The organism is Rhodopirellula sp. J20-39 (assembly GCF_057365095.1).
Genome location: NZ_CP195123.1, coordinates 5,582,645 through 5,640,315, shown reverse-complemented (window position 1 = coordinate 5,640,315; position 57,671 = coordinate 5,582,645). Strand labels below are relative to the sequence as shown.

Sequence of the window (57,671 nt, the reverse complement as noted above, 5' to 3'; positions counted from 1 at the left end):
AGACCGTTTGGAGATCGCTCCCGGAGAGACCATCTGGCTATCACCACATTGTTCCATTCCCACAACAACCGATGTCAAGGCATATAACCGGTGGAGTCTCAATAGCCGAGAGAGGTGGCTTTCAGGTGCTTCGGTGCCGACGACCGGGGAGGTGCTCCGAATGGTGGCGGAGCAGATCGACCGTTATATCGTTCTGCCACCAAGTAGTGCGGACGGTCATGGGCTAACATTGGCCGCTTGGGTCATGATGACCTACTTATATCCAGCACTTCCTGCGGTACCGTACATCAACTTGGTGGGGCCAGCAAACTCCGGCAAAACTCGGACGATGGACGTGCTGCACAGGTTGGCCTTTCGACCAACGATGACGGGCAATGCCTCAGCGGCGACAATATTCCGCATTCGTCATGCGTTCGGTGGCGTAATGATGTTGGACGAAGTCGAGCGAATGGGGGATCCAAGAGCTCAGGATGTCCAGCAGGTGCTATCCATTCTGTTGTCGGGCTATCGCCGTGGCGGCACAGCGGTGCGGATGGAGCCTCATGGAGATACTTTTCGTTCGGTAACGTTCGATTGCTATGGCCCCGTCGTCCTGGGAGCTATTCGCGGGTTACCGCCGGCCTTAGCGAGTCGGTGCATTGCAGTTCGCTTGCAACGAGCGTCAAAAAGCGATCCGCAAGCACGTCGCTCGCTCGACAATTCACCCGAGTCGTTCAATGAGGTGCTCGATGCACTGCATTGCTGGGCACTTGAGTATGGTTACGCTGCGATCGCAACACCGCCGCCAGCGAACGCGCTTGCCAACCGCGATACGGAACTTTGGGGGCCATTGCTGAGCATTGTTGAGCATGCAGACGATCCAGCCATACTCCAGTTACTCATCGATCATGCAGAGAAGCAAAGTGCGATTGCTGCCGATGATGCGGTGCCGCAGGCGGATGGCGTGTTTTTAATGGCGTTGCGAAGTTTGCTGGTTCAAGGATTCCGCCCGACGGCGGGAGAAGTCCTAAAGGCATCACGATTGATTGATGAAGACGTAGTGGATAGCGTTTGGTCGGCCAAAGGAGTAGCGTCAGTGTTGAAACGCTATGACCTGCGGACGAGCAAAACAAACGGCAAGCGGCTTTTCAAGGTCCATCCAGATGTTGTGACCGCGATCGCAGAGCGTTACGCCTTCGACCTTGGAAACGAGGAGCATTTATGATCCGCACTAACACATGCCTGGATTCGTGCCCTACGTCCCCTTCGTACCCTGCCCCGAATGCCTTTACTACTAATATTTACACAAGGGAGGGCACATTGGGGCACATAGGGCACGTTGTACCCTCTCCGGTGCATCGTGGACTACTTGACGGCTTGTTCGGAAACGCAGTGCCGTCGCCGAGCGTAGAGGCTTCGGCGGTACGTGATTCGGTACTCGAACTGTCATCGGGCAATGATTGCCGCCACTGCAAATCTGCGATGCTTATCGAGACGGATTCCAGTGTCATCTGTGGAGAATGCGAGGCCGTGCAATGGGTGCTCACAGATGATTCGATCGTTCATCCCGATGTCGTTCTCGTCGCTTACGACGAACTATCGCCTGACGAGATCGATCAGTGCAGTGGGTGTCAGAGGTTTTGCGACACCCAGTCCTTGACCGGTTCTTGGCGATGTTCGCAATGTGATCCGGACGCAGCTAGTCGCTGGATCAAAACCAAAGAGCTATTGGCTTGCGTGGAGAGAATCAACCGCGAGCAACGATTTAAAAGTAAAAAGAAGACCATATCCAAAGATTCCCAAGCAGGTATTTCTACCAATGAGTAACGAACGATCTGATTTCCCGGCTGTTCACCGACCGCTGACAAAAAAAGAGACTGCTGCGTATTTCTCGGTGACTGAGCGAACCATCGACCGTTGGTTGCTAGATGGCACTTTGCCTGACAGTGTGAAGTTCGTCATAGGCGGCTCAGTGCGTTTTCGATTTGATGTGCTAGAGGAGTGTACGGCGAGTCCTACAGGTAAGAAGGGAACTCCGACTTAGGGTTTGCGTCTGCCCCGGCGCAGCGAACTAATTTGCTGGGGCGAACGCATCTAAGTTGCGATCGTCCCAGCCAACTGGTCGGAAAGATTGGTACACGATCACTGTTGTCAGCTAAACAACTTCCGACCGAGCGACACAGTTTGGCAACTTACTCGTGTTACCGAACCCAATGAGGGTGGATTGCAAGTGCGACGGCTAGGGAAGTTTCCGAAGGACGGGGATCATCACCGGCCCGCCGTCGCACTTTACTTTATCCTGGTGACTCTTTTGTAGAGATGAACACGATGGCAACGATTATCCAAAAGAAGAACAAGACAATCGAGATCCGGTTTAAAGATGCCAATGGCAAACCGCAAAGCATCTATCCCGGCAAGATTTCTAAGCGTGCTGCCGAATCTATTGGTAGCAAGATTGAACATATTGTCGGCCGGCAAATTGTCGGAGCCGATCCTGAATACGAAACGGCCCAATGGCTCGCCAAGTTGGCCGAAACATCCGGCAAGCTGTACGCCAAGCTGGTCAAAAAAGGACTCGCGCCGCCGTTGCAAGTCGCGGAGCCGGAACCGGAACCCGAGCAAGCCCCGACGATACGTAAGTGGTGCGATGACTACATCGACGACCACCCCGGTTCACCGCGAACGATCGAATTGTTGACGGTGACGGCGCGGAGCCTTTGCCATAAGTTTGGCGATGACAAGCGGATCGACACGTTCAACGCGGGGGACGCGGAAACCTACCGTAAGTGGCTGCAAACCAACGGCAACGAACGAAAGAAGTACGCCACTGGGCTGGCGCAGAACACGGTGCGACGAACGATCGGACGGTGCAAGCAGTTTTTCGGATCGGCCGTCAAACATGAATTGATTTCTCGCAATCCATTTGAAGGCGAAGCATCGGCCGTCACGGGCAACGATGATCGTCTTTTCATGGTGCCGGGGGACTGGATCGAAGCGTGCATCTGCAAAGCCCACTGCGAAGATTGGCGGATCATGTTGGCGTTTGCTCGCTACGGTGGGATGCGTTCACACGAAACGCGAATCCAACGATGGGCGGACATCGACCTGCCCAACAACACGATGATCGTGCGAAGCAATAAGACGCCACCGATTCGCCGCTGTCCGATCTTTCCCGAGTTGCGGCCCCATTTGCTGCGAGCGAAGGAGTTTGCCCCCGACGGTGCCGAGTTGGTGGTCACACGATACGACGCGGACGCCAACGTCCTAACGACGATGGAAAAGATCGTCACCCGAGCCGGATTGGTCCCGTGGCCGAAGTTGATGCAGAACCTACGGGCAACCCGCGAAACGGAATTGCTCGCCCACTATCCCGCCAAGGACGTGACAAGCTGGCTAGGCAATTCGCCAGAAGTCGCCAACAAGCACTATGCGATGACGATGCAATCGAGTTTCGACCGCGCGGTCATCGAGGGTGCCAAGATTGCGGGCGTGACAACAACGCCACCGGAAGCATCGAAGGACGTATCCGACGACGTGGGAGGGGTGCCCGGAAAAGCACCACGAAATCCACCACAGACTGTGCAGGCTAAGGGGGGACATCCCGAGACACAAAAAAAGCCGATGGAAGAAAACCCCGTAAATAACTGGGTTTGTCTCGCATCGGCTTGTAGTGACTTAGCCACTAAGCTCCCCCGGCAGGACTCGAACCTGCGACAAGGCGGTTAACAGCCGCCTGCTCTACCAACTGAGCTACAGGGGATTGAAGCTCTTCTTGAGGACCCGACGAATCGTTCCCGCAAGATGCAGAGAATTTATCGAGGATCATTCTCGGTAGCAAGACGGGGTGGGCCTCCGAATCGAGACATTTTTTCGATCTCGGATTCCTCCCCATTTCACTCCAAGGTTCCGTTTTCGGCTCGCAGCGGGAAGCTTGTTGAGCCTATTCTCAAACCTTTTGTGTTCTTTTCTTCTCGGCAGTGACCAAACGTGTCACACCCCGGACTGATACTACTTGTGTCAGACGAGGAGTTACTTCTTGTGTCTCACGTTGAGACGCTGTCTCGTTTTGACAAGATTTCTCAGGACAAATGACTCATCTGTTCCATAAACGGTCACTTTGATCAAAAACACGCCGTTTGTGAAAACTTGAGTAAAACACGAGGATTTTGTATGTAAATCCGCCGTTTTGCTCTAATGGTGTCGATTTTCCGATTATTCGGACGTTTGGCCTGCGGAATGCTGTACAGGAACTCGGCAATTCGCCGTCTTCCTCCTTACCACTTCCAAATTCAACTCGAAGGGATTCAGTATGTTAGTTTTAAGTCGCAAAGAAGGGGAAAAGTTGGTCATCGGTGACAACATCGTATTGACCGTCAATCGTATTGCCGGCAACCGAGTTGCCATTGGCATCGAGGCTCCTCGCGAGGTGTCGATCGTACGTGGCGAATTGAAGCCCGAGATCAAAGCTGCACCCAAGTCCTCGACATCGGCCGCCGGATCAATGTTGGAAACTGAGATCGCGGTTGCCAGCCAACTCGATCGCTAAGCTCCTGGGTCTCGATTCCGTTGAATGACGTGTCGATGTGTGATTGGTTGGTTCGGTCGCGTGCTTGCTGCCCTGGAGCACGATGTTGAAGGCTTGATCGCATGTTGTTTGCCGGTTGTCGGCAAGATGGCGGTATCCGTGGTCGGAACCTTTGGAAGGCAGTGCCTTGCTATGGTCGCACTTGATATCGTTCAGGCTCGTCGGACAGATTCGCTGACCGAAAACTAGTTCTCCCGGTCCGTTAGGGAGACAGATGTTGTTCATCGAGGCTTGATCGGTCTGCGTATGCACGCGTCCATGTGATTGTCTCAGGCTACAAACTGACCTGACGCGCAGGTTAGAAAACCCGTAGCTCGCTGATTGTGATGTTGCCTGAAAAACACAGGTGCACGTCGCTGCCCGGCTTCCTTTCTCGTCCATGAAAGTCGCTCGCGAGGCGAACCGGAGTCCGTTGTAACTGGACTTTTTCCGCATTGTTGATTGCTAGCTGGAGTTCTCCCCGTCTTCGCAACGGAAGTGGGTCGACGAAGCAGTCGTGTATCGGCGGGGTTTTGTTGGGCTCTGGGGTGACCGCAGGAAGATTTACGTTCCACAATAGGCCTGGATCACCGTTCACTTCTCGGGGTGTCTGTGCAGGATTTACCGGGCTTTGTAAGAATCGGTCGAATACGCTGATCAGCCAATGGGGTGTGTGGTCCCAAGTTTTGGGAACATCCGGATGGCGATAGTGAGAAATGGCGATCGCCGACTTGCCGTGGATGGCCGCTTCTCGGGCCGCGGCTACTGTTCCACTCATTAGAATGTCGACGCCTACGTTAGCGCCCGCGTTAATCCCTGAAACCACGAAGTCGACATCGGGGCAAAAACAGTTCAGTGCGACTCGGACGCAGTCGACGGGGGTACCGGAGACCGCGTACCAGTTTGGACTCACTTCGCTGACATGCAGTTCGCCTGACCGAATGACACTGTGCCCGCACTCGCTGCGCCCTTCGTCGGGTGCAACTACGGTCAGCCGGACGGGCTCGTGTTTCCTTTGTTTCGCCCAGAATAGAATTGATTCGGAGAGCGCCTGTAGTCCTGGGGCGTCAATGCCGTCATCGTTCGTCAGTAGGACATGCATGAGAGTTTCGCGACGTCGGCTTCAGTGCAAGTAACTTGACGGATGAAATGGGAACGCGTCGATCATTGGCTACCGTGGTAGCGATGCAAACCGAATGTCTGAAGTAGAAGCGATCGGTGATTTCACGCCTTTAAAAGATCGCTTGCTTCTTGATTGCCGGTGATGCGGGGCTGGCTGTTCGATGCTCGGTTTTAAATGTCTGAGCGTCGCATGTGCTTGCAGCTTTATCGAGGTTTGCTTTGAATCAGCTTACGTGTTTGTGACATCAAGTTATCGAATCCGCCAGCGGGGACTGTGGGTGCCGCTTCGACAAAGTAATCGTTGGTGATGCCTAATTGCTGTTTCGCTTGCCGTCCAGCGAGAGGGCTGGCATCCAGGAATTGTTCGGCTAGTTCGAAGTCTCGGTCGAAGAGAAGTGGATCGCTGAGTTCTTCGATCATTGCATCCCAACGAACGAAACTGATCTCGTCGAGGTCTTCAGGTTCAGAGGATTGATCGTTTGATGAGTGGCGCACAACGGAAGAGTCTTCCGGCGAGTCTGCTTCACGATCACACCATGCATCGTAAACTAATCGTCGCCATCGAGTTGCCGGGGCATGTTTCAACTCAGAAACAAGGTCAGTCTTGCTGTCCTGCATGTCGCCGAAAATTTCGTCTTCGACGTTGTGTTTTAGGCAGGCGAACAGGGCAGCGATCGTCGCGTCGTGGATCGCCGCTACCGGTTGGCTGAGGCGATACGGTGTTAACAAGCATCGAGCGATCAAATGGATGCAGGCCAATTGTTCTTCAGGATCGAGAACATCGAACAGTTCAATCCCGGTCTCGAAGCAGAATGTGTTTGCGTCGTTTAGTGCGTCTTCGGGCGTCAACGATCGATGGGACGTCGAGGCGGGCGTTGTTTTCTGCTGAAACGTGGTTTGCGTGGAACGAAGGTGGACCATGTCGATGCAGCTTTCGATTGCCGCTTGCAGGAGAGCGGCTTGATGCCTCTCTAAGATCCGTTCGCCGTCGACGGTGTGCCACATGATCGCATTCCAAACTGGGTGAAAACTCACGTCACAGTCAGGATAACCGATCGAATCGGCATTCGGATACCGGCTTGTTTGGTGGGAAGGTCCAATGAGTTGCCCAGCGAATTTCCAACGCTTTCGCAATTTCCCATGCCAGCGAGGAAGGGCAGTCTCGGGGCCGCTTATTCCGTTCGCGGCCGCAAAACTTTTTCGATGGCCGCCTAATCCGGGCGGCCACCGAACACTAATGTCCTCAGTAGAGGGGCCTATGGACTCGGCGTAGTCTTACTGAGGTTGCCAAGATCGGTTGACTAGCCAGCCATTCGTTCTGATGCTCGACGCGATGGGCGGACTTTAGGTGTTCCACCCAGGGCGGCAGCGCCTTCTTCGTTTTTGACGTGCACGTCCATTTGTGGGAACGGGATTCCGATTTCGGCTGCATCGAGTTGCGTTTTGACTTCGGCTATCAGTCGTTCGTTAGCAGGCCAATAGTTCGATGCGGCAACCCACATGCGAACTTTCCAATCAACCGAACTGGCACCCAGTCCCGCTAGCACAACCGCACTGCCGCGGCCTTCGCCGGGGATCATTACGTCGCTGAGGTTGTCGATCGCTTGTTGTAGTGAGTCGCGAGTCGTTTGCAGGTCGGCGGTGTAGTCCACGCCCACGCATACTTCGACACGGCGGTGTGCGTGATGAGTGATGTTTTCAATCGTGCCGCCAGCGATCGCGCTGTTGGGAACGATGATGCGGCGGTTGTCTGGGGTGTCGAGTGTGGTCGTGAACAGATCAATTTCGTTGACCTTGCCGGTTACCGAAGCGGCGGTGACGACGTCACCCACTTTGAACGGACGGAAGACCAGCATCAACACGCCCGAAGCGAAGTTGCTGAGTGTGCCCTGGAAGGCGAGGCCAATTGCAAAACCAGCAGCAGCAAGCATGGCGGCGAGTCCGCCGAGCGGTGCGCCGAGCTTGCTAAGAACGGCACCCACGACACCGAACATAATCAGGTAGAAAACCATTTTGCCGACGAACTTGCCAAGCGTTTCGTCGACGCGGCGGCAAACCGGTTGGCTGATGATTCGCATCAGGTACTTGGCGACCAAGTAGCCAAGGAAAATGACGAACAACCCAATGCCTGCGGATAGCATGGCGGGGGCTAGGTGAGTGGTTGCGTAAGTGGCGACGCCGCTGAAATCGCCTTCGGTCATGTTGCCGATTAAGTTGGACGTCGCGTCAGCGATGCCCTGCATGGGAGCGTTGTTCTCAGCAGCAATCGTGCCGTCGAGGGTCGAGGGAGCGGCGGTACCGGTTTCGCCTGCGAATGAAGCTGGAGAGTTCATGCTTGGTCAATCTATCGAGTGGGCAATTGAGCGGGGATAAAGTCCGTTCGCAAACCGCCAGAGCGATTGCGGAATTGATTTCCAAGAAGGACTGCGCGGAAGTGAAGGCGGAGTTTCTTCCTGGGATTCTTGCTGTAGCAATTCCGCGGGATTGAAATCAAGGGGGAAGTTGGGGGGAGTTTAGGGCCACAGGACCACAGGACCACAGGACCACAGGAACACAGGAACACAGGAACACAGGTTGCAGGTTGCAGGTTGCAGGTTGCAGGTTGCAGGTTGCAGGTTGGGGCTGCGGTGGGATTAGAGAGGTGCGGGGAGGTCGCGGCGGTCGAAACGGACGATGGCGATTCCGTACGCCAATAGGCCCAATGCCAGCAACAATACCGGGTAGTACATCGGTGGAAACGCGTCTGGGGCGATCGGTGTGGACCAATCCCAGGGAGACCACAGATTGCCATCTCGGACCAGGGAGGTCATCTGTTGCGGTTTGTAGCAATTGAAGAACGAATAGCTTTGCAGCCATGACAACGATTCGGCTGCTTTACCGAGGCCGTACATCACGAGCTGGAGTACGTAGATCGTCATCACGGCTCCAATCGTTCGCCAGCGGTAGCGATCGATTGAGCTGAAGCAACTGCTAAGTCCGAGTAAAAAGAACCCGAAACAGAACAACTGGAAAACAGAAGCCGAGTAGGTCCTCGGATCGACCCGTTCGCTCATCGGGAAATCTCGTTGAACTGGTTCGCTGTTGTCCAGTGGCACGCGGATCGATGTGAACGGGATGTTAATCGACGGTGGCTGAATCGTTTCGGTCAGCGTTGTCGTCTGGATGCCAATCGTGATGCCAGCCCACAAGATGCTGCACAATAGGGCCAGGCCTGCGATGCTGACGACCGCATGCGAGAGCAAGTATCGGGTACGGCTAATCGGTTGACTGAGCAACATTTCGAGTGTGCCGCGTCCCAGTTCGCCACTGACGACATCGCTGCCTCGGGAGATACACCAGATCACCGTGCATAGGATCACGATGGGTTCATCAAACGTCATGCCGACACGGCCGGAGTACGAAAGTAAGGCTTCGAACTCCACCGGCGCGAATCGTTCGTACTCGCGGAATTGTTCCAAAATGGCCTGGAACTTTTCCATGTCCAAAAGCTTGACGACCCACACTCGGACCCAACCAAACGCGAACAACGCAATCGCCAGAAAAATGAATAGCAACGATGATTGTCCAGTGAACTTGCGGATCATCATGCGATCGACGCCGACATCTCGAAGCGAAATCATGGTCGGCCTCCATCGTTGTTGGTCGCGGCAATTTTGTCACCGGTTGTCGAGGTCTTCTTAGGTACCATTTCGTCAGGCGGGAATTGATTGCTGGCCGGAGCGAGTGACCGCGGGCTCAGGTGAACGGACTGGTATACCGCGTGCAGCCCTAGTGGCTCGATTCGAACTTGATGCAACGGAAGGGATGCCAGCCATGATAAGGCTGGCCCTAAGTCGCCAGCGGTGTCGATTCGCACGTGCTTTCCCTCGACTTGAACGCCCTCGATAGATTCCGCTAACGCATCGGGAACGGCCCCCAATACCGTCTCGGCTGTTCTGGTCTGTCCGTTCGCTGTTAAGGCACTGTCTGCTGAGATACCGGCTGATGGTGATTCGTTGAGGATAGCGGTCAATCGGTGACGTTGAAAAAGTTCTTGCATGGTCAGGCGTTTGACCAGTTCACCTTTTCGCAGGAAAGCGACTCGATCGCATGTCTGTTCAATTTCGCTAAGGACGTGCGACGAGAACATGACCGTGCGTCCTTCGCCTCGCTGGGATAGGACTAATTCGAGAACCTCATTGCGAACGGTGGGGTCCAGATTAGCGGTCGGTTCGTCCAGGATGAGCAAGGGCGTTCGCGGGCCGAAGACAACCGCCAAAGCTAGTTTTTGTCGCATGCCGGTCGACATGAACGCGACCCGTCGCGACAGATCCAGTTCCAGTCGTTCGGCGACATCGAGGGAACGGGCGAGGTCGCCGAGCGGATGCATTTGGGAAAAGAATTTTAGGACGCCATCGCCCCGCATGTGACGTGGCAATCGGGCATCACCGGGCAGGTAGGCGACGTTTCGCCGCACGGCTACGGAATCGACGACCGGATCAAAACTGGCGACTTGGCATGAACCTGACGTGACGCGTAGGTATCCCAGTAGGAGCCGTATTAGTGTCGACTTGCCGGCGCCGTTGGGGCCAAGTAGCCCGAAGATCTCGTTTCGGCGAACATCAAGATTGCAGCGAGTTAACGCTTCAAACGTTCCATATCGCTTGGTCAGGTTATTCGTTTGTACAATGAGATCATCGCTCGACTGCCCGGCAGCCCGATCATCCATCGATGGACGATTTGCATCCAAGAATCGAGAATTGGTCAAAGCATTTTCCATGGATTGTCGGACGAAGAGACTCGGCTTCCGCGAAGATAACAACATCGGTAGCTTGTCGCACACCACGGCGCATTCTTCACACGTGTCAAATCACTCCGAAAAACATCCATTCCTATGAAGCCAACGCCTCCCGTCTCCGAAGTGAGCCAGTCCACCAACGAAATTCTTCTTCCAGCGGGCTTTCGCTTCGCCGGTGCCACCGGCGGTATCAAAGCCAGTGGCAAGCCAGACGTTTCGCTGATTGTCGCCGACCAGCCTTGTGTCGCCGCCGCCGTGACAACCACCAATCAAGTTTTTGCCGCACCGGTAACGCTGTGCCGAGAACGCTCGCCGACGGCGACTTGCCGAGCGGTGATTACCAACAGCGGCAATGCGAATGCTTGCACGGGGCGACAAGGCGATCTCGATGCGATTCAAATGGGAAGTGTCGTTGCCGATCGGCTGGAGTGTGAGCCCGAAGATGTGTTCGTGATGAGTACTGGCGTGATTGGTCAGCCGCTGCCGATGGCGAAGGTACTGGTCGGTATCGAGAACGCGTTTGGAAACCTGGGCGATACGGCCGATCATTTCATCGCGGCAAATGATGCGATTTGCACAACGGACGCCTATCGCAAGAACGTGTCAATTGCCTTCGAGGCCGGCGGCAAAACTTACCGCTTGGCCGCGATGTGCAAAGGGGCCGGAATGATTGCTCCTAACATGGCGACCATGTTGGGTGTCGTGGTGACCGACTTCCCGATGTCCGTCGAACAGGCTCCGCAAGCCCTGCGGCAACTCACGGAGCGATCGTTTAACCGGGTCAGTGTGGACGGTCACATGAGTACCAACGACACGGTTGTGTTGATGACCGGCGGGAACGAGCAGTCATCCGCGACGGACGAAGCACTCGGCGAGTTTGTGGCTGCGGCTTCGGATGCTTGTTTGGAGTTGGCGAAAATGTTGGTCGCTGATGGTGAGGGGGCTGTTCGCTTTTTCGAAGTGAATGTGGAAGGCGCCTTGTCGGATGCGGATGCTCTGACGATCGCTCGTTCGGTTGCAGCGAGTCCGTTGGTGAAGACGGCCATCACGGGAGGCGATCCGAATTGGGGCCGGATTGTTTCGGCCGCTGGGTATGCAGGCCCGAAAATGGATGTGGCAAACACCAGTCTGACCATCGAGGGGGTGAAGGTGTTTGAAAATGGGCAACCGGTTTCTATCGACGCCGCCAAACTGAGTGAAATGATGAAGGCGGCTGTAGAGGTTAAGTTGCGATTGGTTGTAGGCACGGACTCCGGAGCGGCCCAGTATTGGACAAGCGATTTGACGGTGGACTACGTGCGGTTTAACTCGCTGTACACGACCTAATGGTCCGAACAGCTTGGGTGCTTAGGGCGTGGCCGGATGGCATGCGACATTCCGCTATGGTTGTGTTAACGATGTTTCGCTCTCTGGTTCGTCGCCCTATGGATAGCTGGTCCTTTTGTTAGCTGACACTTTTGTTAGCTGACACTTTTGTTAGCTGACACTTTTGTTAGCTGACACTGGGCGGGACGTGGTTTTGGTAAAACAAGGATGTGGTTCGGGATCGATCTAATCCCAGTTCGACCGAGCTGAGGTGGTGAACCAAACCAATGACTGCATTCTTTCTTTGACGTTAAGGAACTCAACATGCCGATCGAAGTTCAATGCTCGTGTGGTCGGAACCTCCGCGTACCCGATACGGCGGCGGGGAAGCGAGTGAAGTGTCCGGCTTGTTCGCAAATCATCGGTGTGCCCGCTCCAGACCCGTTTGCTGGCCAGACCGTCGAGGTTGCTCAGGAAGTGTTCGACGACGATCCGTTTGCATCGTTGCCATCGGCGGTGGTTCCGGCCACCCCGGTCAATCCACCGACGCCTAGCATGGGGCAACCATCAGTGATGGGCGGCGCGGCAGCCCAGGGAGCCGCTGCGATGGGAGTAGGTGGCTCGGCTGGGCATCCGCCAACGAAGCGATATCGGTTCGCACCGAACCCCAATCGTCGTTGCCATGAGGTGGACTTTGAAATTATCGGTGACGATCTTCAGATGGTCGTGATCGAGCTTGATCCAGGCGAAACCGTCATCGCGGAAGCTGGTGCGATGCTATACATGGAAGAAGGCATCCAGTTTGAAGCCAAAATGGGTGACGGATCTCAGCCAGACACAGGCATGTTCGGCAAAATGCTTTCCATGGGTAAGCGAGCGATCAGCGGTGAATCACTATTCATGACTCACTTCACACACACTGGGCGTGGGAAGAGTCATGTTGCGTTCGCCGCACCCTATCCGGGGAAGATCGTGCCGATTGATCTGGCGACGATTCCGGGTAATGACTTGTTGTGCCAAAAGGATGCATTCTTATGTGCCGCGATGGGCACTCAGGTATCGATCGCGTTTCAAAAGAAGTTGGGAACGGGATTGTTCGGCGGCGAAGGGTTCATCCTGCAAAAGTTGGTGGGCGACGGACTGGCGTGCATTCACGCTGGTGGGACGGTAGTGGAACGCCGGCTTAATGGGGAAACGTTGCGTGTCGACACCGGATGTTTGGTCGCCTTTGAACCCCACATCGAATACAACATCGAGCGAGCCGGGAATTTGAAGAGCATGTTCCTGGGCGGTGAAGGTTTGTTTTTAGCAACACTTCGTGGCACGGGCCGAGTGTGGTTGCAGAGCCTTCCAATGCGGCGTCTTGCCGAGCGGATTGTCGGGACTGCTGGCGGATCAGGCGGCAGCGGTGGTGAGGGATCTATCTTGGGATCGCTCGGCAATTTGCTGGATGGCGATTGAGAGAGCTGCTTGCAATAGCCAAGCAGGTTTTCGAGTTTGGCGTTTTGACGGCTTGCCAAATTGCTGCGTGGTTAACCAAACGACTGCGCTGTTAGGTTAGCAAGCGGTCCTTGGGCCGAAGAGCAGTATCGTTCAGAAAGCCAAGTTCGCACGCACGCCCAGTACCCAGGCATCGTCGACGGATTCACGGGCTTGTGAGATCCACTGAGCGTCTGGGGTAATTGCCAAGTTTGGTGTCGCCTGAATGCTGTAATACGCCTCGACGCCCTGGCTGTCACCGACGCCTCCGATGGCTCCTGCGATTGCGGGTGCCAATTCATCGCTGGTGCCGGAGAAGTAATAGCCCAGTCCAAACGTATCGGCGTCCCGGCCACGCAGACGGCTGTTTCCGCCAATTCCTGCACTCAGGAAATAGCTAATCGGATTGGCGCTATCGTCGGCGATACCTGCTCGAGCGAAATAGCCCCAGCCATGTGTCGGATCATTTCGGTCGGTATAGAGGTATTGGTCCGTGTTCCAGTAGAGCGACCAGGAATCCGATGTGCGTGCGATCGGGACTTGAGGTAGTACGATTCGCGGGTCTTGGTCCAGGCTGACGTAATCACGAGTGCTGTAAGTACCAGCAAAGAGTTGGTGCCCAGGCAGACCACCGAAGTTGGTGGGCGCGCGTGCTTCGACTGACATCGCAACGCCGTCGGAAAAAAGTTCGTCAAACCCGGCGGACGTTGATGTATCGGTAGGGTTCATGACTAGGAACGAAAGCACGGGTTCGCCTTCCATCAACCACGCGAAACCGGCACCGAGACTTGCGTAGGGGATTGTTCTTAGAGCGATCGGGTTGGCAATAAAACTGACGTTCGAAAATTGAGTGATGCCGCGACCGTGCGCGAACGCATTCATGTCACCGTCGAGCGTGTCAATCTTGCCGCCGTAAATGATGAAGTTTTCGCTAAGTGCTTGTGTGATTACGAAGTTGGTTAGATGAAGATCTCGGTCTTCTGTGGTTGGTAATTCAGTCGCCAGTGTGGCTGGTAGGAAAGCACCGCTTGGCTCGACAATGCTTTGACCGAATCGGTGTTCGGCGCGAAGTTTGATGTACAGTCCTTCGTGTAGTCCGAGCTTGCCCATATCAAAGTTGGCGACATAGTCACCGTGCCCGCCGTAGCGGTCGGTTTGTTCAAGTCCGCCTGATACCGTTCCAAAATAAAACTGCGTAATGTTGCTTTGGAACGAAATGCCGTTGTCCGTGAGTTGACGCCGCAGTTGGCACAGTTCGGTCATACAATCTGACGTGAAGCAACCGCAGGATGTTTCCGAGCGGGAAACGCACTGTGCATCGCAGCCACAATGTTGGACTTCGTCCCATTCGCACGCATCGCAGCCAGCATGAATATCGCATGCATTGCAACCAAAATGGTCGTTTTCGGCCTGCGTAACGGCCATCAGCGATCCGCTCAAGACTGCTAGAGTTGCAGCTAAGAGTTTGAAAGCGGGGGCGATAGAATAGCTGAACCGCATCATGGTTTTGTGTGGCGGTAAGAGAGATGAAACGCAAGGGAAGATTGACGTGCGTTGGGGGGTTGAGTTCGCCTAAATGCAGATCGGAAATGGTTCCGATTCACAAAATTTGACGTTTGGCTGGAGATCGGACCCAGCCAATTTTCCGCCTTTGCACTAGATGCTCAATCGGTTTCGCGAGGAATCCGGAACATACAAAAAGCAGCGTCTTTGCGCTTCGCTAATTTCCCCGGCGAGCAAATTCAGGGTCAGGCAAGTTTTGAGGCCTTCGAGGTCCAAATCCCACGGTCAATGTCGTGTGCGGCGGTCGTGATGGTGTCCGCTTCCCTGTCGTGGTCTGAATTGCCTTAAGCTAGGTGGATGCCCTCATTCCGGCATGTCTTTTTAGGTCTTTGGTTTGCCGTGGCCTGCGCCGAGACTTGCCATGAGGTATGGTTCGCTTATGATGCAGTTCGCACATGGACGTCGGCTCAATCTTGTCTCCAATCCGACTTGTTCGAAAGGTCGAAATGAATCGCTTTATAGCGTCATGCCTTCTGCTTGTGCTGATGCACTTGCCCGCGTTTGCCGACGAAACCGCGATTCGCGCGTTTGTTTCACAATACGTCGCGAACTTCAATGCCAAGAACGCCAGTCAGCTAACCCAGCACTGGGTGGCGGACGGCCAATATCGTGATCTTTCGTCTGGGCTTGTTTGGTCTGGGCGGGATGAAATCGCTAAGCAGTTAGATGTTGTGCTTTCCGGCTCGGCAGCACCGCGATTGCAAGTGACGATCGATAGTGTTCGGATGGTCGGAGAGTCGGCCGCACGGATAGAGGGAACGAACACCATTGAAGTGCCCACCATCGAATTGTCCAGCAAAGATACGACAGCGGGTGTGATGGAGCAGTTCGAGTTTGTTGCTTTGATGGTTTTGGAAGACGGAGACTGGAAGTTCAACAACATCGATGAGCGTGCCGTCGGTGATCAACCCGAGGCTGAGGTGGGCGGTGTAGTAAGCAGTATCGACCAGTTGTCCTGGTTACAGGGAGATTGGCAGGATGATATTGAGGGTGCGAACGTAACCACCAGTGTGCGTCCTTTACCTGGGGGGCATTTTCTGCTGCGAGTTTTTAGTCGTGAAACGGAAGGTTCTGAATCCCAGGTTGGTTTTCAAGTCATTGGACAGGATCCCAATGCTGATCAAATTCGATCTTGGTCGTTCTTCGGCGATGGCAGCTTTGGTGAGGGTGATTGGCAAATCAGCGACCAAGAGAAAACCGCGACGGTGCAGTCGCGTGTAACGAGTCCAGATGGGGTTCGGAGTGCCGGGACTTACTTGATCCGCCAAGTCGATGATAACACTTTGAACGTCAAGCTTTTCGGAAGAAGTGTCGCTGGCGAACCGCTGCCTAACGGGGTGCCCGTTACGGTGGTCCGAGTCGACTCGCCAGCGGATGATGCGGATGGAACATCGGTCGAAACACAGCCAGCCGGTTCGGGAGAATAAGCATGCTTGATAATCAAAGTACGGTTTCGATTGGCCAAGACAATCCGCTCGTTTGTTGTCCTGCGTCAGCGATCGCTGCTCCATCTCGGCGAGGTCGCCTAGGCTTTCTTTCCAGTTTGGTAATCGGGTTCGCTGTGATTTCGGCCCCGGCAGTATGGGCTGGTGGATTCGGTGGGCGAGGCGGTGGTGGTGCTCGAGGTGGTGCGATGCGAGGCGGGGGCGGTGGTGCCATGCGTGGCGGCGCGAGTTTCGGCGGAGGAGCAAACTTCGGCGGTGGTTCGAATTTTGGCGGCGGTGCGCGTCCGATGTCTCGTCCCAGCACAAGCATGCCCAACCTTGGCGGATCGGGCTCCAACTTTTCTCGGCCAAGCTCGCCCGGGTTTTCAGGGTCCAACTTTTCTCGACCTGCGACATCGCGGCCAGCGAGCTCTTTCCCGAGCTCACAACGTCCTAGTTTGCCTAACTCAAGCCTTAATCGCCCGGGGAACTCTTTGCCGGGCGTGAACAATCCATCGGGAGGTTTCGGTAGCAAACCTAGCGGAGTCACACGACCAGGCGGAACGAACCGGCCATCCACTTTGCCGGGGCGTGTGCCGGGATCCGACGACCTTCGGCCTGGCTCGAAACCCAATCTGCCCAATCGTCCTGGCAGTAGCAATCGCCCCGGTGGCAGCGACCGTCCGGGTTTAGGAGGACGGCCGGGTGCGGGTGATCGCCCATCGCTTGGCGATCGACCAAGTGCCGGTGACCGACTTGGATTAGGAGACCGCCCCAATGCCGGTGGCCGGCCAGGGATTGGCGACCGTCCCAGTGCTGGTGATCGTCCCAGTGCAGGCGAGTTGGGTGACTTCCTTGGGCTCGATAAGCCTATCCGACCTGGCAACAATGATCGGCCAAACAAATTGCCGGGTAACGCAGCGGATCGACCCGGTGCTGGACGCCCCGGCTTAGATCGTCCCGGTAGCGATCGTCCTGGTGGCGATCGGCCCGGATCAAATCGACCGGGTGTCGATCGGCCAGACGCAGGGCGACCCGGTATTGCCAACCGACCTGATCGCGGTGACCGCCCCAACCTTGGTAACGGAAACGGCATCGGCAATCGCGGGCCCGTTAGCGTCGGCGATATCAATATTGGCAACAACACCGTGATCAACAATCGTCCCAGTTGGGCCAACATTGACCACGCGAATATCAATCAGATTAACAATCGATGGCAGGGGCAGATCGGTTCGCTAAACCGGTGGCCGGCTCGCAACCCCGCCGTGATCGCACATCATCGGCACTGGGGTGGGAACGTCCGCGATCATTGGAGGTATCACCACGGTTACTTTGGAAATAACTGGTGGGGGCATCATCCCTTTCGCTTCTGCGGATGGCATTATTTTTACCGCTATCGATCGTACCCTTGGACCTATTGGTGGACGACACCTAGCTATGCGAACGTGACGAATTGGTTTGCCTGGGAAGCGCCAGCAACGGTTTGGCAAGAACCGGTTTATTACGACTATGGCGACGGCGGCAACGTGACCTACCAGGACAACCGGGTTTACATCGGGGGCGAGGAAGTGGCTTCGGCCGACGAGTTTGCCGAAAGTGCAGCGGCGTTGGCGACCGTACCCGCCCCAGAGACTGACGAAGAGGCGCAGCAAGCGGAGTGGTTGCCTTTGGGGACGTTCGCTTTGACGACAGATCCCGACGATGTGGACCCCAATCGGTTGGTGCAGCTTGCAGTGGATAAAACGGGGGTAATCTCCGGAACGCTGTACAACAAGCAAACTGACAAAACAGATGCGATCCAAGGCCGCGTCGACAAGGAGACTCAGCGAGTGGCCATGCGAGTCGGCGAAAGTGAAGAGGTGGTCGCCGAGACGGGCATCTACAACCTCACGCAAGATGAAGCACCGCTGTTGGTCCACTTTGGTAAAGAAACCCAGGACAACTATTTGTTGGTGCGTTTGCCAGAACCGGAAGACGATGCGGATGATTCCGATGTGGAGTCAGACGACACGGATGGCTCCAGTTCCGATGAAGCTTCCTCGGCTGATAAGCCCAAGGCGACTGACGCTGACCAAGAAGCCAGTACAGCTAAGTGAAACTGGTTTCGTCTTTACCAGTTTGAGCTTCCGCGTGTCGAAAGTCCGGGCTGTTTTTTCCCGTTCTGTCATCGTTCCATTAACCCGTCACTATCCCTTTAACAGTGCCTAGATCTGCAATGAACCTTGCAGGCATCACTGGTCGTTACGCTCCACATCGTTCAATCTCACGATGAAAATATGCCAGCGGCCTTTCCTTCTCCGTTTACCCTTTTCTGTTTCGACTTCAACAACGTGAGTTTGCTATGAGAATTGTCTCCGTCCTTCGCTCCCTGTATGCACTGGCGCTGCCGGTGGCATTGTTGGGTACATCAGCGGCAACGGCCGCTGATGAATCTAAATCCGAAAGACCTAATATCGTCATCATCTGGGGCGACGACATTGGTCGATCAAACATCAGTGCTTACACGCACGGCCTGATGGGTTACCAGACTCCAAACATCGATCGCGTTGCTCGCGAAGGCATGATGTTCACGGACTATTACGCCGAGCAAAGTTGCACTGCTGGACGTGCCAGCTTCATCATGGGGCAACACGGCATGCGAACCGGATTGACCAAAGTCGGGTTGCCCGGTGCCGATCTGGGCATGCAAGTGGAAGACCCCACAATTGCTGGTCTTCTTAAAAACCATGGTTACGCGACGGGCCAGTTCGGTAAGAACCACCTCGGTGACCGTGATGAAATGTTGCCCACCAACCACGGTTTCGATGAGTTCTACGGCAACCTATATCACCTCAATGCCGAAGAAGAGCCTGAGCACCGTGACTATCCCAAGGATCCTGAATTCCGCAAGAAATACGGTCCTCGCGGAGTTTTGCACAGTTTCGCGGACGGCAAGATTGAAGACACCGGGCCGTTGACCCGAAAGCGAATGGAAACGATCGACGACGACGTCGCCGACCGCGCTGCTGATTTTATCGAACGTCAAGCGAAAGCTGAAAAGCCGTTTTTCGTGTGGGTGAACTTCACGCACATGCACTTCCGAACGCACGTCAAGCCTGAAAGCGTGGGCCAGTCCGGACGTTGGATGTCCGAATATGCCGACGCAATGATTGATCACGACAAGAACGTCGGCACAGTCTTGGATAAGCTCGATGAACTCGGACTGAACGACAACACGTTTGTCATGTACAGCACCGACAACGGTCCGCACATGAACAGTTGGCCCGACGCGGCGATGACTCCATTCCGCAATGAAAAGAACAGTAACTGGGAAGGCGCCTACCGAGTTCCTGCCATGGTTCGTTATCCAGGCAAGATCAAGCCAGGCACCATTTCTAACGAAATCGTTTCTCACCTGGATTGGTTGCCAACCTTCCTCGCAATGGCTGGCGAACCTGACGTCAAAGAAAAATTGCTCAAGGGACATAAGGCGATCGGGCGTGACTACAAGGTCCACTTAGATGGTTTCAACTTGTTGCCATACCTGACTGGCGAAGAAGAAAAGGGACCTCGTGAGTCGTTCTACTATGCGAACGATGATCAGCAATTGACGGCTTTGCGTTACGACAATTGGAAGCTCGTCTTCCTAGAGCAGCGTGCACAAGGGACGTTGCGAATTTGGGCGGAACCCTTCGTTAGCTTGCGATTGCCAAAGATTTTCAACTTGCGTGGCGATCCCTACGAACGAGCTGACATCACGTCAAACACCTATTATGACTGGTTGCTCGAACGGGCTTTCCTGTTGGTTCCGGCCCAGGATTACGTTGGAAAGTTCTTGATGACGTTTAAGGAGTTCCCGGCTCGTCAAAAAGCAGCCAGTTTCAATCTGGACGAAGTTATGGCAAAGCTGCAGGAAGGCGCTGCTGGCAAGTAGCTTCCAAGTTACCTTCGCATCTCACGCATGGTTTGGTGGCTATTTGTGCCGCCAGACCATGCGTTTTCTACATTCAAACTGTCTTTCCTTGATCGCCTGGAATCTTGTTATGAATCGCTTGCTGTTGTTTTTGACGTTGACCACTTCGCTGGTTTTGTCCCCTGCCGTGATGGCGCGGACATGGACCAGTTCAACAGGTGGCTACTCGTTAGAAGCCGATGCCGTCGCGTTCAATGATCACAGCGTGATTCTAAAACGAGCGTCCGGCAAGCTAGTATCGGTTCAGTTGGACGAGCTTTCCGAGCAGGATCGCAACTTTGTCAGGTCGAAAGAATTGGGCCAGCAATTGAGCTCGGATATCGAGCGAATGCAGACTTGGACATCCAAAGACGGGATCAGTATTCGCGGACGTGTGTTGGCGTATGGGAAGAAGGATTTGACAATTGTTCGACAACGCGGCAAAGAAGTCATCAACGGCAAGCCTTTTGATCAATACAGTCCGCTGCATCAACGATTGATCTTGAAGATTGTGTCGGAATTGGAAAACCAGGAAATGACCAACGCACATGAGCTGAATAAGTGGGCCAAGACGCTCGATGGGCAAACCAAGGTCTATCCACTTGAAGGTGTGTTGATGAAGTTGGAATCGGGGGACGAGATTGCAGTTCCGTTTTTTCTATTCGGCGAGAAGGAGTTGGAGGTTCTAAAGCCGGGTTGGGACGCGTGGTCGGTAGCCCACGCCGATGAAGTCGCCAAGCAAAATGAAAGCTTGATGATGCAGACGGAGGCTATGCAATATCAACAACAGCAAGCACAGCAGCAACAACAAAGTGCGCAGCGTCATCAAATCGAAATTTTGAAACTGAACATGTTAGCAGCCAACACGGGGCTGACCTCGTTTTGGGAAGTCGGGTTGGAGCCAGGACCAGGCGTTTACGGGCGACGAACGAGCGTGATGGTTACCGCACAAAACAGTGACATCGCTTCGCAGATGGTGCTATCGCGATATCCCGGCTATCGCGTTATTGGTGTTCGCCGCGCCAATCGATAGACCGCTACCCTGATCCTACTTGTTACCACCACGACGTCATGAACTCACGCGAATCGATCCTTGAACTCAGTCGGCGAATGTCCGCCTCCATCATCGGTCAAGAAGAGGTGGTCGAGCGGCTATTGCTCACCTTGCTTTGCAACGGGAACGCATTGCTAGAAGGTCTGCCTGGTTTGGCAAAAACCAGGGCGATCAAAACACTGTCGGAAAACCTGCAGTCGGAATTCAGCCGGATTCAGTTCACACCGGACCTGCTTCCCGCGGATATCACCGGTTCGGAAATGTACTTGGGCGAAAACGCGGCTGAGCGTTTTGAGTTTCAACCAGGTCCAATCTTTGCCAACTTGGTATTGGCGGACGAGATCAACCGGTCGCCGGCCAAGGTGCAAGCGGCGTTGTTGGAAGCGATGGAAGAGCGGCAAGTCACCGTGGCGGGCAAGACCCACCCCATGCCGGCTCTGTTCATGGTGCTCGCCACGCAGAACCCGATTGAACAAGAGGGGACGTATCCGTTGCCGGAGGCACAAATGGATCGATTCCTGATGCACATCACGATGACGTACCCAGATGATGCATCGGAAAAAGCGATCGTTCGTTTGGTTCGTCAGGAAACGAGCGCCGCAGCAGATCAATCGGCGTCCGAAATCATTGCTCAAGAAGCAATCTTCCAAGCCCGGGCCGAGATTGATGCGGTGGCGATCTCGGACGCCATGGAAGATTACTTGGTAGCGCTGATCGCGGCCACTCGCCGGCCTGCTGAGATTGATGCGGATCTTGCTCGTTGGATCCAGGTAGGCGCCAGCCCGCGAGGTTCGCTCGCGTTGGACAAGGCATCGCGAGCGTATGCGTGGTTGCAAGGCGAAAATCACGTGACCCCGGATCACTTGCGAGCTATCGCACATGATTGTCTTCGCCACCGGTTGGGGCTGACCTATGAAGCGAACGCGGACGGTATCACTGCGGATGAGATTATCACGCGGATCATCAAGGGAGTTCCGGTTGCGTGAGTGATGCAAAGGCAGATGATCGCGTTTACGTGAACCTGCGTGGGCTGTCGCTCTTGGAACACCTTACTAACGGACTTTCCTTTTTGCCGCGTCATCCGATTCAAAGTTTGTTGTCGGGTCGCCATGCTTCGCGAATCCGAGGTCGTGGCCTGAACTTTGAAGAGATCCGCAATTATCAGCCTAGCGATGACGTCCGAACCATCGACTGGAAGGTTACCGCTCGAACTCGTACGCCGCACACGCGAGTCTTCACCGAAGAACGCGATCGTCCTGTTTTGTTGTTGGTGGATCAACGCATCGGGATGTTCTTTGGGACGCAGTTGTACATGAAGTCGGTTGTCGCGGCTCAAATTGCGGCACTCTCGGCATGGCGAGTGCTTGACCAAGGGGACCGTGTGGGGGCGATTGTTTTTAACGATGATAAAGCTGACTTCATCCAGCCGCGTCGCAGTCGTGATTGTGTTACGCGGGTGCTGAAAACGGTCGTTGATTTCAATGCAGGCTTGTCAGTGTCATCGAGCTTAAAGTCCAAGCCGGGAATGCTCGGTGAAGTGCTCGAACGGGCAGCTCGCCTTGCGACTCATGACTATCTGGTAATCGCAATAAGCGATTTTCACGGGCTCGATGAAAAGGCAACGCGATCGCTTCAGCGTATCTCTCAGCACAACGATCTCGTTTGCGCTCTTGTGCACGATCCGAGTGCGTCGGAATTGCCCAACAGTGAACGCTTTGTGCTCAGTGATGGCGAATTGCAAATCGAGCTGTCGGGTTCGAAGGCGACCAAGCGGATTGAAACGGTCACGTCCGGGCGAATCGCTGATGTGCTCTCTTTGCAGAAAAAACTTCAATCGCCAGTGTTGCCGATCAGCACCGGCGAAGAGGTGCTCCCGCAATTGCACCGGTTGTTGGGAGTGCGTCGATCATGAAGCCCGATCCATTCAGTCTGGACCGTTTGCAAGACATCGTCGAACCACCGCCGGTGCCATGGTGGCCGCCTGCGGTGGGCTGGTACTTTATCATCGCGATCGTGTTGCTATGGGCGGTTTGGTTTGCGGTCAAAGGATGGATGCGTTGGCAGCGAAATGCCTACCGCCGGCAAGGTCTTCAGGAGCTAGGTGGCATCACGAAAGGCGATTTTGCCGGGCTTTCGACGCTGCTCAAACGCGTTGCCTTGGTAGCTTTTCCGCGTGAACAAGTGGCTGGTTTGATCGGAAACGACTGGACCCATTTTCTTGCCACGACGAGCCGCAACGAGGACTTTGAATCGGCTCCGGCCTGCCGAATCGGCACGGCGTCGTACGAGCCATCAACCGATCCGTGTAGTGATCAAGAGTGGAATCGTGTGACCGAGATGGCGGCAGCCTGGATCCGACATCATGATGCGGAGGCTCAGGAATGATCCTCGCGTATCCGTGGTTGCTCGTGTTGCTTCCGCTTCCGTTGCTCGTTAGGTACCTACCGCCCGCGTATCAGGCACAGCGAGCATCCATTCGTGTGCCGATGTTCGACGTTTTGGTTGACGCGTCCGGCCAGACACCCGGCCGTGGTGCAGTGATCCGGCGTCGCAGTTGGATTCAAGCAATCGTATACGTTTTCGTTTGGACGTTGTTGGTGATTGCGGTGGCGCGGCCGCAGTTCTTGGAACCACCGATTACGAAGCAGGTGCCGACCCGAGATCTGATGTTGGCAATTGATCTGTCGGGGTCAATGGAAACCAAAGATTTTAAGAATGCAGCGGGTAAGACGGTAAACCGCCTGGATGCAGTGAAGGAAGTTCTAGGTGACTTCCTGACCCGTCGTGATGGCGATCGCGTTGGCATGATCGTCTTTGGAACAGGAGCGTTTGTGCAAATCCCATTCACTCAAGACTTGGACGTTTGTCGGCAACTGTTAGACGAAACTCGCGTGCGGATGGCAGGTCCGCAGACTTCGTTTGGCGATGCGATCGGACTGGCGATCACCGTGTTTCAACGCAGTGACCTGGAAGACAAAGTGCTGATTGCGTTAACCGACGGAAACGATACCGGCAGTCGCGTCCCACCCAGCGAAGCAGCTAAGATCGCCAAAGATCAAGGAATCGTGATTCATACCATCGGAGTAGGCGATCCCAAGGCGGCGGGTGAGGAATTGCTAGACGAGCAAGCTTTGAAGGATGTCGCAAAACAAACCGGCGGCGAGTACTTCTATGCCGCCGATCGCAATCAACTGCAATCGATCTACAAGCAACTCGACGAGATGTCGCAACGCAAAGTGGACAGTCTCTCGTATCGGCCCAAACGTGATCTGTTTCATTGGTTCGTTGGATTGGCAATGGTGTTGGCGATGGGGTACTTCGTGAGTTCGATCATGATGGGCAGTATACGCCGCCGGCTCGTTTCTAATGTCGGTCGACAGGTCGATTTGGATAGCCAAGGAGGCAGACGATGAGCGGTTCGTTCTTATTATTGGGCTTCCATTTTCTGCGACCGATCGGGTTGCTGGCTATACCCTTGGCGATTGGTTTGTGGTGGTGGCTTCGGCATCGCACTCGACCGGGTGTCGAGTTGCAAGGACAGGTGGCTCCGCATCTGTTGCGACACCTTGTTATTCAACCGGGAAGATCAACGATCTTCACTCCCTTGAATATGTTATTGCCCGTGTGGTTGCTCGCGGCTTTGGCGATCGCGGGACCCGCTTGGCGTCAGCAACCGTCGCCGTTCGCCGACGATCAAGCTCAGTTGATGATTGTGTTGCGGGTGGCGGAGTCGATGATGACGGACGACATGCCGCCATCTCGTTTGGAACGATCACGAGCCAAGCTGGCTGAACTGTTGGATGCCCGTGGTGGTGCCGGAACCGGATTGGTTGCCTACAACGGTTCAGCTCATTTGGTGATGCCGGTCACCAGTGATGGCGATGTAATCAACCACATGTTGCAAGCACTTGACCCCAAGGTGATGCCCAGTGAAGGCGATGCCTTACCAGCAGCGATCGATTTAGCGGCCAAGCAATTAGCACGCAATGAAGGTGGGGGATCTATCTTGGTGGTCACCGATAGCGTCAATCCGACCGCAATCGCAGGTTTCGATTCGATGAAAGAAGAATCGGTTCCCGTCCAATTTTTCGTTCCACTTCGCACTGATTCCGCGTTGGCTGCTTCGGGAGTTCCCGATGCTGCTGGAATGCTCTCTGCGCCCCTACAACTGGTCGCTTCGGATAGCTCGGATGTATCGAAACTGATCGCGCGGGCTGATCACGCGATGGCCGCCGTGACTGACTCTGACGCGACGGCATGGCGAGACGACGGATACGGCTTCGTCCCCTTATTGGTCTTGGCGGGATTGCTTTGGTCACGTCGAGGATGGAGTGTGGGGCTATGAAATCGGTCTTTCGCGATCCGCGTCCTATTTGGGGCATTACCGTAGTCATCGTTGTTGCGGCTGGCGTCGTCTGGTGGAACCAGGGGCGAGACTTTTGGAGTTCACCGGATCGTCGGGGGCAGCGTGCATTGCAGGCGGGTAATGCGAAGTCAGCCGCCACCCTGTTTGCGGATCCGAACCGGCAAGGTGTCGCACAGTTTCGAGATGGAGAATTCAAAGCGGCGGCTTCGACGTTTGCTGGGTTGCCAGGGCAGGACGCACTTTTCAATCAAGCAACGACGCGGATGATGCTGGGCGAGTACGACCGTGCAGTGGCTCTCTACGATCAAATACTTGCCCAGTCGCCAGAACGGGCGGATGCGATTGTGAATCGAAAAATCGCTGCGGGCCGAGCCGAACGCGTTAAGGATAAAGGCGGTGAGATGACGGGCGGGAAGTTAGGTGCTGACAAGATTGTTTTCAGCAACGCTCCTAATAAAAGCGGCGGTGACGAGGTGGAGGTGCAGGAACAAAAACTAAGCGACGACGAGTTGCGTACGATGTGGCTACGCCAAGTGCAAACGACGCCTAGCGATTTTCTGCGGACGAAGTTCGCGTTCCAAGATGCGATGCAAGACGCTGCTCCGGAGAATACCGATGAGCAGTAGAGTGGGGATTAACGTTTTGATTGCCTCCGCAATGTTCTGGTTGATATTCAGTCATGGGATGTTGGAAAGTTCCGGGGCTGACGATGTCATCGTCCGTACCGATTCGGAACCAAAGGAGACGGTTTCGTTAGGGGAACGCGTCGTGCTGAAAGTTGACGTCTTGGGAAAAGACGCATGGGCGAAACTGGCGGGAAACCCCATCGTGCGTGTTCCCGGCGCGATCGTATTCATGCCGCCTAACCAAAGTACTCGTTTGAATGAAACGATTGGTGGCGATAGTTATACGGGCCAACGCTACGAATGGTGGATTTACCCACAACGTTCCGGAGCACTTTCGATTGAGGCGTTTTCGCTTTCAGTCGAAAATACTGTCTTTGGTGCGAAAGAACAAAGTGATCCCGTGCAAAAGTCGACTTCGGAATTGAAATTGTCGGTGACTCGACCTGATGGCGTTACGGATCAGGAAGCCATTTTGGCAACCTCGTCTTTGAAGGCCACGGAAGCTTGGTCGAGCGACACTGATTCTTTGATGGTCGGGGACGGGCTGACACGAACGATCGATCGTGTCATTGAGAATGCCCCCAGTCTTCTATTGCCGCCGATTGAATTCACTGACTTGGAAGGTGTCGAGAATTTCGTCAAAGAACCGACCACGGACAATCAAATCAATCGAGGAGATCTGACCGGCAAGCGTCGTGATGAGGTGACGTACGTGTTTCAGACCGCGGGCCAGATCCGACTTCCCGCTGTCGAACTGGATTGGTTCGACACGGAAAGTCAAACGATGAAGAAAGAAACGCTGGAGGGACGCACCATCACGGTTGAGCCCGCAAATGATGCCACCGCCAGCGGTTCACCGAGCGAAACAGAAGACACTGGGGTGTCGGAATCGCGAGGTTGGGCGTGGGGTTTAGCGGTCGCTTGTTTGGCCGCCGTGCTTCTTGGTTTCTATTGTTATCGGGGCGACATTCGAGAACGCTGGCAGCGTCATGCAGAAGCCAAGTCGCATTCCGAAGCGACTTTGTTTAAGCAATTCGTGAAGTCGGCAGAGTCAGGCGATGCCGCTGGCACGTTGCGTGATCTTACCCAATGGTCGGACACTGTTCAAAGCAGTGACCCTGCGCCACGACTGGATCGATTGTTGAGCGTTTATGGCGACGCGACGTCTCGCCAACGACTAGCGGAATTGGAAAACGCAGTGAATCGCATTGAAGTGAACTCGACCCATGCGAGCTTGGATGCGACTGGGCTAGTTTCGTGCGTCGAAGCGATCCGGGCACGGGTTCGACATGCTCAACGAATCAAAGTGCAAACGACCCGTTCGGTGCTGCCGCCGTTAAGAGCGAAGGTTTAATTCCCTCGTCCACCACCGATAACGGCAGAGCGACCTTATGGCAGGTAAAAACCGAATGACATCTGTAATCGATTGGCATCGCCCGACTCTCCGCTTTGGTTCTCGCGGATTCCGTGAAGGTATTCGATGCCCCAGAACACTCGTTCGTATGGATTCTGGATCAGATTGATCGCCATGTACGTGGTGCTTCGCAAGTTATCTTGGTCCTGGCCGGGGACTCGGTCAAGAATGAGTTCGCTGAAGGTCAGGTTGGATGTCAGACGTGCGTTCCATGTTTGCTGAAGACCAATCATCCAGCCGAACATGGGCAATAGTTCGGCGGTTTCGGGGCCGGTGGTGACCACGTCGTTTGATCCGCGATAGCTGCCAATCCCTTCACCAAACGTGATCTGGGAATAGATTTTGGTGTGTTCGGTCGCCATGATTGAACCGGTGAAGTTAAATCCATAGGCGTTGTCCGTGATCACCGGGTTTCCAACTCGTTGAAAACCTAGTTCTCGTAAAACCATAGCCGCTTGAAACTCAGCGTCATCGTTTTCATAGCGAAGACGCGTGATCAGATCTGGCGTCTCCGTGCGTCCTTCTCCCTGGATAGCGTCCGGGACTTCAATCTCGATTCGTGGGCTTTCCAGTGCTACCGCCCACGAAAGACCATCGACCAAAATGGGAAAGTCCAATCGCACCAAGCCTTGGCGGCGATTGACGTTCGACACCGCGCCTTCCATGTCCAGAGTGGAAGGAACAGCGGATGGATCGGTGAAGGTGGTCCACGTTTGACCCGCCGTTAGTCGTCCGATACGACCGTAGGCATGTCGCAGGCGGAATGCGTCGCTATTGTCAGAACCGGATCCGAAGAAGTCCGCTTCGATGAACGCTCGGGCAACTTCACCGTTGACCCGCCATCGCGTATCGAAACTCAGACGGGATTGCCTCGCGTGGAAACGCGAGTTTTGGCGATCGAAGGCGTCCACGGGAATCGTTGTCGTATCAAACGAGTCGGTTGAGTCGATCGCATCGAAATCGCTGATGAGGTCTGCTTTGACGTAGCCACCAATTTTCATTGCGGCTTCTTTGCCGACGATGATTATCCCACCTTCAAACTCCGGGAAACGATTGAAATTGTTGGGCTGTTCTCGGGTGCCCGGATCGTCAAACTCCTCTGTGCGAAATTGCCCAGCGGTGGTTGCACCGGTTAGCAAGTTTTCCAGTTGATTCGACGATTCAATGAGTCCCAGGTTGTAGTTGGGGGCGGTGTGCGCCCGGTCGAGGTCGGACGGTGTGACCGGGGCTTCAAATCGGATGTCCGGGTTATCGTCCGTTTCGGTAAGATTCTCGGCGATAGGATCCCCTGCAATCGCTTTTTCTGCAATCGATTCTTCAGCGACTGAATTGCCCGCACTTGATTCCTCATCGGCTAAGACTCCAGTCGCCAGTGCGTCAGCGAGTGAGTCTTCGGCAAGTGAATTCTGGAAGGATGGATCGGCTTGGATTGGGAACGCAAAGTGAGTTGCTGGATCGGCCGCGTTGGCTAGTTGGTAGGCGCCTACGCAAGCCCAGCAGGTTGCTGCGCCGAGGAGTCTCAGTAGGATGCGTCGGTGAACCAAAGCCTGTCCCGATGGTGCGGCGGTCATCGAAAGAATTTGAGCGAAAGGACCATCGGCTTAGGTCGTCTGGCTGTCATAGTTGACTTTAACGATTTTTCGGGAAATGACGTTTCGAGGCGGAAGTTGTTCCTATGAGTCATCGCGGAGGCGGATGGCCGGCAGATGATTATTAGTGACGAACGCTGCTATTAAGGACGTGGGGCTGGGTGCAAGCGAATGGACTGGAGCATTTCGATTCGTGATATGCCTCTGGTCGCCCGTTTTGGTGGGTTTAGATCGTTATTTGATAGGCGGGCTGAGCACTTCAAGTTGGCAGATGACGATCGCCGTTGAGAGTGTTATTCTGGACGTTTCGTTGAGAAATGCCTTAACACGTGACGTTAAGCGTTAGCGAAGCGTTTCACTCACAGCCTGCTCTGTTGTCGCGTAAATCCAAGAGTAAACCATGAAGATGCATTATTTCACTATGGCCAATTTGAAGCCGGCTGAGTTTCGGGCTATCGCGATCGTCGGTTTGTTAGTGACCTTCGTTCTGGTGGGTGACGTCGTCGGTGAAGATCCGCTTCCATCCTGGAATGATTCGGAAGCAAAACAGGCGATTGTTGACTTCGTTGAGACTGTGACGACGGAAGGTTCTGCCGAGTTTGTGCCCGTTGCTCAACGCATTGCGACGTTCGACAACGATGGAACCCTGTGGGGTGAGCAGCCGATGTACGTGCAGGCGTATTTTGCATTTGATCGCGTTAAAGCACTGGCTCCAGAGCATCCTGAATGGAAGACAACCGAGCCGTTTGCATCGGTAATCAAAGGTGACTTGAAGACTGCTTTGGCGGGAGGGGAAAAGTCACTGCTGAAAATTGTGATGGCATCTCATGCTGGCATGACGACGGACGAGTTTGAAGCAATCGCTACGGACTGGATCAATACAACTCGTCACCCCAAAACCGGCCGATTGTTCACGGAGATGGTGTATCAGCCGATGTTGGAATTGCTCGCCTATCTACGAGCCAATCATTTTAAGACCTTCATTGTTTCAGGCGGCGGCATCGATTTCATGCGACCGTGGACTCAACGCGTCTATGGAATCCCACCGGAACAAGTTGTAGGCAGCAGTGTGAAAACGAAGTTCATCGTGCGTGATGGTATCCCGTTGGTTGAGAGACTGCCTGAATTAAACTTCAACGATGACAAGGCAGGTAAGCCGGTTGGGATTCAAGGCCATATTGGACGACGACCGATTTTTGCAGCGGGAAATTCGGACGGTGACTTTGAAATGTTGCAGTGGACCACAGCAGGTGAAGGAAAGCGTTTCGCGATGTATGTGCACCATACCGATGCGGATCGGGAATGGGCCTACGACCGAGAGTCTTCGGTGGGACGACTGGATCGCGGACTTGACGAGGGTTCCAAGCTAGGTTGGACGATCGTGGACATGAAACAGGATTGGAATCGCATCTACCCGAACGCGGACAATACGGGGGCTACTACAGTCGATTCGCCATCGAAAAAAGCTGATTTGGTAGGAGGATGGCTTGCCGAGGACATTGCTGGTGCGGGCGTGCTCGATCGGGCTCAGTCAACTTTGATTGTCGCGAAAGATGGCTCGGTCAGTGGGAATACGGCCGTCAATCGTTATCACGGCAAAGCAACGATCCAAGGCAACAAGATTCAATTTGGGGCTTTGGTTGCAACTCGTCGTGCGGCGCCGCGTGCGATGATGGCACAAGAAGCTAGGTTCCTGAAAACGCTCGAGAGCGTCGCTCAATATCGGTTCGATCAAAACGGATTGCTGTATTTGATCGATGGGAACGGGAACGACGTAATTCGATTTTCGTCGATGCCCAAGTGATGGGTGAGTCAGCGGTTTCGCGATCTCAGATTTTGTTATCGCCGGGCATTGGCAATCGCTTGAGTTTGATATCGTCCAGGTCCAGCCCCATTTCGCTGATGATCATGACCAGTTCGGCTTGACCGCGGAGCTTCAGTTTTTGAGTGATTGCAGACTTATGTCGTTCAATCGTTTTGGGGCTGCGATGCAACAGTTGAGCTACCTTTGGGACGCTCATCCCATGTCCCAACAAAACGGCCACCTCGACTTCGCGTTTGGTCAGGACATCAAGTGGCCCAAAGTCGATGAATTGGGTTTCAATTACCTCAACGGAATCCGGTGACTGATCCAACAGCCCAGGTTCCGTCTTGCTGATCACGACGACACGATTGAACGGCGGATTCGAATCTCGGATGGGCCAAACCGTGGAGTGGATTCGTTTGCCATGATAGACGTGGTTCATCGCTAACGGCCTACCTTCTTTAAGTACTCGGCCAATCATGGCCAGTCGCTCTTTAACGTACTGCGGCGAATGAAAGTCGCAGATCGATTTGCCTTGGTAGTCGATGTTGGTTTCTTCGGAAAACAACACCATGGCGGTGTCATTGACGAACAGCAACCGACCGTCGGCATCGGTTACGCACACGCCGATGCCCTTGCTTTGAGTCATGGCGGCCCATAGCGAGGCGGGGTCGATTGCGGGAGGGTCGATCCGAATTTCTTTTCTGGTGGTATCGGCTGGCTGGATGCGATGTGTCACGAAGTGAAACGGTGCTTGAGGACGTTGGCGTGTTATGAGGGAATCCCCCAATAGCCTACCCCGAGCCCTGTTCCGATACTACAGATGGGCGTCGTTTGGCTCCGAAGTCGATTGACCCCGAAAGTCGATTGGTTCAGAAGCCTATCAATCACGAATCATCATGGACGTAACGCAGCCGTTGCCACGGAAGGCATTTCGATTCAATTGAAATGCCCCCGCACGTGGCGGGTGGATCCGCGGGGCAGCGGTCCACTCGCTGCGTGCCTTCAATGTAATGGCGTTTGAGCATTGCAAGATGCTTATGTGGTTGCTCGGGATGCGTCTTGCGATTTGTGGCAATGTAATCAGTTCGCATCCTGCGGCTGTCGACCGACGACTGGCTGCTGGCGGTTGTAGTAGCCGGTGGTTGTGTTTGGTGTGCGGCAATGCATCGCATCGGTCCCGTCTTTGGTTTCGGATCGCCATCGCCGACTTGTTAAAAGAGAAACAGATGCTGGGTTGAAGGCAATCGCTCTCTTGCTTGGAAATGGTTAACCAATTCCTCATTTTTGACTGCTGCTTTTTTGGATAAAGACGACAGGTTCGTCGTTGGCGACGAAGTCAACGGACGAGTGGATCGGTTATCATCTAGTGACTGAGGCGGGGGCATTTGAATTCCGTCGTCTCCGCAGCCCGATAGGCGGGACTGCAGTCGGATCCCTATCCGATGAACCTAATCTTGCTTGGGAAACTCAACATGGAATACCAGTTTGAGGGCCTCGGTCCGACACTGAATGTGGTAACGCTGCTCTTTCTATTTGTGGCGGTAATCGCAATCGTCGCGGTGGCAGTGGGTATTGCCGCGTTACCAGGGCAGATCGCCAGAAAACGTAATCACCCACAGGCCGCAGCAGTCAATATTTGTGGCTGGTTTGGTTTGCTGACAGGCGTGTTGTGGGTTGTGGCTTTGGTTTGGGCGTATTACCGGTTTGAATCGTCTGAATCTGCGAGGTTGCCTGATCAAGACTCGCTGAAAAAGCAGATTGGCGAGTTGGAAACGTCGGTCGCAAGTTTGGAATCCGAGTTAGCAGGAGCTTCCCGATGATCCCGTCTGTTTTAAGTTGCTTGTTTGTGCTGTATCTCTACCGCACTCTGAACTCACCGGAGACTGATTCATCCGAATCCGAAACGGTCGATCACGCGAGATCAGTTGACCACTCAATTGATAGCGATTCGGACTTGGGCGAAAGATTAATCCATTTGCAAAATCGTATTGATGCAGTTGCCTCGCAGATGTCCGGGAGGCCTTCGGAATGAGTTGGATCCTTGGAGCTTGTTATTGCGGGATCATATGGCTGGTCTTTGCGAAATTGAAGTTGATTCGATTGACGTTACCGCTTGCTATTCTACTGGCGTCGGTCGGCCCGTCGTTGATCGTGGCGTTGTTATTGTGTGCACAGTATTTGCACCCGTATACGCCGACGGCGATTGTTTTGGAGCGTATCGATCCGATCACTCCGCAACTTTCGCGTTCCGGGCGAGTGCTGAAAATCATGGCTCGTCCCAACGAGCCGATTCGGGAAGGCGACACGCTATTCACAGTGGATCCGGTCCCCTATGAAAATGCCGTTCGCCATAGCGAGACGGGACTTGAACAAGCGAAGCAGAATGTGAATCTCGCTAATTCGTCCGTCGCGTTAGCGGAAGCAGTCGCGGAGCGTGCGGAGGCTGATCTGACCTATGCCAAGAATGACCGCGATCGACAGCAGGAGCTTCGTGAATCGGGCGGTGCTAGCCAAGATGAACTTGAACGCTCGGTGACCCAATTTCGGCAAGCAGTCGCCGCGATGACTCAGGCGGAAGAATCGCTCACGCAGGCAAAATTGTCTGTGGAAGTCGCTAAGTCCAAAGTGACTGAGGCAAGTGTTGCATTGGAGAACGCTCAGTACGACCTGGTCCAGACCAAGGTGCTAGCACCCGCCGACGGATACGTGACCAACATGCAACTTCGCGAAGGAATGATGGTTGGCGGTGGTGGCAACAGCGCGGTGATGACCTTCGTTCGCGAGCCAGAACAGGAAGAAAAGGGAGTGATTGTCGCCACGTTCGCGGAAAAGAACTATTTGCGGATCAAGCCAGACCAGTACGCGGAAGTCGCGTTGGACGGTTATCCGGGGCAAATTCTGACCGGACGGGTACTCAATGCGATCGATGCCTCTGGAACTGGGCAATTGACGGCTTCGGGCACATTGCCAGCTGCCATCGTGTCGGGACAGCCCACGCTTTATGCCGTTCGAATTCGGCTGGATGAAGGAAAGACACTGCGGCTGCCGGGCGGAGCCCAGGGAATGGTCGCTGTTTACACCGAGGATCTTCAAATCGCCGGAGTTCCAGTCATGTTCTTAATTCGCACCCATAGCTGGCTAAACTACTTAAAATAGTCCTGAAACGTTGGTCGCTACGGTTCGCTACAATGCACCCGCGTCGGATTGTCGTCTTTGAGGAATCTTCCCGAATTCACGCTTTGAGGCCCGTCCGCTTCCTTTGCTCGAAACACCCTTGTCTGAGAAATTCAACGAGTCACACCATGCCTTTTTGTACCGCGATGAATCGCATTGTCCTGCTTCTTGCATTCCCCTTGATGTTGAGTGTATCGCCGCTGGCGATTGCCCAAGAAGAAAAATTAGAGCTTCTACTAGAACGCTCCCCAGCGTTGCCCAATGCGATGGGGTACGTCAACGTTGCCTCGCTAGACAAATTGATGAACGACGCCGGGATGACGTCTCGCGTCACTCAAAACGTCGACGAGTATTGGTTTGTGTCCGACTTTGATGTTGCCAAGACGCGGCCTAAGTGGGAGGCGGGATACATCAACTTGAAAGGTGAGGTCGATGCGGAAGCTTTGGCAAAAAAGTTGGGTGGTTATGTTGATGAGATCTTCAACCACGACGCCATTTGGACGCCCGGTCAAACTTATTTGGTGCCGGTCAAAGAAAGCCGCCTTGGGATTTTGCGTCCTGCCGATCGGACTCTATTGTCACAATGGTTGAGTGGTGAACGTAGCTATCGCTCGTCGGCTTATTTGAAATCTCAAGCCAAGCCACCGGAGGATTACCTGTCGTTGATGTTGGCGATCGATCTTCAGGATGCACTGTCGCCCGTGCCGATGGCCAATAAGTTGAAGAACAACTTTAAGTCACTGCAGGCCAATTCGCCTGAAGCAGTCGCCAGTGTTCTGGCGTCGGTTCAAGGGGTGACCGTCATGATTGGACGTCGTGGTCTAAACGAATGCATCGTGCGAGCGAATTTCTTGAAGTCACCTGCCAGCTTGGAACTCATCGCGGCTGATTTGTTTGCAGAGATTCTAGAGCGAGGCGGTACCGCGGCTCCGGAAGTTCGCACTTGGAAGGTGGAAGTCAAGGATAACGCGTTGGCACTTCAAGGCCCAATCTCCGAAGCGACACTGAGCGGTTTGCTGGGAGTCTTCAGCTTGCAGAATAAAGCGAATCAAGCTGTGGCGCTGAGTGGTTCCGAAGCCGGTAGTCGGTCACAGGAAGAAGAGATGGCTTACCGATCGAAGGCTTACTTCAATGACGTTACCAAAATTATCGAGCAAACGCGTAAGCATAAGTCGCAAACAACTGGCGCGTTGGCAAAATGGAATGATGCTCGGGCTCGTCAGATTGACGAAATTGGTACGCTAAACGTTGATCCAGGCATGATTCAGTACGGTTCCGATGTGGCGGAAACTCTACGGGGCAACGCTCTGACGGTTCGCCAAGGGAACATCGACGCGGGTAAAACGAAAGCCAGCCAAGGACTTTCCGATGGCTATTACGGCGGTGGCTATGGATACGACTACAACTCGAGTTCAGACTATCAACGGGTGACGGATGCCTATGCTCGTGGGAATGCGTATTCCGATTACAAGCAAGCACTTAATGCGATCGATAAAATGACCGCAAGTGTTCGCCGTACGATGTCGGATAAGTATCAGATTCAGTTCTAGAACTGCGGCTGATTACGCTCGTCGTCAATCGTCGTGCTACCAAGTCCGTCTGGCACGATGCCGGAGTGTCGTCACGACCTCCGGCATGGTTGGTTTGATCAGCGGACGATGGCGTCCGCTCGGGTCGTCTCTTCTTTAGAATGGCTTGCTAACTTCGTGGCCAGCTCGTGTCCACAAAGCGTGCCAGATCTCGACGTCGATCGATTCGGTGATGAAGTGGACGCTGCCATCAGCATAGGTCGCCATGGCACCACCGGTGTGATTACTGCGGGCGGAGTTGATCTTGCTGGATCGATAAGTGAAGTCTGGTACGCGTGAGTTCGGAGTCAAACGCCCGTTCATCAAGGGGCCGTCCGGAACACATCCACGCAGCCAATACGCGTGACGACCACCATTCCAAGAAGATGTATCCGCGTAAACGGTGTCAAAATCATTCGCATCTGCTGCTGCCAAGATGGTATCGGAGATGCCGGAGCTTGGTGATGATCGATAAAGTTGCGACGTGGTGCGATTGTTGGGCAACGAGGTCGCCGAATTACCTGGACCACGAAGCGTTTCGGCGAAAACGAGTGTGTTGCTGGTGCCATCCAAGATCGATGCAAAGCGAATTTGAGCGTTGGACCAGCAAAGGCCATCTGCTGCAGTCTTGCTGGGGTGAAAAGCCTTATCCAATCCACTGCTGTGGTTCATTCCATAGTTGGTGCCGGCGATGGTGACTTCGGCTCCCGAAGGCATGGAAAGCATGTGGGTCGGCGATTCAGGATCACTGGGGCACAAATAGGTTGGAACCGCGGTTCCAGCCGCCTCATGCAACGCAACCGGCAAGTCATCGCTGCCTGGGTGCCCCATTTGGATATCGAAGTCGATCAAATCGATCAGGTTCTGTTGTTCCAAGAATGGCAACAGTTTGGCCATCGGTGAATAGTCGTTGATGTAACCGATTCCGGGGTATCCCGCGTTAGGGAATTGTTCGTTGTAAGCCGAGGCATAGTTGTGAAGGCCGAGGCTGATTTGCTTTAGGTTATTGCTGCAAGACATTCGGCGAGCAGCCTCGCGGGCGGCTTGGACCGCTGGTAACAAAAGTCCAACGAGCACGCCGATGATCGCAATCACGACCAGAAGCTCGACCAGGGTGAAGGCGTCGCGTTTTTTAGCAGGACTTGCGCCCTGAAAAGCGGATCGACGAGAGGGACGTACAGACAGATAGGACATGGGGATAGCTCCAGTACATGGCACACGATAGGAAGATCAACCCTCGGGAAAACGTTTCGCGAGTGGTAATCGAGCGTGGCTGGCTAGGGCTATTCAAAAGCACGTCGCTTGCTGCGTCGTCGATCGCAGTGGGTTACTGCGAATCAGTCTCAACAAGTTAGGCGAGAATGCGTTTCGGCTCAAGAGGTTTCGAAAGACTTCTACTGACCTTTCGTATTGCGGAGGAACATCCACCGCTCGCCCTAATTAACGCCGGGGCGATTGATATGTGCTTGTTTACGAAGACGCAGCGGTTGCTCTTATAGAAGTGCCGCGCATGCTCGAATTCAAATCGATTTATTCAGCGAGTCGAATCACAGCGACTCGAAACCCTCGAGTCGCTGCGATCCTGACAGACATCAGCTACTTGTTCAGGGCTGCCTGATTGGCCTCTGCAATTCGTTTTCGCTGCGCGCCGCCTAATCCCTGTTGGAAGTGCACCTCTGGACGCAGGGTTAAGTTCGTTCGTTTCATCACTTCGTCATCGACATCCTGACTCAGGTCACAATCGAACCTCGCCAGGATCGCGTGATTCTTGGCCCAGGTTGTGGCATTGGTGAAGTGGGATATACCCCAAGTGATACCGCGCCCGTCCTTTGTGTCGGTGAACGCGTCGGGAATATACGGACCTGCTGCGTTGGGCATCATCAAGCAAACCGACGCGATATCGAAGTTCACACCGTCCTTGGCGTACTGAACGGTCGAGTGTTCGTTGCCGTCGCGAATCACCAATGCAGCGATGCCGTCTTGGAAGGGGAACATCGTGGTTTCATGTCCCGAATTGATAACGGGATTAAGCGGGTGTTTGGTAAACGGTCCCAGCGGGTTGTCAGCGGTCGCCAATCCTTGCATACGAACCAATCTTGGATCACCGTCGAAGTCGGATTTGTAATAGAGGTAGATTTTGCCTTTGTAAACCAACGGGTAGGGATCGTGAATCGAAAACTGATCCCACTCGCCTTCCGCTCCGTTGGGGATGACGACCTGATTGTGAGGCGTCCAGGGACCGTCCGGTGAGTCGGCGTACGAAACAGCGACGGGACAATCATCACCCCGTTTACCGCTCGCTTCCATGAAGCCTTGGTAGTAGAGGTAGTACTTACCTTTCCAAACCAGAATGTCGGTGGTCGTTACCGAACGCCAACCAACTTGGGGCTTGGGAGGTCGTGGGACTGCAACGCCCTGCTCTTCCCAGGTGAAACCGTCAGTGCTGGTGGCGTACCAGATGTCAGACAGGTCCCAATCTGATGATGGAATCGTATCGGATGATTTCTCGGCACCCTGCGGTGGTGTCGGGGTATCGCGTTTGGTGTACCAAACATAGTACTTGCCATTCGCCGCGATCACTTTGGATGGATCTCGTCGCGACACCGTGCCATCGCCGCCGTGGTAATCAAAGCCCTTCAGTCGGGTGTATTTGAATTGTGTGTAGAGTTCGTTGTTTTCTGGGCGTGGGGCTAGGTAGTTGTCGTAGTTGCGTTCCATTGCCGCACTGAGCGGACGATTCGGTTTCTGTTTGGGGAGCACGAACGGGAAGCCGGTCTGTTGCGCCGACACCGTTGTGGCGGACACCCAACATATAAGCAGGCCAAAAGCAACGAATGGCCACAGGGACGGGCGATAATTCTTCATCATTTGAACTCCAGTAGGTGTAATGGAAAGTAATGTGGCCAAATGGCTCTTTGGTTTGAAAGCGGATCTCTCATCGGTTCGGATTGAGAGACGCGTACCTGTCCGATGCCCACTTCGCGTATGTGATGTTTAGAGAGGAGTTGACGACCTTCGTGACGACGACAATCCACTGCCTGATATCACTGATGCGATCATGTGCTGAGGCGATAATTGGACTGACGATTGATCGCTGGGGGAGTTGATCCCGTCGTGTTGGTCGCGTTGCGTGCAGTGAAGACACATGGCCGCGGTGCAGCGGGTTGAAACTGGGGCTGAGTTGACATTGGGCCGGAGCAGGGAAGGAAGCTCCCACTACCTCGAAATAAGGGCGGATCCTTGACATTGACGGATTGTCAACAGTTTACACTGTTGTGGCCGCGAGTTGAGGTCGTCTGGCGTTTACTGCCCAAAAAATCTGGTTTGGGCTGTTAATGCAGTGTTTTGCACGCTGGATTTGCTGCATTTCCACAAGAAGCGAGCGGGCGGGTAAGAACCACCTCGTTCGCCGCACGATTCGGATCGCGGACGTTTTGGTAACCATGTCGCCGTTAATCGGAGCCAATGGAGTTCACGGGTTCAACGTGGTTTGCGAGTCGCTGGTCGAAGAATTGAGGCTTATCAATTCAACTGGAAACGCCGATCAAAAGGAGGCCTGGGAAGACTTTGCATCGGCAATGCTGCGCGGTTGAGGTCTACCGGCGATGGAGCCCAGAGTTGCCAAATAGTCATGTTAAGAACAGAAAAAAAATCTTCTCGTTATGGCGATCACTGACCCGCAGTGTTCCCTTACGGGCCCAGGTTGGCTTGCACCGGTCTATTTGAGTTTGACGCTCCTAACAGAAGGATTGAAACGTCTGTCGCTCAAGGTAACCTCCTTTGTAGGTTCGTTTGGCGGACGATCGTTTTACAAGCAAACACCTCACTGGAATTAACCAATGGCAAACGTAAGTTGCTCCCAAAATGGAGTCAGTCCGATTGCGTCTGCAATACCTGTCACAAGTCCTAGCGAGTTCAATGAAGACGTAGCGCCGTCGGAACTTGAAGTTCTCGCTTGGGCGTTGCTCGACGAAGTCATCAAGCCGGAAGAGCATCAACGTCTCGAAGAGCTGTTGCTTGAAAGTGAAGACGCTCGCAAAGAGTATCTTGATATCTGCAGCTTGCACGAAGCGATGCTCAGCTTCTTTAGTGCTCCAAAAGAAGACGCGGTGAAACATCGCATGGGCCTATCCGCCTAGTTCTCGCGTGATCACTTTGCGTCTTATGCGTCATCTTTGGCGCAACTGGATGTTGACGAAATAAGGTCCGCGATCTCGACCGGTCTCTTGGTCCGTTAACCAACCCTGCAACTTGGTAGGGCCGGCGGTGAGGTCCATTTCGAATTGGACGGATGTGGCATCGGGATTAATCGAATGCGTCAGTGATTGATTTCCAATCTGAAGACGTGCCGCACTCGCTTTGATCGGGCCTGGTGCATCGTTTGGGAATCTGGATAAGCGGATTTGGTATCGTCCAGATTGGACGACGTTGATCGCCCAGAATCCATTGATGAATATCGAGTCATCACCTAACTGGCTTTGTTGCCAGATAACTCGTCCGGGTGAATTCCCGGCTTTAACCGGGTGCCAGTCACGCACTGAGAAACCTGTTGGGTTCTCGCTGCCGCCAACTTGAAATCGTGCGAAGGGTTCGCCCTCTGAAAACACGTCGGCAAAGTGTTCTTGATACTTCTGGTGAAGGTCTGCGACCACTTGAGGGTGTTCGGCTGCGATGTTCTGTGCTTGTCCGGAATCGCTTGCGTGGTCGTACAGCTCGCCATCGACCATTCGCCAACGCTCGGTAAGCACCGCGTAGCTGGACGGTTGCCGCCCGGTACGGTCAAGTTGGTATGGGACCGGCGTGTCCCGTTGGCGCTGGATAAACAAAGTGCGGTCCGGCCAGTCGACGGTTTGACCTGCCAGTAGTGAGGCTATTGATTGACCGTCAAATGCTTCTGTTCCGTAGACGTCAAGCTTGCATACATCGATAAACGTCGGCAGCCAATCTCGATGGGATGTTAGTTGCTGAACTTGTTTTCCAGCCTGCCATCGTCCGGGCCAACGGGCGAAGCAGGCAACGCGATGCCCACCCTCGTAGGTTGAACCTTTGGATCCTCGCATCCCGGAATTGAATCCTAAGGTTACATCGGATGCGTTTGGGGTAGTTGTGTATTGATTGGCATTGAGCGTTCGGTCGTGTTCTCCGTTGCCCTGCGCTGTTCCATTGTCGCCCATGAAGACGACAATCGTGTTAGTGTCCAAATCGCGGTCCTTCATGGTTTGGAAAAGCTTGCCTAGGTTGTCATCGAAGTTGATGATCATTCCATAAAACTTGCTTCGCAATTCAGGATGGCCCATTGCTCGAAAGGGGGCAGAGTATTTTTCTGCAACGGTATACGGACTGTGCATCGCGTTCAGAGGCAGATAAGCGAAGAACGGTTGGTCGGATTCCTGCGAAATGAACGTTTGCAGTTCTTCGAAGAAGACATCGGTGCAGTAGCCAGTTGACTTTTCCGGTTTACCGTTTCGATAGAACGTGTCATCGAAGAAATCGTTGTCGACTGGGTTGGTGATCTCATCGGTTCCTCCGGCGAGGTGGCGTACGACGTGCTGGAAACCGCGAAACCGAGGTGCGTAAGGCCAAGCATCGCCGAGGTGCCACTTTCCAAACATGCCAGTTCGATAGCCTGATCGCGAGAATACGTCCGCCATTGTGGCTTCGTCACTTTGCAGCAGTTGCCGACCTTGGACGACATCCCAAGCACCAACGCGTGTGCAATAACGACCGGTCATCAAGGCGGCTCGCGTGGGCGTGCATATCGGATCGACATGGTAGTCTTCTAACTGCACGCTTTGAGAGGCCAGCCGATCCAAGTTGGGTGTCTTCAGCCATGGATTGCCATGGCAGCCCATGTCCCCGTAACCTTGATCGTCGGTGACGATGACAAGTACGTTCGGGCGATCTGCGGCAAAGCAAGGCTTCAACTGGCTGCTGAAACTTGGCGGTAAGCAGACACATCCGGCAACTAAGCCTAGGATCGATACCAAGTGCTTGAACATGGATGGCTCCGGTTCGAAATGTACGGGTTAGCTGGACGTTATCGGGCTAGACACGATTCGATAGTGAACCTTTTTGATCAGTGCCAAAAGTCCCTACGACTTAAAGTACTTGCCGTTGCAGAGATTCGACTGCCTCGGCATCGGCACGAGGTCTAGAAAAACAGACAGGTCGAGCGGATGCTCGACCTGCCTGATGTTGCACGTTTTTTTGCCTGCGAAGTTTGCAGGCGATTAAACGCCGATTAGATGGAACGCTGGATTAGCGTTTGCGGGTTTCGATGATGTACTTCATCAAGTCGTCGAACTCCTGCCGACTCTTCAGTTGTCGAGCGAGATTCTCTGGCATCATCGATACCTTCGATTCGATGACCTCTTCAACGTCGTCTTGACTGATTTTGATGGGCTTGGGTTCGGCCAAGTTCTTTAAGATGATCTCATCATCGTTCTCTGAGACTCGCACGCCGGAAATGATGTTCCCATCGACCGTAAGCACATTCACTTGTGCGAATTCCTTGTCGATTAGCTTGGATGGACGCAGCAATGCATCGACGAGTTGTTCGCCGGTTAGCTTTGTCTTGATCGTTGCCAAGTCAGGGCCCAGCCGTGCTGCACCACGTGGTGGTTCGTGACATGCAAAGCAGGTCGTGCTGGCGGCGAAAAACAGTGCTTTGCCGTTCTTTGCGTTACCGCGTTGCATCGCTTCTTTAGCAAGCTCAGCCGGTGAGGCGGCCATCAGTTCCGCTTCCAAAGCTTCGTTGGAAAATTCTTCCACGGCAACGTTACTGCCAGCGTATTCCGGCTCGAGCGGGTGTTCGCTGAGGAGTTCTTCGGGCTTCCAGAAGATGCCGCGGTCTTTGGATTCCTCGCGAACCTTTTTGACGCTTTCGGCACTGATGGAAGACGCCTGATTGCCCCAAGTGTTACGAACGAAGGTTAACACGGCAGCAATTTCTTCGTCGTTAAGTAGCGAGCGGAACGCGGTCATGGGAGGTACACCGCGTGATGGATCATAGGTTTTTCCGTTGACCGTCATTTTGCCCCACAGACCGTGGAGAGTCAGCTTGATCAAGCGTTCTTCGTTGCCTTTGACCCAAGGGCTATCCACCAACGATGGGTAGATGTTGCCGCTACCTTCGCCATGGGTAAGGTGGCACGTTGCACAGTGTGCTTCTCGTTGGAAGACCTTCGCGCCGAGTTTGTATGCCTGGCGGTCGCTCTTTTTAAGATGCTTAGGAACGGCGAACTTAACGAAGTCAGACTCTGCGACCGAAGCAAATCCATCGGCACCCTTGGCGTCGACGTTGGTCCAAAAGTGTTTCACTGTATTAGCTGCAAGAGCAGCATGTTTGACACTTGAATTGAGCAGCTTTTCCAGCAGTGCTTCGTTCTTCATGCTGTGTTGCTGGTGCAGCCACAGTGCTTCAAGGATGTGGTGAGATTCGGTTTCGTCATTGGGATCAAAATTCTTGACCCACTGGTTAACCGCAGCGATCACTGCATCGGAGTCACGTGCACTGAGTTCAACGCGAGTTCGATGACGCACGCCATTGGTTGGGTGCTTCAGGTTTTCTAGCAGCACGTCGATCGGCTGACCGGCGATTGCGACCGGTTCTTGAAGCGGACGACCCTTTGCGGTCAAACGGAAGATTCGTCCGTGGTTATGGTCTCGGTTCGGGTCGCGAATGTTGTGTTGCATGTGACCGATGATGGCGTTGTGCCAATCGGAAACGTACAACGCACCGTCTTCGCCGACGACTGCGTCGGTGGGCCGAAAGTTCCGGTCATCGCTGTTGATGAGTTCTAGACCAGGTGTGCCCCAGACTTCGCCGAACTTGCGGTTTTTGCCGTCGCCTTCGCGATCAAGGGAGTATTGCTTGACGCCGAGGAATCCAATCGTGTTGCAGATCAGGAAGTCGTTTTGAAGCTCTTCAGGGAAGTGTTGCGACGACAAGACTGCGTTGGCGGCAACAGGTCGGAATTCCTTGGTGAGCAGGGTATGCATCTTGAAACCCTTCCCTTCGGGACGCACTTGGTAAGAGCGTCCGCCGGTGCCGTCGTTGGCGTAGCAGTAACCCCAGTAGTCGAAACTTGTGCCGTGCGGGTTGGGGCTGTTCGCGGCGTGCGGGGTGATCGCAAAAGTACGAGGATCAAAACGGTACATCCCGGACGCACCGATATGTAAGTTTTGTTTCCAGGGCGTTTCGTGGTTGTGGACCAAGAAGATCCCACTTTGCCAGTAGATTCCGCCGTCAGGACCGTAAACCAGGTTGTTAGCAGCGTGGTGTGTATCGGAGGTCCCCAGACCTTGCAGCAATGGGAATCGCACGTCGGCTTTATCGTCGCCGTCGGTGTCCTTAAGGAACAACAGGTCAGGACCTGAAGTGACAACAACGCCGCCGTTCCAAAACTCGAATCCAAGCGGGTTGTGAACATGAGCGAAGATCTTGCGGACGTCAGCCTTGCCGTCTTTGTCAGTGTCTTCAAAGATCATCAAGCTGTCGTTCATCTCTTTGCCGGGTTCCCACTTCGGGTAGGTGTTCCAGCTAGCCGCCCAGAGGCGACCCTTTGCATCAACTTGCATTTGGACGGGGTTGGCCAAGTCGGGGAACTGCACCTCCGACGCGAACAGATTTAGTTCGTAGCCTTCGGGAACGTTTAGCTTTGCCATCGATTCCTCGGGACTGAGGTAATCGATGCTGCCTTCCTTCGCGGCACTTGAGCTTTTGCTGCCGCCGCCGACGTTGGAGATCACTTTTACCGGAGGTGGGACGTTACTGTCGTCGATGACGTAGGGTTTACCTTTGGCGGCAGCCCAGATCGCTTCGTCGCGATTGGCGGTCATCACGTCCAGCATGTCCAATTCGTGCATGAGAACGTCGGCGTTACTTTGGCCGTCGACAAACTTCAATGTAGAGCGGCTGCCCCAGGTGTCGTTACCATCAGTTGCATGGTAGCGATTGTGCCAATGCCAGTTCTTGTCTTCTACGGCGGCGTACAGTTTGTCGAGGTCTGCGTCGGCAGCGACGCTCGTGCCAAGAAGAGCATGCGAGATCACGTCAGCAAGCGCTCGGTAGCCGTCTTCGTTTAAGTGAATGCCATTGATCGTGTACGGTCGCGAGCTGGAATCAAACAGTTCCTTTGTGGGCGTGTACAGGTCGACGAACGACACATCGGCAGCTTCGGCCGCCTTGCGAGTGACTTCGGTGTAGATCGCCAATTGAGCGTTCAGTGCCGTTCCGTCAGGCAGGTTTCGGTCGCCCAGATTTTGATAGGCGATAGGGCTGAAGAGGACAAAACGCAGGTCTTTGCCCTTTTCCTTTCGGAGCTCGCGATATCGCTTGACTAGCTTTTCCAGTTCGGCTTGGTAAGCGTCTGCTCCAGCGGCTCCCGCGAAGGATTCGTTGTACCCATAGAAGCTAAAAACGACATCGGGGCCAACGTGCTGTAGATATTCTTCGTCATTGGTGAAGCCTTTGCTTCGCGGCTTTTTGTTCACCATATCGCCCGAAAAACTCATGTTTCGGAAGCGGACATTCTTGTCTTTTAGCTGACTTTGAAGCACCGTTTCGACCCAAGGTGCGTGCTGCATGCGGTCGGCAAGCCCGTTGCCATAAACGGCAACTAAGTCGTTTTGCTGGAATTCAAACGGCGTGGTTGCGGAGACCGTCGTCGCACCCCACACGGTGGACAAAAGGCAGAGAATCGACAAAACAGACAGGTTCCATCGGAGCAATGCAAAGGGATTGCGCTTCATATTTCTTGAGGTCGCTTTGAGGTGGGAGCCACTGAGGATTAAGCGGGGTTGCTTGATAGTCACAGTGGGGGAGAGGAAGGGCGATTTTTGATCGTTTAATCCGCAGTATTGTAGACTAAATATTCATTTCCTGTGCCCGCCTTCGGAACCTGTTGGAAAAAGGTTGGGAACAATCGCTCAGGCGGCCCATCGAGTACTACCGGGTGCTGATTTTCCTGCTTTTTCCGCGGCTAAACGATGATCAAGACATTTGACAATGCGTATCAATTCGTGCTGCATCAAAAGATTTGTACGGTCTTTGGCAGTAAGGCGTCGCCCTACCCCTCTTTGTGGGATAATACGGCACTGTCTGAAGCGAAGCCAACGGCGGGTGGCTGGAGTCCCAAGGTTCAAGCGGTTTGGGACTGGAAAACGCGAATTCCACAAACCTATCCCGAATCGGTGTTCTACGGAAAAGTGCACGGGGGCGATGCAGTGTTGATGGAAATGCAGCACTTTCGACAAACGCACTACCCGCGGGCGTTCCAGCCGGTCTGTGAGTTGGACCCGCTATCGCAAGAGGTTTACGAGCTGATTCGCCTAGAGCCCAACTACACCGGCCCGCTTCGCAAGCGGGCTATCGCCAACATGGTGTGCACGAAGAGTCAATTTGATACCGCGCTGAAGAAACTACAGGTGAGCCTGAATATTGTTCGGTCAAACGATCCGAAGCGAAAGAATGACTTTTGGCTACCTATGCGTGAAGTGCATCTGGATATCGTCAAAGAGCATGAATCGCTTGTTCGGTAGGCTAGGCAAATTGGTTGGCTAATGACTTAGCGGCTGGATCTTATCTTGCCCGTCATCGTTTTAGGTCTCTGGCAGTGGTCCGAATCGTTAAAAATCGAATCAAAGTCATTCTCCGGGATTCTTCTTGCCCCGTTCGGTCACGCTTGAAGGAGGAACTTGTTGCTAACCTGGGGCGGGTAACCTAGGTTTGGCAAATGAGACGGTCCGAAGTTTCAGCAACAAATCAGACATCTTCCTGAATGTCTGTCTAAGGGAAAATCATGTTGATTGAATTAGTGTATTGCAGCGCCGCAACTCGCAGTATGAGTGCGGATGATCTGCAAAGCCTGCTGGAAGTCTCTCGCCAAAAGAATGCATCGTTGGACGTCACCGGCATTCTGATCTACAGCGAGCGAACCCGAGAATTCATTCAACTACTGGAAGGCGAGAAGGAATGCGTTGAAGATTTGTTGCAAGTCATTGTAGCCGATGAACGTCATATCTCTGTCGATGTGATGTATAGCGGCCCAATCGAGGACCGAAGTTTCAAGGACTGGTCGATGGCGTTTCGTCAGCTTGAAGATTTGGATCCGAAGCTGTTGGAGGGTTACACGACGTTCAACTCGGAAACGCTGCCAGCAAGTTTGATCAGTGGACGCGAAACACGAGCTCGAACGATTATGACCGAGCTGAGCAAAAAGTTCTAAGAGGACTCTCAACCCACCGAATAGGCTGATGCTTCAAGTGTTGCGAGCGGACTTACGATCATTCGTAAATTGCAGATGCCTTGCCTTGCAGTAAGGTTAAGGGCATGAAAAACACATTCATGTCAGCTTGCGTGCGATCCATGCCCTTTTTGTTGGCAGCCTTCTGGCCGAATCACTCGGCGATGGCGGAACGCATTTCTTTCAATCGTGACATCCGTCCGATCTTGTCGGACCGTTGCTTTTATTGCCATGGATTTGATGAGAATCATCGCCAAGCGGACTTGCGATTAGATCTTCGTGAGGACGCAGAGTACGTTTGGGATGTTGATTCACCGGACGACTCGGAGTTGATTTTACGGATTACCAGCGACGACCCTAGCGAGGTGATGCCTCCGCCCGACGCACACAAAGCCGCTATCACAGCGGAAGAGACAGCGTTGATTCGCCGCTGGATAGAAGAGGGAGCCGAGTATGAGCCGCATTGGGCATTCGTTGCGCCGGAACGTCCCGAGACTACTGCGACCAACGTCGCCGATGCCATCGATGATTTCGTGCAACGACAGCACAAGAAGCGTGGTCTGCAATTCAGCCGAGAAGCACTGCCCACGAAATGGCTTCGCCGCGTCGCGTTTGGCTTGACTGGCTTGCCACCGACCTTAGCTCAGCTCGAAGCATTCGAAGAAGCTGTTGCTGAACGTGGTGAAGTTGCCTACGAAGAAGCCGTGGACCAGTTGCTTGCCTCGCCCACTTACGGGGAACGTATGGCCTTGGAATGGCTCGACGTGGCTCGCTATGCAGACACGAACGGATTCCAAGCGGACGCTTATCGCATGAATTGGCCGTGGCGTGACTGGGCGGTCAACGCGTTCAACGAAAACATGCCGTTCGACCAATTCACAATCGAGCAGCTCGCAGGCGATTTGCTGGTGGGTGAAGATGGAAAAGGACCAACTGAAGATCAACTGATCGCCACTGCGTTTAATCGCAATCACATGATCAATGGAGAAGGCGGTGCGATTCGTGCGGAAAATCTTGCCAAGAACAACTTTGATCGTCTGGAAACCACGGCGACGACTTGGCTGGGGCTGACGGTTGGTTGTTGCCAGTGCCACGACCATAAGTTCGATCCGTTAATGCAGACGGATTACTTTTCGATGTTTTCGTTTTTCAATCAAATCAGCGAAACAGGTTTAGCCAGCAAGAAGATCACGATCCAGTTGCCCGGTCAAAAGTTCCGAGATGAGTATTGGGTGGATAAGCCGTTTATCCAAGTCGGTGATGAGAAACTGAAACAGGAAATCATTGACGCGAGAAACGAAGTCGCAGCGATTAGGAAGGAACTGGACGAGCGGCATGATGAATACGTCGCTGAAACGCGAGTATGGATTCAAGAGATGCGTGATGATCCCGAGTTGTCCGAAAAGCGGATTCCCGCAAGAGAATATGTCAGCCGCTTTATCAATAATGCTGATTTGAACAATCCAAAAGAGAACGGATTTCGTCGGCTGATTGAGCACTATATGAAGAAGCATTCGCCTTGGAAGGATTTCCAAAACCGAATCTCCGAAGCGAGTCGTAAGGAGCATAACCTTCAGTATCAAGTGCCATTGGTGATGGTCATGCGCGACGATCAACCACGAGAAACTTTCGTTATGCTACGAGGCAACTACGAAACACTTGGCGAGAAGGTTAGTCCGAGCACGCCGGCGTTTTTGCCACCGTTACCTGAATCGGAATCGGGCCAGAAACCCAATCGACTGACGTTTGCCAAATGGCTGGTTTCGGATGAACAGCCACTCACATCTCGGGTGACGGTCAATCGTTACTGGCAATTGATCTTTGGACGTGGCTTAGTGTCGACACCGGACGATTTTGGATTGCAGGGTGCCTTGCCTTCGCACCCTGATTTGCTTGATTGGTTAGCAGTTGAGTTTCGCGAAAGCGGATGGGATCTAAAAGCGTTGCTCAAAGGAATGGTGCTGTCACGCTCCTATCGTCAAACCGCGATTGCGAACGCCGATGCGTTTGAGATAGATCCACAAAACGAGTGGCTAGCGCGAGGCCCTCGGCAGCGTTTGGATTCTCGATTGATTCGTGACCAAGCACTTGCGTTGTCGGGCTTGCTGAATTCGGAACTGGGCGGTCCACCGGTGGCGCCGTACCAGCCGGACGGTGTTTGGGAATCACAAAGCTTGGGGCGAAACCACTATATGCGCGACGATGGCCAAGATCTATACCGGCGTAGCCTGTACACCGTGTGGCGGCGAGTCGTGGCTCCAACCAGCTTCTTTGACGTGCCAAGCCGACAGGTGTGTTCGGTCACCCTTCAGCAAACCAGCACGCCGCTGCATGCACTGATCACGCTTAATGACGTCGCTTATGTCGAAGCGGCACGCGTGTGGGCAGAGAAACTTGCGGATATCCCCGGTGAGTCAGACAGGCTTCATCAGATGTTCTTCGAAGCAACTGGCCGGCGGGCGGAGCCACAAGAATTGACAACACTTCAAGGTATGCTCGGCAGTGCACGGAAACGTTTTGGCGAAGTGCCACAAGAGGCAGCCAAGTTGGTCGCAATGGGCGAAGCCACCGTTGCGACCGATCTTTTGGAAGTCGAGCACGCCGCGTGGACAACAATCTGTCTCGCGGTGCTCAATTTGGACGAGTCTTTGTGCCAATAGATCAAAACGATTTATCTGTCGATTGTGTGCATCAGTTAATTTTCACTATCAAATCGGACCCGTTTAGTTGGTCCATCCGCAACTTGAACCGGACAATCCAATGAACCCTCTTGGTCTGAATCGTCGTTCGTTTTTAGGCGGTATGTCGCTATCGGTCGGGATGCCTGCGTTGCACGGTTTATTGGCGGCTGAAGATTCGAACGCTTTGCCTCACTTTCCGCCCAAAGCGAAGCGTGTCATTTATCTAATGCAGTCCGGGGGGCCATCGCACGTTGATTTGTTCGATTACAAAGAAACGTTGAAGAAGATGGAGGGCGAAGAGTTGCCGAAGAGTGTCTTGGCGGGCCTCCGACAAACGACCATGACGGCTGGCCAGAAATCCAAGCCGTGTCTTGGAGCGGCGTGGCCTGGCCGACAACGCGGTGAATCCGGGATGTGGGTGAGCGATCTATTGCCGCATACGGCTGAGATCGTCGATGACCTATGTTTTGTTCGCAGTGTGCACGGCGAACAGATCAATCATGCTCCAGCGATGACTCATCTTCTGACGGGACATAATTTGCCAGGGCGACCGAGCATCGGTGCGTGGCTAAGTTATGGTTTAGGATCAATGGCGGAAGACTTGCCTTCCTTTGTAGTGATGACGTCGCAAGACAAAGAGGGATCGTGCGGCCAGCAGTTCTTTGACTACTACTGGGGATCGGGTTTCTTACCTGGAAAGTACCAAGGCGTGCCGTTTCGTGGTTCGGGCGATCCGGTGTTGTACTTGAGCAATCCAGGTGGTGTTTCGCGAGCCGCCCGACGTGAAATGTTGGACGGGTTGGCGGAGATGAATCACTTCGCACACCAACGTTATGCGGATCCGGCGATTGAGACTCGGGTCGCGCAATATGAGATGGCGTTTCAGATGCAAGCCAGTGTTCCCGAACTGACGGATTTTTCCGACGAACCGCAAAGCGTGTTGGACATGTACGGTCCAGACGTTCAACGCAAAGGAAGCTATGCCTACAACTGTTTAATGGCTCGGCGCTTGGCTCAGCGTGGCACTCGCTATATCCAGCTTCTGCACGCGGGTTGGGACCAACACGGTAATCTGCCGGGGCAATTACCGATCCAGTGCAAAGACACCGACCAACCGAGTGCCGCGTTGGTGAAGGATCTAAAAGCCCACGGCATGTTGGATGATACGCTCGTGATTTGGGGAGGCGAATTTGGTCGCACGCCGTTTGTTCAAGGCGATATCAATAATCCAACCGCTCACGGTCGGGACCACCACCCGCGGGCGTTCACCGTATGGATGGCGGGCGGTGGGGTTCAGCCAGGCAAAATCCACGGAAGCAGTGACGAGTTCGGCTTTCATGTCAGCGAAGATCCAGTCCACGTCCGCGATCTGCAGGCCACGCTGCTAAATCTGTGCGGGATCGATCACGAGCGATTCACCTATCGGCATCAAGGCCTCGATTTTAAGCTGACTGGTGTCGAACCGGCTCGCGTGGTCGAGGAAATCATCACTTGAAGACGATAACCGCTAGATATTATTGATCGTTCGCCAGCAATCTGTTGTCGCTAATACCTAGTTGCTGTTCGACTTTTAGGACTAGGCAAAGTTGGATCAGTGTCATTTGGCTGGTTCGGGCGACGACTCGGTGATCGTTTCAATTGCCGGGGCGAGGTAGTTGTCGAGAAGTTCAATCAAGCCGCCGCCGAAGAAGAGTAGAGCGACGCCGCCAGCCATGGCGATGCCAAAGAGGATGACGACCCAAAGTAGCAGGCGGCGACTACCAAGTACGGCCACCGCACCCGCCTTGAAAACGAGGTTGGAAAGTGTGGCGATCAAGATGACTCGCCATGCCGTCGACGAATCAACACGACCATCGTTGAATAACTTGGCCGTTGAAAGCGTGATCGCGTCCACGTCTGTGAGACCCGAGATCACCGCGATGCCATACAAAGCTTGGTCGCCAAAGATATCTTTGGCCGCTGCGACCAAAAATAGAACCAGTGCGTATAGGGCACCGAAGATGATCGCCGGTTTCAGTTGGGCGGGATTGTCATGGTCCGGAGGCGATGTGTCGCGATGACGCAGCGGGATGAACAAGACCGCACACTCAATCGACATGAGAACCAACATCAAACCGATTGGAACCGCCGCAACGCGAAGTAATTGCGGCGCTACCACGCCGACTTCGAACAAGACTCGCACGTTGACGATCGTCGATGCGATCACGATCACTAACGCAGCCATGGCAGTGAGATCGGAATTACCCTTGGTTTGCCGGGCATAGCTAACCGTTGTCGCGGTACTGGAAATCAATCCGCCCAAGATGCCGCCTAGGACAGCACCGGCACCCGCGCCCACGAGTTTGAAAGCGACGTAGGCGATCATGCTGATACCGACGATCAAGACCACCATTCGCCAAACGCTATAGGGGTTCAAGACATCGTACGGTCCGTAAGTCTCGTTCGGCATCACCGGCAAAATGACCAAGCCGATCAAGGCGAGGTGCATCACGCCTCGAATGTCCTTGTCGCCCATACGACCGACGGCCCCGTGCAGGATGTTTTTCCAGTGCAACAAGACAGCAACGATGCCGCTGGTCACCACCGCGGGACCAATTAGGTTGCTTCCAACTGCGACACCGATCAAGAACATCAACAGTGCGGCGGATTCGGTCGTCATTCCGAAGTCCGACTGCCCCGCCCGAATCTTAGCTAAGTTGGCAATCGTCAAAAGAGTCGCGATCGCGAGCAATCCACCAGCGATTATCCAACCGATGCTACCTTCATCACCGACTTCGCGATTCAGTAGAGCGGCTATTGTGCCAAGCAGGGTGAAAAGTGGAAACGTGCGAATACCAGCAATCTCCGCGTCGCTCCATTGTCGTTGTAAACCTACGACGAGCCCCAAACCGAGAGAAATAGCAATGGCTTGATAGGCTTCTAGGTTCACGTTTTTCTAGGTCCAACAAGTTGTGGAGTCCCCCTGCCACACCGCACGGGAAAGTTAGTTCGATTAGCAAGACCAGCCTAGAGTTCGCCCGACGCTAGTCCGTTGTCCAAAATATTCGAGTGCGCTACGCGTCAGTCCTCTTATCCTAGTTCCTGCCTCGACAAGGCGTATGTGCGACGCTGCCAAAAGATGCTCGGCGTGAATCGCGAATCGTTGACTACCGGGTTGCGAAATTCTCGACGGCAGCCAAAACGACGACAAGCAGCACCGCGTATCCCAGAACAATGACCGTTCGGCTAAATGGAAGGACATCCGCAAAAGTCAGTTTCCCGCGATTGCCGATGGGGTCGATGGTGCGACCGATCCAGCCAGATAGCTCTGCGAAAAGGTAAGATCCAGCAATCATGCCAGCGACCATTGCCAATGCGTCGTAGTTACCTTGTCCGAGTGCCGCCGCGCCAGTGCCCGGGCAGTAGGCGGACAAAGCAAATCCCGCTCCGAATAGCAGCCCGCCAATCACGTTGGACGCAAGTTTCGTAGGCTTGATATGCAATTCAACCAGGCCAGCACGCTGCATGAAGTGAATTCCGACTGCACCAACGACGACGGCCGACAACATCACCTTGACCACGGTGTAGTCGACTAGCAAGAGTTGACCAATCAGTACATGGAACTTCGCCACGCCACCCTTTTGAAGCAAAAAGCCAAAAATGACACCGAATACCGATCCGAGCAAGAGCGTCTTGGCGGGCACGGTTTTAGGTTGGGTTTCCACTTTCGTGCCTGAAGAAGTATCGCTTTCGGGATCTAATAGCGTTGCCATTGGATTGTCCTATTTGAAGATTGTGAATCGCTTGAAGTCGCGGTGTACCAGTCAATTTCACATGGCGTACATCAGCATTGCTGTAATGATGCCGCCAACAAAGAAACAAATCGCGGAGACCCAAGAACCAACGGCTAATTGAAGAGTGCCGCTGATGCCGTGACCGCTTGTGCAACCTCCAGCCATTCGTGCGCCGAACGCCATCAATAAGCCGCCGCAGAGCGCGACGACGGCACGGAGGAAATAGCTATCGCTTCCAAATCGATCTTGCCACATCGCCGGTAGAAATTGCCCAGTGAGTTCTCCACCTGTCCACGCGGCGATGAAGGCTCCGACTATGACGCCTAAGACAAGCGTCACTTCCCAGCCCACTTTGGGTGTTTTTTCGGAGAAGTATTTTAGCGACTGAGTGTGTTTGGGAGCGATCACCATTCCAATCATGCCGGCAATGCGTGCATATGCAGTTGATGCACCCAGTGGCTTGTTGGATAGGTAAAACGTCAGCATCGAGAGTACGCCAATCAGACCGCCGACTAGATAGGGCGACCAAGCGGGGCCCGGGTATTGCAGCGGATCGATCTCCGCGACCAAGAGAGGGCTCTGGCAAACTATATTGTTGATCGGTGTCGTATGTAGAAGCTCAAACATGGCTCACCTCTTTGGGAGTTGCGGATGGGTAGTCGGCCGCCTTCCATGCACTCCAACTGCCGGGCACGTTTGATACCTGAGTGAAACCCCGCGATTGCATCAAGCTGGACGCGATGCTGGCCCGATAGCCACTGGCACAATACGTCGCATAGGGCTGATCCTTATCGAGGCCGGTGATCCGGTCTCGCATTTCCGCGATAAATAGGTGTTCGGCACCCTGGACGTGACCGCTTTCCCACTCCCCAGGTGACCGCACATCCAAGATGGTTGTTTTTGAGCCATTACTTTGAAGCTCGCGAAGTTCGTGAACTGAAATTTGTTCAAGACGCTGCATCGGCAATCCTGCCATCTCCCACGCTTTCATGCCGCCAGCCAAGTAGCCAGCAAATTGATTGTGCCCACTGCGAACGATCAACCGTTGAATTTGTTCAGCATCCTGGTCGTCATCGAGAATAAGCAACAGACGTTGATCTAAGTCAAACATCTGCCCCACCCAGGCTGACATTTCGGGGCGGTCGCCGATGTTGATTGCCCCCGGAACGTGTCCGCCGCCGAAGGCGGTCATGCTACGGGTATCAATCAAAGTGACGCCAGGCTCGCGTGCAACTTTACGAAACTCATTTGGTGGCAATGCAGGAAGCGTCGGCAGGCGATCTAGGATAGATGGTCCGGCGGCATTTACCTTCTTCAGTTCGGGGTAGTGCCAGGGAACCGGCGGGGCCTCGTCGACAACGAACTTGCGGAATGATTCGAAGTCCGGGTAGGAAAGGAACTTGTTGGTGCGACGCTCATAGCCAATCGTGCTGTTGAGTCGATCGCCGATGTCCGCGCCACAGGCTGAACCTGCTCCGTGACCAGGATAAATCGTCACGTAGTCTTCCAGCTTCAAGTAGAAGTTATATAGGGTGTCGTAGAGAGATTCGGAAAGCTGCTCGGTTGAACCAGCACCCAGTAAGTCAGGCCGGCCGGCCGAACCAACAAAAAGAGAATCTCCAGTGAACACGGCCCAGGGCATGTCTGGCCGATTCGCTTCACAGAGCAAAAATGATAAATGCTCCGGCGTGTGACCGGGTGTATGGCGGGCGGTCAGGGTGAACGATCCGAAGTCAAATTCTTGATGGTTGCTAACTGTGTTAGCTTTAAATTCATATTTCGCCTGTACACCGCTCAAATAGATTTTTGCCGTTCCAATTCGTTCCGCCAAGGAACGGCTTCCTGAAACAAAGTCCGCATGTATGTGGGTTTCAAAGATATGCGTGATCGAGACACCGTGTTTTCTCGCCAAACGCTCGTAAACTTCGACATCGGTACGAGGATCAATGACGGCGGCTTTACCTGTGCTGGTATCAGCCACGAAATAGGACAGTTGTGCAATTCCTTCGGTGAGGATGGGATCGAGAACAAACATCACTTCTCCATTTGAAGAGTGGGCCAGAAAGTCAGCTCGCGTGTGGGAATTTCTTTCGACACGATTCGCTACCAAGGTTCCAGCCATGTAGCGAATAATGTGCCAAGCTTTCGACCGCGTAACTAAGGGCATTGCGACGTGTAATCGCCGTTCTCGAAGGTTCGGCAACGAAAGCTCCGTAGCGGTGTCACGGCTACGCGCCGATTTATCCTGCCGCGAAGAACTCCTGCTGCGGAGAACGTGAAGACGCTTAGGCAACGATCGAAGAATAAGTGTCGGACTGAAATTTTGGGATAGACTTCTAGCCTGTGTTCCGCGCAATCACAGGCTGGACGCCTATGCCACTTATATTTCGCTCAGTCCTAAGCGAGCGATGCGCTTTCGGTATGAACATTGCTATATAATTACGATAGCCGCAGTGTTGTTTCAGTGACCGTCTTCGCAAATGAGGTAGTCTGATGTCCCGACATGTTTTTGATACTGATGCACTGCATCGACGTGGTAAAGCACTCGAAGATGAGTTTTTCCACCGAGTGGATGAAAAACTACGGGCTGCTTTGCGATTGAAAATGCAGCGAGAAGAAGCTTTGGAACAACTGATAGCGGCGACTGGATTCCAGGATGATGAATTGCTGGAGCATCTGCACGATGCTGGTGTCACACCCGCGTCAATCGCGGCGATGGCGTTGGTTCCAGTCGTGTTTGTTGCCTGGGCCGATGGCCGTGTTACAACGGCCGAACGCCAAGCTGTATTCAGTTCAGCTTTGCATCGCGGACTGAAGGAGCAACCTTCGGCGTTTAATCTTTTGATGGCATGGCTAAATAAGCGGCCTGACAAAGGCCTTTGGGATCTTTGGCAGGAATATTTCGGTGCACTGCACCAAACGCTTCAACCCAGTGTCTCGCAACAGCTTGAAAGTGAAGTCTTGCGTTCGGCGACGATGGTCGCCGAGGCATCTGGTGGCCGTTTTGAGAAGGGCGAAATTTCGGATGCCGAAAGATCTGTGCTAGACCAAATTACAGCCGCGTTTCAATTCGATTCACCATAAGCCGACGGCATTTTGCATCAAGCCTAAAACGAACGCGATGGCGATGATGGTCGCGACAATCCAAAAGATAATTTCGGAGTGCGGTCGAGGGATTCTTTGTTCTGACATCAGTTGGCTTTCATTGAAAGTTGAGTGACGGATTGTTATTACATCGTCGGATGGCCCCACCGATCCGCGTGTAGCGTTGGAGTAGCAGCGTGCGTTTCGGCGATATCGAGGCGTGCTGTCAACGCGGTGATGTATGCACCTCGCTCTTCGTCGCTGTTGAATTGGAGCGGCCGCTGTGTCTGCAGGTCGAGCAGGGATAGCATGTGGTTGGATTCCATAAACCGTCGTAGCCCATCGAGCATGTTGCGGATCACGTCAGGGCCTTCTCGGTAGATGGCTGAGGTGACCATCGCCACATCCGCGCCCGATAGCAACGTCTTGATTAAGTGATCGGCGTGACTTACACCACCACTGGCAGCTAAAGGCATCGCGGGACAGAAACTGTGAACCTGCATTAGCATGTCCAACGATTCCGGTTCTTCTTCGGATCGCGTCAATCGCCATCGACTTACCGGTTTCAGCGTGTCTAGATGAAGATCTATGGTTGGGGCTCGTCCATGAAGCACCAATCCAGATGCTCCAGACAATAGCTGTCGAGCCAAATGCGGAATGCTGGTGAAGTTGCGGCCTAGTTTGACGAAGAGCGGGATTTGAATTGCGGCGTTGATATCTCGAACCGCATCTAGAATAGTCGTCTCGATTTCGATCGAGTCTTCGTAATCTGCGGCCCGTCCGTGGTGCACGTTCAGTTCGATCGCCGCGGCACCTGCTTCCTGCAGTTCGCCCGCGAAGTCCATCCAACCGCCCGCCGTGAATCCATTCAAACTGGCGATGATCGGAATGTTTTGTAGGGTGCTCGAACGATTCACCAATCCCAGATATGAATCCGCATCCGGACACGCCCATTGGTGCCGAGTGCGTTGCGATTGCGCAAGTATGGCATTCTCGCGTTCGGTCACGGTGCGGCCAATCTTATGGCTCCACTGGATCACCTGTTCCTCAAACAATGATGGTAAGACAATCGCACCGGCGCCTGCGTTTTGCATCGCCAATCGCGTCGTCTCGTTCATGCTCGCGGGGCAGGCGCCGACGATGAC

Annotated in this window: 45 protein-coding genes, 1 tRNA gene and 2 pseudogenes (2 of these 48 running past the window's edge); 29 read left to right on the top strand and 19 right to left on the bottom strand. The window is 53.9% G+C overall.

Going from position 1 to position 57,671, the window contains the following annotated elements; genetic code table 11:
- Together ACR3ZL_RS20425 and ACR3ZL_RS20420 are read left to right on the top strand one after the other, a co-directional pair.
- Positions 1-1,204: the 3' portion of a hypothetical protein gene (locus ACR3ZL_RS20425; RefSeq protein WP_473651250.1), read on the top strand. Its footprint begins 479 nt before the window's first position; 1,204 of the gene's 1,683 nt are visible here — the last part of the coding sequence; its start codon lies beyond the left edge, outside the window; it ends in the stop codon at positions 1,202-1,204.
- A gap of 1,094 nt (positions 1,205-2,298) precedes the next feature.
- A pseudogene (locus ACR3ZL_RS20420) lies at positions 2,299-2,847 on the top strand (tyrosine-type recombinase/integrase); the annotation flags it as partial.
- A 182-nt stretch (positions 2,848-3,029) separates the two neighbouring features.
- Here the strand turns inward: ACR3ZL_RS20420 and ACR3ZL_RS20415 are convergent.
- Both ACR3ZL_RS20415 and ACR3ZL_RS20410 read right to left on the bottom strand, forming a co-directional pair.
- Positions 3,030-3,269 (bottom strand): hypothetical protein, encoded by a 240-nt coding sequence (locus tag ACR3ZL_RS20415; RefSeq protein ID WP_473651252.1) that lies wholly within the window; start codon positions 3,267-3,269, stop codon positions 3,030-3,032.
- 397 nt (positions 3,270-3,666) lie between these two features.
- Positions 3,667-3,739: transfer RNA gene (locus tag ACR3ZL_RS20410), tRNA-Asn, on the bottom strand.
- Positions 3,740-4,288: 549 nt separating this feature from the next.
- Here ACR3ZL_RS20410 and ACR3ZL_RS20405 point away from each other — a divergent pair.
- Complete coding sequence (locus ACR3ZL_RS20405; protein ID WP_473651254.1) at positions 4,289-4,525, top strand: carbon storage regulator; 237 nt, start codon at positions 4,289-4,291, stop codon at positions 4,523-4,525.
- Positions 4,526-4,549: 24 nt separating this feature from the next.
- A complete protein-coding gene (locus tag ACR3ZL_RS20400) occupies positions 4,550-4,753 on the top strand; it encodes a hypothetical protein (RefSeq protein WP_473651255.1) in 204 nt (67 codons plus the stop codon).
- Positions 4,754-4,862: 109 nt separating this feature from the next.
- Here ACR3ZL_RS20400 and surE read toward each other — a convergent pair whose 3' ends face one another.
- The 5 genes from surE to ACR3ZL_RS20375 form a co-directional block, all read right to left on the bottom strand.
- The gene (gene surE / locus ACR3ZL_RS20395) at positions 4,863-5,645 is read right to left on the bottom strand and encodes a 5'/3'-nucleotidase SurE (RefSeq protein ID WP_473651256.1); all 783 of its coding nucleotides are present in this window, start codon (positions 5,643-5,645) and stop codon (positions 4,863-4,865) included.
- Positions 5,646-5,869: 224 nt separating this feature from the next.
- Positions 5,870-6,700, bottom strand: coding sequence for a hypothetical protein (locus ACR3ZL_RS20390; protein ID WP_473651257.1), 831 nt, complete (start codon positions 6,698-6,700; stop codon positions 5,870-5,872).
- A 266-nt stretch (positions 6,701-6,966) separates the two neighbouring features.
- Positions 6,967-7,908 carry a mechanosensitive ion channel family protein gene (locus ACR3ZL_RS20385; RefSeq protein ID WP_473653504.1) on the bottom strand — a complete coding sequence of 314 codons (942 nt, stop codon included), beginning with the start codon at positions 7,906-7,908 and terminating at the stop codon, positions 6,967-6,969.
- Positions 7,909-8,298: 390 nt separating this feature from the next.
- The gene (locus ACR3ZL_RS20380; protein WP_473653505.1) at positions 8,299-9,282 is read right to left on the bottom strand and encodes an ABC transporter permease subunit; all 984 of its coding nucleotides are present in this window, start codon (positions 9,280-9,282) and stop codon (positions 8,299-8,301) included.
- Positions 9,282-10,394, bottom strand: a complete 1,113-nt coding sequence (locus ACR3ZL_RS20375; protein ID WP_473653506.1) for an ABC transporter ATP-binding protein — start codon at positions 10,392-10,394, stop codon at positions 9,282-9,284. The genes ACR3ZL_RS20380 and ACR3ZL_RS20375 overlap by 1 nt, the downstream gene beginning before the upstream one ends.
- Positions 10,395-10,538: 144 nt before the next feature.
- Here ACR3ZL_RS20375 and argJ point away from each other — a divergent pair, with 144 nt between their 5' ends.
- Positions 10,539-11,768 carry a bifunctional glutamate N-acetyltransferase/amino-acid acetyltransferase ArgJ gene (gene argJ / locus ACR3ZL_RS20370; RefSeq protein ID WP_473651258.1) on the top strand — a complete coding sequence of 410 codons (1,230 nt, stop codon included), beginning with the start codon at positions 10,539-10,541 and terminating at the stop codon, positions 11,766-11,768.
- Positions 11,769-12,071: 303 nt separating this feature from the next.
- Positions 12,072-13,208, top strand: a complete 1,137-nt coding sequence (locus tag ACR3ZL_RS20365) for a TIGR00266 family protein (protein ID WP_473651259.1) — start codon at positions 12,072-12,074, stop codon at positions 13,206-13,208.
- A gap of 132 nt (positions 13,209-13,340) precedes the next feature.
- On the opposite strand, the gene ACR3ZL_RS20360 is transcribed toward ACR3ZL_RS20365, so the two are convergent.
- A complete protein-coding gene (locus ACR3ZL_RS20360) occupies positions 13,341-14,489 on the bottom strand; it encodes a carbohydrate porin (protein WP_473651260.1) in 1,149 nt (382 codons plus the stop codon).
- Positions 14,490-15,235: 746 nt separating this feature from the next.
- Here ACR3ZL_RS20360 and ACR3ZL_RS20355 point away from each other — a divergent pair.
- From ACR3ZL_RS20355 to ACR3ZL_RS20305, 11 genes are all read left to right on the top strand, one after another.
- Positions 15,236-16,216 carry an SgcJ/EcaC family oxidoreductase gene (locus tag ACR3ZL_RS20355; protein WP_473651261.1) on the top strand — a complete coding sequence of 327 codons (981 nt, stop codon included), beginning with the start codon at positions 15,236-15,238 and terminating at the stop codon, positions 16,214-16,216.
- 2 nt (positions 16,217-16,218) lie between these two features.
- On the top strand, positions 16,219-18,309 hold the full coding sequence (locus ACR3ZL_RS20350; protein ID WP_473651262.1) for a mu-protocadherin- cell-suface protein: 2,091 nt from the start codon (positions 16,219-16,221) through the stop codon (positions 18,307-18,309).
- Positions 18,310-18,554: 245 nt separating this feature from the next.
- Positions 18,555-20,126 carry an arylsulfatase gene (locus tag ACR3ZL_RS20345; protein ID WP_473651263.1) on the top strand — a complete coding sequence of 524 codons (1,572 nt, stop codon included), beginning with the start codon at positions 18,555-18,557 and terminating at the stop codon, positions 20,124-20,126.
- A 109-nt stretch (positions 20,127-20,235) separates the two neighbouring features.
- Entirely contained in the window at positions 20,236-21,177 is a 942-nt protein-coding gene (locus tag ACR3ZL_RS20340; RefSeq protein WP_473651264.1) for an SHD1 domain-containing protein, read from the top strand.
- 38 nt (positions 21,178-21,215) lie between these two features.
- Positions 21,216-22,184 (top strand): AAA family ATPase, encoded by a 969-nt coding sequence (locus tag ACR3ZL_RS20335; protein WP_473651265.1) that lies wholly within the window; start codon positions 21,216-21,218, stop codon positions 22,182-22,184.
- Entirely contained in the window at positions 22,181-23,110 is a 930-nt protein-coding gene (locus ACR3ZL_RS20330; RefSeq protein ID WP_473651266.1) for a DUF58 domain-containing protein, read from the top strand. Before ACR3ZL_RS20335 ends, ACR3ZL_RS20330 begins: the two co-directional genes overlap by 4 nt.
- A complete protein-coding gene (locus ACR3ZL_RS20325) occupies positions 23,107-23,583 on the top strand; it encodes a DUF4381 domain-containing protein (RefSeq protein ID WP_473651267.1) in 477 nt (158 codons plus the stop codon). Before ACR3ZL_RS20330 ends, ACR3ZL_RS20325 begins: the two co-directional genes overlap by 4 nt.
- Positions 23,580-24,611, top strand: coding sequence for a VWA domain-containing protein (locus tag ACR3ZL_RS20320; protein WP_473651268.1), 1,032 nt, complete (start codon positions 23,580-23,582; stop codon positions 24,609-24,611). The genes ACR3ZL_RS20325 and ACR3ZL_RS20320 overlap by 4 nt, the downstream gene beginning before the upstream one ends.
- Positions 24,608-25,543 carry a VWA domain-containing protein gene (locus ACR3ZL_RS20315; protein WP_473651269.1) on the top strand — a complete coding sequence of 312 codons (936 nt, stop codon included), beginning with the start codon at positions 24,608-24,610 and terminating at the stop codon, positions 25,541-25,543. Before ACR3ZL_RS20320 ends, ACR3ZL_RS20315 begins: the two co-directional genes overlap by 4 nt.
- Positions 25,540-26,190 carry a tetratricopeptide repeat protein gene (locus ACR3ZL_RS20310; protein ID WP_473651270.1) on the top strand — a complete coding sequence of 217 codons (651 nt, stop codon included), beginning with the start codon at positions 25,540-25,542 and terminating at the stop codon, positions 26,188-26,190. Before ACR3ZL_RS20315 ends, ACR3ZL_RS20310 begins: the two co-directional genes overlap by 4 nt.
- On the top strand, positions 26,180-27,544 hold the full coding sequence (locus ACR3ZL_RS20305) for a BatD family protein (protein WP_473651271.1): 1,365 nt from the start codon (positions 26,180-26,182) through the stop codon (positions 27,542-27,544). The genes ACR3ZL_RS20310 and ACR3ZL_RS20305 overlap by 11 nt, the downstream gene beginning before the upstream one ends.
- A 35-nt stretch (positions 27,545-27,579) precedes the next feature.
- Here the strand turns inward: ACR3ZL_RS20305 and ACR3ZL_RS20300 are convergent, their stop codons facing one another.
- Positions 27,580-29,175, bottom strand: coding sequence for a DcaP family trimeric outer membrane transporter (locus ACR3ZL_RS20300; protein ID WP_473651272.1), 1,596 nt, complete (start codon positions 29,173-29,175; stop codon positions 27,580-27,582).
- 439 nt (positions 29,176-29,614) lie between these two features.
- On the opposite strand from ACR3ZL_RS20300, the pseudogene ACR3ZL_RS20295 reads away from it, so the two are divergent.
- Both ACR3ZL_RS20295 and ACR3ZL_RS20290 read left to right on the top strand, forming a co-directional pair.
- Positions 29,615-30,610: pseudogene (locus ACR3ZL_RS20295) on the top strand (HAD family hydrolase); the annotation flags it as partial.
- A gap of 54 nt (positions 30,611-30,664) precedes the next feature.
- Positions 30,665-30,997, top strand: coding sequence for an META domain-containing protein (locus tag ACR3ZL_RS20290; protein ID WP_473653507.1), 333 nt, complete (start codon positions 30,665-30,667; stop codon positions 30,995-30,997).
- A 25-nt stretch (positions 30,998-31,022) separates the two neighbouring features.
- Here the strand turns inward: ACR3ZL_RS20290 and ACR3ZL_RS20285 are convergent, their stop codons facing one another.
- Entirely contained in the window at positions 31,023-31,736 is a 714-nt protein-coding gene (locus tag ACR3ZL_RS20285) for a LuxR C-terminal-related transcriptional regulator (RefSeq protein ID WP_473651273.1), read from the bottom strand.
- A gap of 706 nt (positions 31,737-32,442) precedes the next feature.
- On the opposite strand from ACR3ZL_RS20285, the gene ACR3ZL_RS20280 reads away from it, so the two are divergent.
- From ACR3ZL_RS20280 to ACR3ZL_RS20270, 3 genes are all read left to right on the top strand, one after another.
- Positions 32,443-32,820: a DUF3302 domain-containing protein gene (locus tag ACR3ZL_RS20280; protein ID WP_473651274.1), complete on the top strand. Its 378-nt coding sequence runs from the start codon at positions 32,443-32,445 to the stop codon at positions 32,818-32,820.
- A 208-nt stretch (positions 32,821-33,028) separates the two neighbouring features.
- On the top strand, positions 33,029-34,156 hold the full coding sequence (locus ACR3ZL_RS20275; protein WP_473651275.1) for an HlyD family secretion protein: 1,128 nt from the start codon (positions 33,029-33,031) through the stop codon (positions 34,154-34,156).
- Positions 34,157-34,302: 146 nt separating this feature from the next.
- The gene (locus tag ACR3ZL_RS20270) at positions 34,303-35,724 is read left to right on the top strand and encodes a hypothetical protein (protein WP_473651276.1); all 1,422 of its coding nucleotides are present in this window, start codon (positions 34,303-34,305) and stop codon (positions 35,722-35,724) included.
- Between the two features lie 135 nt (positions 35,725-35,859).
- Here ACR3ZL_RS20270 and ACR3ZL_RS20265 read toward each other — a convergent pair whose 3' ends face one another.
- Together ACR3ZL_RS20265 and ACR3ZL_RS20260 are read right to left on the bottom strand one after the other, a co-directional pair.
- Positions 35,860-36,936: a DUF1559 family PulG-like putative transporter gene (locus ACR3ZL_RS20265; protein WP_473651277.1), complete on the bottom strand. Its 1,077-nt coding sequence runs from the start codon at positions 36,934-36,936 to the stop codon at positions 35,860-35,862.
- A 402-nt stretch (positions 36,937-37,338) separates the two neighbouring features.
- The gene (locus ACR3ZL_RS20260; RefSeq protein WP_486172924.1) at positions 37,339-38,610 is read right to left on the bottom strand and encodes a glycoside hydrolase family 117 protein; all 1,272 of its coding nucleotides are present in this window, start codon (positions 38,608-38,610) and stop codon (positions 37,339-37,341) included.
- Positions 38,611-39,077: 467 nt separating this feature from the next.
- Between ACR3ZL_RS20260 and ACR3ZL_RS20255 the strand changes: the two genes are divergently transcribed.
- Together ACR3ZL_RS20255 and ACR3ZL_RS20250 are read left to right on the top strand one after the other, a co-directional pair.
- A complete protein-coding gene (locus tag ACR3ZL_RS20255) occupies positions 39,078-39,335 on the top strand; it encodes a hypothetical protein (protein WP_486172923.1) in 258 nt (85 codons plus the stop codon).
- Between the two features lie 246 nt (positions 39,336-39,581).
- Positions 39,582-39,881, top strand: coding sequence for a hypothetical protein (locus ACR3ZL_RS20250; protein WP_473651280.1), 300 nt, complete (start codon positions 39,582-39,584; stop codon positions 39,879-39,881).
- A gap of 30 nt (positions 39,882-39,911) precedes the next feature.
- Here the strand turns inward: ACR3ZL_RS20250 and ACR3ZL_RS20245 are convergent, their stop codons facing one another.
- The gene (locus ACR3ZL_RS20245; protein WP_473651281.1) at positions 39,912-41,741 is read right to left on the bottom strand and encodes an arylsulfatase; all 1,830 of its coding nucleotides are present in this window, start codon (positions 41,739-41,741) and stop codon (positions 39,912-39,914) included.
- Positions 41,742-42,000: 259 nt separating this feature from the next.
- Positions 42,001-45,495, bottom strand: coding sequence for a PVC-type heme-binding CxxCH protein (locus ACR3ZL_RS20240; RefSeq protein WP_473651282.1), 3,495 nt, complete (start codon positions 45,493-45,495; stop codon positions 42,001-42,003).
- A 237-nt stretch (positions 45,496-45,732) separates the two neighbouring features.
- Between ACR3ZL_RS20240 and ACR3ZL_RS20235 the strand changes: the two genes are divergently transcribed.
- The 4 genes from ACR3ZL_RS20235 (at position 45,733) to ACR3ZL_RS20220 (ending at position 51,164) form a co-directional block, all read left to right on the top strand.
- Positions 45,733-46,284, top strand: a complete 552-nt coding sequence (locus ACR3ZL_RS20235) for an AlkZ-related protein (RefSeq protein WP_473651283.1) — start codon at positions 45,733-45,735, stop codon at positions 46,282-46,284.
- Between the two features lie 260 nt (positions 46,285-46,544).
- Complete coding sequence (locus tag ACR3ZL_RS20230) at positions 46,545-46,970, top strand: BLUF domain-containing protein (RefSeq protein WP_473651284.1); 426 nt, start codon at positions 46,545-46,547, stop codon at positions 46,968-46,970.
- A 104-nt stretch (positions 46,971-47,074) separates the two neighbouring features.
- Positions 47,075-49,648, top strand: a complete 2,574-nt coding sequence (locus ACR3ZL_RS20225; protein ID WP_473651285.1) for a PSD1 and planctomycete cytochrome C domain-containing protein — start codon at positions 47,075-47,077, stop codon at positions 49,646-49,648.
- Between the two features lie 100 nt (positions 49,649-49,748).
- Positions 49,749-51,164, top strand: a complete 1,416-nt coding sequence (locus ACR3ZL_RS20220) for a DUF1501 domain-containing protein (RefSeq protein WP_473651286.1) — start codon at positions 49,749-49,751, stop codon at positions 51,162-51,164.
- Positions 51,165-51,266: 102 nt separating this feature from the next.
- Here ACR3ZL_RS20220 and ACR3ZL_RS20215 read toward each other — a convergent pair whose 3' ends face one another.
- The 4 genes from ACR3ZL_RS20215 to ACR3ZL_RS20200 form a co-directional block, all read right to left on the bottom strand.
- Complete coding sequence (locus ACR3ZL_RS20215; RefSeq protein WP_473651287.1) at positions 51,267-52,598, bottom strand: MgtC/SapB family protein; 1,332 nt, start codon at positions 52,596-52,598, stop codon at positions 51,267-51,269.
- Between the two features lie 217 nt (positions 52,599-52,815).
- Complete coding sequence (locus tag ACR3ZL_RS20210) at positions 52,816-53,421, bottom strand: DUF6691 family protein (protein WP_473651288.1); 606 nt, start codon at positions 53,419-53,421, stop codon at positions 52,816-52,818.
- A 57-nt stretch (positions 53,422-53,478) separates the two neighbouring features.
- On the bottom strand, positions 53,479-54,069 hold the full coding sequence (locus ACR3ZL_RS20205) for a YeeE/YedE thiosulfate transporter family protein (RefSeq protein WP_473651289.1): 591 nt from the start codon (positions 54,067-54,069) through the stop codon (positions 53,479-53,481).
- On the bottom strand, positions 54,062-55,477 hold the full coding sequence (locus ACR3ZL_RS20200) for an MBL fold metallo-hydrolase (protein WP_473651290.1): 1,416 nt from the start codon (positions 55,475-55,477) through the stop codon (positions 54,062-54,064). Before ACR3ZL_RS20200 ends, ACR3ZL_RS20205 begins: the two co-directional genes overlap by 8 nt.
- Before the next feature lie 458 nt (positions 55,478-55,935).
- On the opposite strand from ACR3ZL_RS20200, the gene ACR3ZL_RS20195 reads away from it, so the two are divergent.
- Entirely contained in the window at positions 55,936-56,526 is a 591-nt protein-coding gene (locus ACR3ZL_RS20195) for a hypothetical protein (protein ID WP_473651291.1), read from the top strand.
- A gap of 146 nt (positions 56,527-56,672) precedes the next feature.
- Here ACR3ZL_RS20195 and ACR3ZL_RS20190 read toward each other — a convergent pair whose 3' ends face one another.
- Positions 56,673-57,671 carry the 3' portion of a beta/alpha barrel domain-containing protein gene (locus tag ACR3ZL_RS20190; protein ID WP_473651292.1) on the bottom strand. Its footprint extends 51 nt past the window's final position, so 999 of the gene's 1,050 nt are visible here — the last part of the coding sequence; the start codon falls outside the window, past its right edge; it ends in the stop codon at positions 56,673-56,675.

Bases quoted from the DNA above. Each gene is read 5' to 3' on its own strand.
- ACR3ZL_RS20405 (WP_473651254.1), top strand. From the start codon at position 4,289: ATGTTAGTTTTAAGTCGCAAAGAAGGGGAAAAGTTGGTCATCGGTGAC.
- ACR3ZL_RS20400 (WP_473651255.1), top strand. From the start codon at position 4,550: ATGACGTGTCGATGTGTGATTGGTTGGTTCGGTCGCGTGCTTGCTGCC.
- surE (WP_473651256.1), bottom strand. From the start codon at position 5,645: ATGCATGTCCTACTGACGAACGATGACGGCATTGACGCCCCAGGACTA.
- ACR3ZL_RS20385 (WP_473653504.1), bottom strand. From the start codon at position 7,908: ATGCAGGGCATCGCTGACGCGACGTCCAACTTAATCGGCAACATGACC.
- argJ (WP_473651258.1), top strand. From the start codon at position 10,539: ATGAAGCCAACGCCTCCCGTCTCCGAAGTGAGCCAGTCCACCAACGAA.
- ACR3ZL_RS20365 (WP_473651259.1), top strand. From the start codon at position 12,072: ATGCCGATCGAAGTTCAATGCTCGTGTGGTCGGAACCTCCGCGTACCC.
- ACR3ZL_RS20360 (WP_473651260.1), bottom strand. From the start codon at position 14,489: ATGACCGAACTGTGCCAACTGCGGCGTCAACTCACGGACAACGGCATT.
- ACR3ZL_RS20355 (WP_473651261.1), top strand. From the start codon at position 15,236: ATGAATCGCTTTATAGCGTCATGCCTTCTGCTTGTGCTGATGCACTTG.
- ACR3ZL_RS20350 (WP_473651262.1), top strand. From the start codon at position 16,219: ATGCTTGATAATCAAAGTACGGTTTCGATTGGCCAAGACAATCCGCTC.
- ACR3ZL_RS20345 (WP_473651263.1), top strand. From the start codon at position 18,555: ATGAGAATTGTCTCCGTCCTTCGCTCCCTGTATGCACTGGCGCTGCCG.
- ACR3ZL_RS20340 (WP_473651264.1), top strand. From the start codon at position 20,236: ATGAATCGCTTGCTGTTGTTTTTGACGTTGACCACTTCGCTGGTTTTG.
- ACR3ZL_RS20335 (WP_473651265.1), top strand. From the start codon at position 21,216: ATGAACTCACGCGAATCGATCCTTGAACTCAGTCGGCGAATGTCCGCC.
- ACR3ZL_RS20325 (WP_473651267.1), top strand. From the start codon at position 23,107: ATGAAGCCCGATCCATTCAGTCTGGACCGTTTGCAAGACATCGTCGAA.
- ACR3ZL_RS20320 (WP_473651268.1), top strand. From the start codon at position 23,580: ATGATCCTCGCGTATCCGTGGTTGCTCGTGTTGCTTCCGCTTCCGTTG.
- ACR3ZL_RS20315 (WP_473651269.1), top strand. From the start codon at position 24,608: ATGAGCGGTTCGTTCTTATTATTGGGCTTCCATTTTCTGCGACCGATC.
- ACR3ZL_RS20310 (WP_473651270.1), top strand. From the start codon at position 25,540: ATGAAATCGGTCTTTCGCGATCCGCGTCCTATTTGGGGCATTACCGTA.
- ACR3ZL_RS20305 (WP_473651271.1), top strand. From the start codon at position 26,180: ATGAGCAGTAGAGTGGGGATTAACGTTTTGATTGCCTCCGCAATGTTC.
- ACR3ZL_RS20300 (WP_473651272.1), bottom strand. From the start codon at position 29,175: ATGACCGCCGCACCATCGGGACAGGCTTTGGTTCACCGACGCATCCTA.
- ACR3ZL_RS20280 (WP_473651274.1), top strand. From the start codon at position 32,443: ATGAACCTAATCTTGCTTGGGAAACTCAACATGGAATACCAGTTTGAG.
- ACR3ZL_RS20275 (WP_473651275.1), top strand. From the start codon at position 33,029: ATGAGTTGGATCCTTGGAGCTTGTTATTGCGGGATCATATGGCTGGTC.
- ACR3ZL_RS20270 (WP_473651276.1), top strand. From the start codon at position 34,303: ATGCCTTTTTGTACCGCGATGAATCGCATTGTCCTGCTTCTTGCATTC.
- ACR3ZL_RS20265 (WP_473651277.1), bottom strand. From the start codon at position 36,936: ATGTCCTATCTGTCTGTACGTCCCTCTCGTCGATCCGCTTTTCAGGGC.
- ACR3ZL_RS20260 (WP_486172924.1), bottom strand. From the start codon at position 38,610: ATGATGAAGAATTATCGCCCGTCCCTGTGGCCATTCGTTGCTTTTGGC.
- ACR3ZL_RS20255 (WP_486172923.1), top strand. From the start codon at position 39,078: ATGCAGTGTTTTGCACGCTGGATTTGCTGCATTTCCACAAGAAGCGAG.
- ACR3ZL_RS20250 (WP_473651280.1), top strand. From the start codon at position 39,582: ATGGCAAACGTAAGTTGCTCCCAAAATGGAGTCAGTCCGATTGCGTCT.
- ACR3ZL_RS20245 (WP_473651281.1), bottom strand. From the start codon at position 41,741: ATGTTCAAGCACTTGGTATCGATCCTAGGCTTAGTTGCCGGATGTGTC.
- ACR3ZL_RS20240 (WP_473651282.1), bottom strand. From the start codon at position 45,495: ATGAAGCGCAATCCCTTTGCATTGCTCCGATGGAACCTGTCTGTTTTG.
- ACR3ZL_RS20235 (WP_473651283.1), top strand. From the start codon at position 45,733: ATGATCAAGACATTTGACAATGCGTATCAATTCGTGCTGCATCAAAAG.
- ACR3ZL_RS20230 (WP_473651284.1), top strand. From the start codon at position 46,545: ATGTTGATTGAATTAGTGTATTGCAGCGCCGCAACTCGCAGTATGAGT.
- ACR3ZL_RS20225 (WP_473651285.1), top strand. From the start codon at position 47,075: ATGAAAAACACATTCATGTCAGCTTGCGTGCGATCCATGCCCTTTTTG.
- ACR3ZL_RS20220 (WP_473651286.1), top strand. From the start codon at position 49,749: ATGAACCCTCTTGGTCTGAATCGTCGTTCGTTTTTAGGCGGTATGTCG.
- ACR3ZL_RS20210 (WP_473651288.1), bottom strand. From the start codon at position 53,421: ATGGCAACGCTATTAGATCCCGAAAGCGATACTTCTTCAGGCACGAAA.
- ACR3ZL_RS20205 (WP_473651289.1), bottom strand. From the start codon at position 54,069: ATGTTTGAGCTTCTACATACGACACCGATCAACAATATAGTTTGCCAG.
- ACR3ZL_RS20200 (WP_473651290.1), bottom strand. From the start codon at position 55,477: ATGTTTGTTCTCGATCCCATCCTCACCGAAGGAATTGCACAACTGTCC.
- ACR3ZL_RS20195 (WP_473651291.1), top strand. From the start codon at position 55,936: ATGTCCCGACATGTTTTTGATACTGATGCACTGCATCGACGTGGTAAA.